This window comes from Streptomyces sp. GQ60, from assembly GCF_059758875.1.
Window position 1 is genome coordinate 223975 of sequence record NZ_JCAXEG010000008.1, and the last position, 54654, is coordinate 278628.

At 72.9% G+C, this 54654-nt stretch carries 55 protein-coding genes and 1 pseudogene (2 of these 56 cut by a window edge); 17 read left to right on the plus strand and 39 right to left on the minus strand.

Annotation, left to right across the window (positions count from 1 at the left end):
• The 5 genes from AC6CKD_RS21845 to AC6CKD_RS21865 form a co-directional block, all read right to left on the minus strand.
• Positions 1 to 91, minus strand: partial view of an acetylornithine transaminase gene (locus tag AC6CKD_RS21845; protein ID WP_498329153.1) — the 5' end (the start) only. Its footprint begins 1109 nt before the window's first position; the window shows 91 of its 1200 coding nt (coding positions 1–91); its start codon is at positions 89 to 91; its stop codon lies beyond the left edge, outside the window.
• Positions 88 to 1011 (minus strand): acetylglutamate kinase, encoded by a 924-nt coding sequence (gene argB / locus AC6CKD_RS21850; RefSeq protein ID WP_498329155.1) that lies wholly within the window; start codon positions 1009 to 1011, stop codon positions 88 to 90. The genes AC6CKD_RS21845 and argB overlap by 4 nt, the downstream gene beginning before the upstream one ends.
• Positions 1008 to 2165, minus strand: a complete 1158-nt coding sequence (gene argJ, locus AC6CKD_RS21855) for a bifunctional glutamate N-acetyltransferase/amino-acid acetyltransferase ArgJ (RefSeq protein ID WP_498329156.1) — start codon at positions 2163 to 2165, stop codon at positions 1008 to 1010. Before argJ ends, argB begins: the two co-directional genes overlap by 4 nt.
• A gap of 115 nt (positions 2166 to 2280) precedes the next feature.
• Complete coding sequence (gene argC, locus AC6CKD_RS21860) at positions 2281 to 3309, minus strand: N-acetyl-gamma-glutamyl-phosphate reductase (RefSeq protein WP_498329158.1); 1029 nt, start codon at positions 3307 to 3309, stop codon at positions 2281 to 2283.
• Between the two features lie 106 nt (positions 3310 to 3415).
• Positions 3416 to 4564 carry a histidine kinase gene (locus tag AC6CKD_RS21865; RefSeq protein ID WP_498329343.1) on the minus strand — a complete coding sequence of 383 codons (1149 nt, stop codon included), beginning with the start codon at positions 4562 to 4564 and terminating at the stop codon, positions 3416 to 3418.
• Between the two features lie 178 nt (positions 4565 to 4742).
• Here AC6CKD_RS21865 and AC6CKD_RS21870 point away from each other — a divergent pair.
• Together AC6CKD_RS21870 and AC6CKD_RS21875 are read left to right on the plus strand one after the other, a co-directional pair.
• Positions 4743 to 4913 (plus strand): annotated as a pseudogene (locus tag AC6CKD_RS21870) (heme-binding protein); the annotation flags it as partial.
• Positions 4914 to 4969: 56 nt separating this feature from the next.
• A complete protein-coding gene (locus AC6CKD_RS21875; RefSeq protein ID WP_498329160.1) occupies positions 4970 to 5689 on the plus strand; it encodes a DUF6215 domain-containing protein in 720 nt (239 codons plus the stop codon).
• Between the two features lie 138 nt (positions 5690 to 5827).
• On the opposite strand, the gene AC6CKD_RS21880 is transcribed toward AC6CKD_RS21875, so the two are convergent.
• The 3 genes from AC6CKD_RS21880 to AC6CKD_RS21890 all read right to left on the minus strand — a co-directional run bounded on the left by AC6CKD_RS21880 (position 5828) and on the right by AC6CKD_RS21890 (position 7229).
• Entirely contained in the window at positions 5828 to 6244 is a 417-nt protein-coding gene (locus tag AC6CKD_RS21880) for a VOC family protein (protein ID WP_478686793.1), read from the minus strand.
• Between the two features lie 10 nt (positions 6245 to 6254).
• A complete protein-coding gene (locus AC6CKD_RS21885) occupies positions 6255 to 6686 on the minus strand; it encodes a helix-turn-helix domain-containing protein (protein WP_498329162.1) in 432 nt (143 codons plus the stop codon).
• 117 nt (positions 6687 to 6803) lie between these two features.
• Positions 6804 to 7229 (minus strand): DUF5997 family protein, encoded by a 426-nt coding sequence (locus tag AC6CKD_RS21890; protein WP_498329163.1) that lies wholly within the window; start codon positions 7227 to 7229, stop codon positions 6804 to 6806.
• A 37-nt stretch (positions 7230 to 7266) separates the two neighbouring features.
• Here AC6CKD_RS21890 and AC6CKD_RS21895 point away from each other — a divergent pair, with 37 nt between their 5' ends.
• Together AC6CKD_RS21895 and AC6CKD_RS21900 are read left to right on the plus strand one after the other, a co-directional pair.
• Positions 7267 to 8049, plus strand: coding sequence for a LysR family substrate-binding domain-containing protein (locus tag AC6CKD_RS21895; protein WP_498329165.1), 783 nt, complete (start codon positions 7267 to 7269; stop codon positions 8047 to 8049).
• Between the two features lie 143 nt (positions 8050 to 8192).
• On the plus strand, positions 8193 to 8783 hold the full coding sequence (locus AC6CKD_RS21900; RefSeq protein WP_498329167.1) for a hypothetical protein: 591 nt from the start codon (positions 8193 to 8195) through the stop codon (positions 8781 to 8783).
• On the opposite strand, the gene AC6CKD_RS21905 is transcribed toward AC6CKD_RS21900, so the two are convergent.
• The 3 genes from AC6CKD_RS21905 to AC6CKD_RS21915 all read right to left on the minus strand — a co-directional run bounded on the left by AC6CKD_RS21905 (position 8780) and on the right by AC6CKD_RS21915 (position 11728).
• Positions 8780 to 9562 carry an N-acetyltransferase gene (locus AC6CKD_RS21905; protein WP_498329168.1) on the minus strand — a complete coding sequence of 261 codons (783 nt, stop codon included), beginning with the start codon at positions 9560 to 9562 and terminating at the stop codon, positions 8780 to 8782. The two genes, AC6CKD_RS21900 and AC6CKD_RS21905, sit on opposite strands and share 4 nt — an antisense overlap.
• A 31-nt stretch (positions 9563 to 9593) precedes the next feature.
• Positions 9594 to 10187: a histidine phosphatase family protein gene (locus AC6CKD_RS21910; protein WP_478686800.1), complete on the minus strand. Its 594-nt coding sequence runs from the start codon at positions 10185 to 10187 to the stop codon at positions 9594 to 9596.
• Positions 10188 to 10282: 95 nt separating this feature from the next.
• Complete coding sequence (locus AC6CKD_RS21915) at positions 10283 to 11728, minus strand: aminotransferase-like domain-containing protein (protein ID WP_498329170.1); 1446 nt, start codon at positions 11726 to 11728, stop codon at positions 10283 to 10285.
• On the opposite strand from AC6CKD_RS21915, the gene AC6CKD_RS21920 reads away from it, so the two are divergent.
• On the plus strand, positions 11727 to 12701 hold the full coding sequence (locus AC6CKD_RS21920) for a DMT family transporter (RefSeq protein ID WP_498329172.1): 975 nt from the start codon (positions 11727 to 11729) through the stop codon (positions 12699 to 12701). The genes AC6CKD_RS21915 and AC6CKD_RS21920 overlap by 2 nt on opposite strands.
• A 41-nt stretch (positions 12702 to 12742) precedes the next feature.
• Positions 12743 to 12940, plus strand: a complete 198-nt coding sequence (locus AC6CKD_RS21925; RefSeq protein ID WP_384650345.1) for a DUF1918 domain-containing protein — start codon at positions 12743 to 12745, stop codon at positions 12938 to 12940.
• Positions 12941 to 12986: 46 nt separating this feature from the next.
• Here AC6CKD_RS21925 and AC6CKD_RS21930 read toward each other — a convergent pair whose 3' ends face one another.
• Complete coding sequence (locus tag AC6CKD_RS21930; protein ID WP_498329174.1) at positions 12987 to 14270, minus strand: glycoside hydrolase family 10-like protein; 1284 nt, start codon at positions 14268 to 14270, stop codon at positions 12987 to 12989.
• Between the two features lie 151 nt (positions 14271 to 14421).
• Here AC6CKD_RS21930 and AC6CKD_RS21935 point away from each other — a divergent pair, with 151 nt between their 5' ends.
• A complete protein-coding gene (locus tag AC6CKD_RS21935; protein ID WP_498329175.1) occupies positions 14422 to 15318 on the plus strand; it encodes a 3-hydroxybutyryl-CoA dehydrogenase in 897 nt (298 codons plus the stop codon).
• Between the two features lie 34 nt (positions 15319 to 15352).
• Here the strand turns inward: AC6CKD_RS21935 and AC6CKD_RS21940 are convergent, their stop codons facing one another.
• From AC6CKD_RS21940 to infC, 9 genes are all read right to left on the minus strand, one after another.
• The gene (locus AC6CKD_RS21940; protein ID WP_284716918.1) at positions 15353 to 15874 is read right to left on the minus strand and encodes an NUDIX hydrolase; all 522 of its coding nucleotides are present in this window, start codon (positions 15872 to 15874) and stop codon (positions 15353 to 15355) included.
• A 110-nt stretch (positions 15875 to 15984) separates the two neighbouring features.
• Entirely contained in the window at positions 15985 to 17337 is a 1353-nt protein-coding gene (locus AC6CKD_RS21945; RefSeq protein ID WP_498329177.1) for an NsdA family TPR-like regulatory protein, read from the minus strand.
• Positions 17338 to 17909: 572 nt separating this feature from the next.
• Complete coding sequence (pheT, locus tag AC6CKD_RS21950; RefSeq protein WP_498329179.1) at positions 17910 to 20438, minus strand: phenylalanine--tRNA ligase subunit beta; 2529 nt, start codon at positions 20436 to 20438, stop codon at positions 17910 to 17912.
• Positions 20438 to 21565 (minus strand): phenylalanine--tRNA ligase subunit alpha, encoded by a 1128-nt coding sequence (pheS, locus tag AC6CKD_RS21955; RefSeq protein ID WP_498329180.1) that lies wholly within the window; start codon positions 21563 to 21565, stop codon positions 20438 to 20440. The genes pheT and pheS overlap by 1 nt, the downstream gene beginning before the upstream one ends.
• A 151-nt stretch (positions 21566 to 21716) precedes the next feature.
• Positions 21717 to 23081, minus strand: coding sequence for a sensor histidine kinase (locus AC6CKD_RS21960; RefSeq protein WP_498329181.1), 1365 nt, complete (start codon positions 23079 to 23081; stop codon positions 21717 to 21719).
• A gap of 2 nt (positions 23082 to 23083) precedes the next feature.
• Positions 23084 to 23944 (minus strand): TrmH family RNA methyltransferase, encoded by an 861-nt coding sequence (locus AC6CKD_RS21965; RefSeq protein WP_498329182.1) that lies wholly within the window; start codon positions 23942 to 23944, stop codon positions 23084 to 23086.
• Positions 23945 to 24078: 134 nt separating this feature from the next.
• Entirely contained in the window at positions 24079 to 24465 is a 387-nt protein-coding gene (gene rplT / locus AC6CKD_RS21970) for a 50S ribosomal protein L20 (protein WP_214948116.1), read from the minus strand.
• A gap of 103 nt (positions 24466 to 24568) precedes the next feature.
• A complete protein-coding gene (gene rpmI / locus AC6CKD_RS21975; protein ID WP_498329183.1) occupies positions 24569 to 24763 on the minus strand; it encodes a 50S ribosomal protein L35 in 195 nt (64 codons plus the stop codon).
• Between the two features lie 104 nt (positions 24764 to 24867).
• Complete coding sequence (gene infC / locus AC6CKD_RS21980) at positions 24868 to 25656, minus strand: translation initiation factor IF-3 (protein WP_498329344.1); 789 nt, start codon at positions 25654 to 25656, stop codon at positions 24868 to 24870.
• 323 nt (positions 25657 to 25979) lie between these two features.
• On the opposite strand from infC, the gene AC6CKD_RS21985 reads away from it, so the two are divergent.
• On the plus strand, positions 25980 to 26360 hold the full coding sequence (locus AC6CKD_RS21985) for a DUF1844 domain-containing protein (protein ID WP_498329185.1): 381 nt from the start codon (positions 25980 to 25982) through the stop codon (positions 26358 to 26360).
• A gap of 95 nt (positions 26361 to 26455) precedes the next feature.
• Here AC6CKD_RS21985 and AC6CKD_RS21990 read toward each other — a convergent pair whose 3' ends face one another.
• From AC6CKD_RS21990 to AC6CKD_RS22000, 3 genes are read right to left on the minus strand one after another with little or no spacing between them, the layout of a single operon-like run.
• Entirely contained in the window at positions 26456 to 27193 is a 738-nt protein-coding gene (locus AC6CKD_RS21990; protein WP_498329186.1) for an SseB family protein, read from the minus strand.
• A gap of 30 nt (positions 27194 to 27223) precedes the next feature.
• Entirely contained in the window at positions 27224 to 28408 is a 1185-nt protein-coding gene (mycP, locus tag AC6CKD_RS21995) for a type VII secretion-associated serine protease mycosin (RefSeq protein WP_498329188.1), read from the minus strand.
• Positions 28405 to 29238 (minus strand): hypothetical protein, encoded by an 834-nt coding sequence (locus AC6CKD_RS22000; RefSeq protein ID WP_498329190.1) that lies wholly within the window; start codon positions 29236 to 29238, stop codon positions 28405 to 28407. Before AC6CKD_RS22000 ends, mycP begins: the two co-directional genes overlap by 4 nt.
• A gap of 252 nt (positions 29239 to 29490) precedes the next feature.
• Here AC6CKD_RS22000 and AC6CKD_RS22005 point away from each other — a divergent pair, with 252 nt between their 5' ends.
• Positions 29491 to 30693, plus strand: coding sequence for an amino acid deaminase/aldolase (locus AC6CKD_RS22005; protein WP_498329191.1), 1203 nt, complete (start codon positions 29491 to 29493; stop codon positions 30691 to 30693).
• 7 nt (positions 30694 to 30700) lie between these two features.
• On the opposite strand, the gene AC6CKD_RS22010 is transcribed toward AC6CKD_RS22005, so the two are convergent.
• The 4 genes from AC6CKD_RS22010 to AC6CKD_RS22025 all read right to left on the minus strand — a co-directional run bounded on the left by AC6CKD_RS22010 (position 30701) and on the right by AC6CKD_RS22025 (position 35788).
• Positions 30701 to 31993, minus strand: coding sequence for a haloacid dehalogenase-like hydrolase (locus AC6CKD_RS22010; protein WP_498329193.1), 1293 nt, complete (start codon positions 31991 to 31993; stop codon positions 30701 to 30703).
• Positions 31994 to 32134: 141 nt separating this feature from the next.
• Positions 32135 to 32929: a 3-oxoacyl-ACP reductase gene (locus tag AC6CKD_RS22015; protein WP_498329195.1), complete on the minus strand. Its 795-nt coding sequence runs from the start codon at positions 32927 to 32929 to the stop codon at positions 32135 to 32137.
• 5 nt (positions 32930 to 32934) lie between these two features.
• On the minus strand, positions 32935 to 34299 hold the full coding sequence (locus tag AC6CKD_RS22020) for an aldehyde dehydrogenase family protein (protein WP_498329196.1): 1365 nt from the start codon (positions 34297 to 34299) through the stop codon (positions 32935 to 32937).
• A 109-nt stretch (positions 34300 to 34408) separates the two neighbouring features.
• The gene (locus AC6CKD_RS22025; protein ID WP_498329198.1) at positions 34409 to 35788 is read right to left on the minus strand and encodes a glutamine synthetase family protein; all 1380 of its coding nucleotides are present in this window, start codon (positions 35786 to 35788) and stop codon (positions 34409 to 34411) included.
• 77 nt (positions 35789 to 35865) lie between these two features.
• On the opposite strand from AC6CKD_RS22025, the gene AC6CKD_RS22030 reads away from it, so the two are divergent.
• The 3 genes from AC6CKD_RS22030 to AC6CKD_RS22040 all read left to right on the plus strand — a co-directional run bounded on the left by AC6CKD_RS22030 (position 35866) and on the right by AC6CKD_RS22040 (position 38995).
• The gene (locus AC6CKD_RS22030) at positions 35866 to 36612 is read left to right on the plus strand and encodes a FadR/GntR family transcriptional regulator (RefSeq protein ID WP_498329200.1); all 747 of its coding nucleotides are present in this window, start codon (positions 35866 to 35868) and stop codon (positions 36610 to 36612) included.
• Positions 36613 to 36767: 155 nt separating this feature from the next.
• Positions 36768 to 38240: an ethanolamine permease gene (gene eat / locus AC6CKD_RS22035; RefSeq protein WP_498329202.1), complete on the plus strand. Its 1473-nt coding sequence runs from the start codon at positions 36768 to 36770 to the stop codon at positions 38238 to 38240.
• A 32-nt stretch (positions 38241 to 38272) separates the two neighbouring features.
• On the plus strand, positions 38273 to 38995 hold the full coding sequence (locus tag AC6CKD_RS22040; RefSeq protein WP_498329203.1) for a gamma-glutamyl-gamma-aminobutyrate hydrolase family protein: 723 nt from the start codon (positions 38273 to 38275) through the stop codon (positions 38993 to 38995).
• Between the two features lie 191 nt (positions 38996 to 39186).
• On the opposite strand, the gene AC6CKD_RS22045 is transcribed toward AC6CKD_RS22040, so the two are convergent.
• Positions 39187 to 40128 carry a LysR family transcriptional regulator gene (locus AC6CKD_RS22045; RefSeq protein ID WP_478687972.1) on the minus strand — a complete coding sequence of 314 codons (942 nt, stop codon included), beginning with the start codon at positions 40126 to 40128 and terminating at the stop codon, positions 39187 to 39189.
• A gap of 70 nt (positions 40129 to 40198) precedes the next feature.
• Here AC6CKD_RS22045 and AC6CKD_RS22050 point away from each other — a divergent pair, with 70 nt between their 5' ends.
• On the plus strand, positions 40199 to 41335 hold the full coding sequence (locus tag AC6CKD_RS22050) for a TDT family transporter (RefSeq protein ID WP_498329205.1): 1137 nt from the start codon (positions 40199 to 40201) through the stop codon (positions 41333 to 41335).
• Here AC6CKD_RS22050 and AC6CKD_RS22055 read toward each other — a convergent pair.
• Together AC6CKD_RS22055 and AC6CKD_RS22060 are read right to left on the minus strand one after the other, a co-directional pair.
• The gene (locus AC6CKD_RS22055) at positions 41301 to 42038 is read right to left on the minus strand and encodes a helical backbone metal receptor (protein WP_498329206.1); all 738 of its coding nucleotides are present in this window, start codon (positions 42036 to 42038) and stop codon (positions 41301 to 41303) included. The two genes, AC6CKD_RS22050 and AC6CKD_RS22055, sit on opposite strands and share 35 nt — an antisense overlap.
• Before the next feature lie 5 nt (positions 42039 to 42043).
• On the minus strand, positions 42044 to 42697 hold the full coding sequence (locus tag AC6CKD_RS22060) for a helix-turn-helix domain-containing protein (protein ID WP_498329208.1): 654 nt from the start codon (positions 42695 to 42697) through the stop codon (positions 42044 to 42046).
• 186 nt (positions 42698 to 42883) lie between these two features.
• Here AC6CKD_RS22060 and AC6CKD_RS22065 point away from each other — a divergent pair, with 186 nt between their 5' ends.
• The 4 genes from AC6CKD_RS22065 (at position 42884) to AC6CKD_RS22080 (ending at position 47502) form a co-directional block, all read left to right on the plus strand.
• A complete protein-coding gene (locus tag AC6CKD_RS22065) occupies positions 42884 to 43789 on the plus strand; it encodes a 5'-3' exonuclease (protein WP_498329346.1) in 906 nt (301 codons plus the stop codon).
• A 61-nt stretch (positions 43790 to 43850) separates the two neighbouring features.
• Positions 43851 to 44699 (plus strand): siderophore-interacting protein, encoded by an 849-nt coding sequence (locus AC6CKD_RS22070; RefSeq protein WP_498329210.1) that lies wholly within the window; start codon positions 43851 to 43853, stop codon positions 44697 to 44699.
• Between the two features lie 205 nt (positions 44700 to 44904).
• On the plus strand, positions 44905 to 46467 hold the full coding sequence (locus AC6CKD_RS22075) for a serine hydrolase (protein WP_498329211.1): 1563 nt from the start codon (positions 44905 to 44907) through the stop codon (positions 46465 to 46467).
• Positions 46468 to 46536: 69 nt separating this feature from the next.
• Positions 46537 to 47502 (plus strand): RluA family pseudouridine synthase, encoded by a 966-nt coding sequence (locus tag AC6CKD_RS22080; RefSeq protein ID WP_498329213.1) that lies wholly within the window; start codon positions 46537 to 46539, stop codon positions 47500 to 47502.
• An 11-nt stretch (positions 47503 to 47513) separates the two neighbouring features.
• Here AC6CKD_RS22080 and AC6CKD_RS22085 read toward each other — a convergent pair whose 3' ends face one another.
• From AC6CKD_RS22085 to AC6CKD_RS22120, 8 genes are all read right to left on the minus strand, one after another.
• Complete coding sequence (locus tag AC6CKD_RS22085) at positions 47514 to 48167, minus strand: TetR/AcrR family transcriptional regulator (protein WP_498329215.1); 654 nt, start codon at positions 48165 to 48167, stop codon at positions 47514 to 47516.
• A 90-nt stretch (positions 48168 to 48257) separates the two neighbouring features.
• Positions 48258 to 51119 (minus strand): DEAD/DEAH box helicase, encoded by a 2862-nt coding sequence (locus tag AC6CKD_RS22090; RefSeq protein WP_498329217.1) that lies wholly within the window; start codon positions 51117 to 51119, stop codon positions 48258 to 48260.
• Between the two features lie 65 nt (positions 51120 to 51184).
• Positions 51185 to 52093 (minus strand): diacylglycerol kinase, encoded by a 909-nt coding sequence (locus AC6CKD_RS22095; protein ID WP_498329218.1) that lies wholly within the window; start codon positions 52091 to 52093, stop codon positions 51185 to 51187.
• Between the two features lie 37 nt (positions 52094 to 52130).
• Positions 52131 to 53096 carry a twin-arginine translocase subunit TatC gene (gene tatC, locus AC6CKD_RS22100; RefSeq protein ID WP_498329220.1) on the minus strand — a complete coding sequence of 322 codons (966 nt, stop codon included), beginning with the start codon at positions 53094 to 53096 and terminating at the stop codon, positions 52131 to 52133.
• A gap of 61 nt (positions 53097 to 53157) precedes the next feature.
• Positions 53158 to 53457, minus strand: a complete 300-nt coding sequence (tatA, locus tag AC6CKD_RS22105) for a Sec-independent protein translocase subunit TatA (protein WP_498329222.1) — start codon at positions 53455 to 53457, stop codon at positions 53158 to 53160.
• 170 nt (positions 53458 to 53627) lie between these two features.
• Positions 53628 to 53828 carry a hypothetical protein gene (locus AC6CKD_RS22110; RefSeq protein WP_498329224.1) on the minus strand — a complete coding sequence of 67 codons (201 nt, stop codon included), beginning with the start codon at positions 53826 to 53828 and terminating at the stop codon, positions 53628 to 53630.
• 26 nt (positions 53829 to 53854) lie between these two features.
• Positions 53855 to 54067 (minus strand): CpXC domain-containing protein, encoded by a 213-nt coding sequence (locus AC6CKD_RS22115; protein WP_243334037.1) that lies wholly within the window; start codon positions 54065 to 54067, stop codon positions 53855 to 53857.
• A 23-nt stretch (positions 54068 to 54090) separates the two neighbouring features.
• Positions 54091 to 54654, minus strand: partial view of a helix-turn-helix transcriptional regulator gene (locus tag AC6CKD_RS22120; protein WP_498329226.1) — the 3' portion only. It continues 450 nt past the right edge of the window; the window shows 564 of its 1014 coding nt (coding positions 451–1014); the start codon falls outside the window, past its right edge; it ends in the stop codon at positions 54091 to 54093.

The following is a 54654-nucleotide window of genomic DNA, read 5'->3' on the forward strand; positions in this document are numbered from 1 at the left end:
CGGCGCCGCGTACGAGCGCCAGCGCGGGGGTGCCGTAGTTGTTGGTCAGCGCGCCCTGCCAGCGGGCGGCGAACTCCTGGTTGCCGGTCATGCGGGGTCCCCTCCCTGTGTATCGAGTACCTGGTCGTCGAGCACGACCATCGTGCCGATTCCCTCGTCCGTGAAGATCTCCAGCAGGATCGAGTGCTGGACCCGCCCGTCGATCACGCGGGCGGTGGTCACCCCGTTGCGGACGGCGTGCAGGCAGCCCTCCATCTTCGGGACCATGCCGCTGGACAGCTCGGGCAGCAGCTTTTCGAGCTGGCTGACGGTGAGCCGGCTGATGACCTCGTCGCTGTTGGGCCAGTCCGCGTAGAGCCCCTCCACGTCGGTGAGAACCATCAGCGTCTCGGCGCCGAGCGCGGCGGCGAGCGCCGCGGCGGCCGTGTCGGCGTTCACGTTGTACACGTGGTGGTCGTCGGCGCTGCGCGCGATGGAGGAGATGACCGGGATCCGGCCGTCGGCCAGCAGCGCTTCGATCGCGCCGGTGTCGATGGCGGTGATCTCGCCGACCCGCCCGATGTCGACGCTCTCGCCGTCGATCTCGGGGGTGTGCTTGGTGGCGGTGATGGTGTGCGCGTCCTCGCCGGTCATGCCGACGGCGAGCGGCCCGTGCTGGTTGAGCAGCCCGACCAGCTCGCGCTGGACCTGCCCGGCCAGGACCATCCGTACGACGTCCATCGCCTCGGGCGTGGTGACCCGCAGCCCCGCCTTGAACTCGCTGACCAGGCCCTGCTTGTCGAGCTGGGCGTTGATCTGCGGGCCGCCGCCGTGCACGACGACCGGCTTCAGGCCGGCCTGGCGCAGGAAGACGACGTCCTGGGCGAAGGCGGCCTTCAGATCCTCGTCGATCATGGCGTTGCCGCCGAACTTGATGACGACGACCTTGCCGTTGTGCCGGGTCAGCCAGGGCAGGGCCTCGATGAGGATCTCGGCCTTGGGCAGCGCGGTGTGCCTGCGTGCGGTGCTCATGAGGAGTACGCGCTGTTCTCGTGGACGTACTCGGCGGTCAGGTCGTTGGCCCAGATGACCGCGGACTGCGAACCGGTGGACAGGTCGGCGGTGATGCGGACCTCGCGGCCCTTCATGCTCACCAGGTCGCGGTCCTCGCCGACCGAGCCGTTCTTGCAGACCCAGACGTCGTTGATGGCGACGTTCAGCCGGTCCGGGTCGAAGGCGGCCTTCGTGGTGCCGATCGCGGACAGGACGCGGCCCCAGTTCGGGTCCTCGCCGTGGATGGCGCACTTGAGCAGGTTGTTCCGTGCGATGGACCGGCCGACCTCGACCGCGTCCTCCTCGGTGGCCGCGCCGACGACCTCGATGCGGATGTCCTTGCTGGCGCCCTCGGCGTCGCCGATGAGCTGGCGGGCCAGGTCGTCGCAGACCGTGCGCACGGCTTCCGCGAACGCCTCGTACGCCGGCACCTGGCCGGACGCGCCCGAAGCGAGCAGCAGCACCGTGTCGTTGGTGGACATGCAGCCGTCGGAGTCGACCCGGTCGAAGGTGGTGCGGGTCGCGCCGCGCAGCGCCTTGTCGAGGGTGGCGCTGTCCAGGTCGGCGTCGGTGGTGAGGACGACGAGCATGGTGGCCAGGCCGGGGGCGAGCATGCCCGCGCCCTTGGCCATGCCGCCGACCGTCCAGCCGTCCTGGGAGACGACGGCCGTCTTGTGCACGGTGTCGGTGGTCTTGATGGCGATCGCGGCGGCCTCGCCGCCGTCGGCGGAGAGCGCGGCGACCGCGGTCTCGATGCCCGGCAGCAGCTTGTCCATGGGGAGCAGGACGCCGATCAGGCCGGTGGACGCGACGGCGACCTCGCCGGCGTTGACCTCGCCGCCCAGGGCCTCGGCGACCTTCTCGGCGGTGGCGTGGGTGTCCTGGAAGCCCTTGGGGCCGGTGCACGCGTTGGCGCCACCGGAGTTGAGGACCACCGCGCTGACGGTGGCCCCGCGCAGGACCTGCTCGGACCAGTGGACGGGGGCGGCCTTGACCCGGTTGGAGGTGAAGACGCCCGCCGCGGCCAGGCGCGGCCCCTTGTTGACCACGAGGGCCAGGTCGGGATTGCCGTTCGCCTTGATCCCGGCGGTGATGCCCGCCGCCGTGAAACCCTGTGCTGCCGTGACGCTCACTGCATCTCCTCGTTCGCTTCTCCGCCCGAGCAGCGCGCCCCTGCGGCCATCGTCGTCATCTGCAGCCCGGTGGCTGCCCGCGCTCCCCCAGCTACCGCTGGGAGGTGCCCCCTGCTCACGGTGCGACTCCGATCGTGGAAAGACCCATGCCCTCGGGGAGCCCCAGGGCGATGTTCATGCTCTGGACCGCGCCGCCGGCGGTGCCCTTGGTCAGGTTGTCGATGGCGCTGATCGCGATGATCCGCTGCGCGGCCCCGTCGTACGCGACCTGGATCTGGACGGCGTTGGAACCGTAGACGGACGCCGTCGCAGGCCACTGCCCCTCGGGCAGCAGGTGGACGAAGGGCTCGTCCGCGTACGCCTTCTCGTACGCGGCGCGGACCGCGTCGGCCGTGGTCCCCGGCAGCGCCTTGGCGGTGCAGGTGGCCAGGATGCCGCGGGGCATCGGCGCCAGCGTGGGCGTGAAGGAGACGGAGACCCGCTGCCCGGCGAGGGGGCTGAGGTTCTGCACCATCTCGGGCGTGTGGCGGTGGCCGCCGCCGACCCCGTACGGGCTCATGGAGCCCATGACCTCGGAGCCCAGCAGGTTCGGCTTGAGCGCCTTGCCGGCGCCGGAGGTGCCGGAGGCGGCGACGATCACGGCCTCGGGCTCGGCGAGCTGCGCGGCGTAGGCCGGGAACAGCGCGAGCGAGACGGCGGTCGGGTAGCAGCCGGGGACGGCGATGCGCTTGGTGCCGGCCAGGGCGGCGCGGGCGCCGGGCAGCTCGGGGAGGCCGTAGGGCCAGGTCCCGGCGTGCGGGGCGCCGTAGAACGCGTCCCAGTCGGCGGAGTCCTGGAGCCGGTGGTCGGCGCCCATGTCGACGACGAGGACCTCCTCGCCGAGCTGGGCGGCCACGGCGGCGGACTGCCCGTGCGGCAGGGCCAGGAAGACGACGTCATGGCCGGAGAGCACCTCGGGCGTGGTCGGCTCCAGAACGCGTCCGGCCAGCGGCACCAGGTGCGGCTGGAGCGCGCCGAGCGGCTGCCCGGCGTTGGAGTTCGCGGTCAGCGCGCCGATCTCGACCTCGGGGTGGGCCAGCAGCAGGCGCAGCACTTCCCCGCCCGCATACCCGCTCGCACCGGCCACCGCTACACGTACCACCATCGGACCCTCCTCCTCGATGGCATGACTATACGTACTACCGCACGTTTATGCAAAGCCCGTCACCTGCCCGTACTCCCCCAGTGTGACCCCCGGCGCGGAGCCGATCTCACGTCGCCAGGGGGATGGCGGCGGACACGACCGTGCCCTCACCGGGGATCGACTCGATGGTGAGGGTTCCGCCGAGCTGGCGTACGCGGGCGTGCATGGCGGGCAGACCGTGCCCGCGCACGCCGCCGGGTTTCCCGGCAGGGACGAAGCCACGGCCGTCGTCCGCGACGTCGAGCACCACCTGGTCGTCCAGGTGGCTGATGGTCAGGGCCGCGGTGGTCGCACCGGCGTGCTCGCGGACGTTGGCGAGGGCGCCCTGCGCGATCCGCAGCAGTGCGGACTGCACCCGTTCCGGAAGCGCGGTCGTGGGGGCGCCGTCCTGGTAGAAGCTGACCTGGAGGGTGTCGGAGGTCTCCCGGCCGGCGAGGGTGCGCAGCGCGTCGTCGAGGCTGCCGCCGTCGTTGAGGTCGGCGGGGGCGAGGTCGTGTACGAAACGGCGGGCCTCGGCGAGGTTGTGCTCGGCGATGGAAGCAGCCGTACGGACGTGGCGGCGGGCGGCCGCCGGGTCGCTTTCCCAGAGCCGGTCGGCGGCCTGGAGGAGCATCCGCTGACTGGACAGGCCCTGCGCGAGGGTGTCGTGGATCTCCATGGAGAGCCGCTGGCGCTCGGCGAGGGTCCCTTCGCGGCGCTCGGTCTCGGCGAGTTCGCGCCGGGTCCGGATCAGGTCGGCGATGACCGTCCGCAGCCGGTCGGCCTGGCGCTGGGAGTAGACGAACACCGCCGTGGCGACGGCCGCCCCGGCCGGCGGCGCGAAGATCAGGTTGGGGTCGAAGCCGAAGCGCAGCCGCAGATTGACTCCTGCGGCCACGACGAAGGCGGTGATCAGCGCGACCAGGATGATCGCGGACCGGGTGCGCAGGAAGCGCAGGCCGGTATAGAAGAGCGGCACCGCACACCAGCCGAAGCTCGGTGCGAGCACGACCAGGGTGAGCCACGACCCGATCACCGCGGTCAGCCAGAGCACGGGGGCGGTCGTGAGCCCGCCGGACGCGGGGGTCCGCTCGGGGCCGAGGATCGGACCGAGTACGTAGAGCAGGGCGAGCGCGACCGTGAGGGCGATCACCCACGGAGTGGCGCGGGCGGTCGGGTGGACGATCAGGTACCGGGTCAGTGACGAGCACAGGAGCACGAAGAACGCCACGTGCATCACGGTCGCCAGCCAGCCCGCGTCGGGGTCCGCCTCGGCCTCCGCCGTGTCGAGGAGCGCCCGCTCGTTCGTCCGCACCGCTGCACTCCTTGCCGCCGACCGCTTCACAGATCAAGACTATCCGGGAGGATCTATCCGATATCGACCGTTCGATTGACCCTCATGTCCTCCGGCAGGGGTGGCGGACCGCGACGGCACCAGCCTCGTGACCCTGCGCGGCGACGGCGCCGGCCGGCAGTCCTGCGGGGCCGCCGTGCGGAAGGCGTACACCGCCGTCTCCTGGAACGCCCCGACCTCGGAGCCGGCCGGGCGCCTGGCCCGGGCCCCGAACATTCCTTGTTCGCCGGGAAGATCGCGGGTTAAGGTCCCCGGGCACATATCGGGGGATCACAGCAGGTGGGGGACATGACCGAAGGCGTCGGCACGATCACCGTGCGCGCGGCGATAGGCCAGGGCATCGCGGCCGTGGGCGTGATCGGGGCCATGGGGGCCGGCCTCTGGATGGCCGGGGAGTCGGTGAATTCGAGCGGAGAGCCGAGGCCCGTCACCTGCTCGAACGGGCAGCCCGCGAAGACGCCGGGAAAGACACCGGGGACGGCGCCCGCGGAGACCGCGGACGCGTCCGGGGCCGAGCCGGGGCACGTCTCCGGGGCCCAGCTGTGCGCGGCGCTGCACCGTCCCGACCTCGCCGATCTGCTGGGCACTCCGGGGGAGGCCGCGAAGTACGCGCACGGCGGCGGCAGCACCTTCAACCCCGCCGGCGGCGACGAGGAGGTCCACACCCCCTCGGGCAAGGTCGCGTTCGAGACCTACACCGCGCACCTGAGCGCCTCGTACGACCAGCTGACGGTCGCGAGCCTGGTCAAGCTCCTGGGGACCGTCGCACCGCCGCAGACGGTCCTGGGCCGCCCGGCCACCTTCTACTCGGACCGCACCCTCAGCGTCGGCGGACCCGGTGTCCGCACCCGCGCCCTCGTGGTGGCCCGGGACGCGGAGGACGGCGGCGGCTACTTCGAGCTGCACCTGTGGCGCTCCGACGGCAAGATGCCCGAGGACGCGGTACTGCTGCGCGTGGCCGAGCAGGTGCTGCCCACGGTCCCGGGGTGGGCCGCCGCCACCGGGTGAGGGCGGGCGGCGGCGGGCCCGGTACGGGGACGGCCGCTTCCGGGTGAGGGCGGGCGGCGGCGGGCCCGGTACGGGGACGGCCGCTTCCGGGTGAGGGCGGGCGGCGGCGGGCCCGGTACGGGGACGGCCGCTTCCGGGTCAGCCGTTTCGGGGCTGGTTGAAGCGGAGCATGTTGCCCGCCGGGTCGCGGAAGGCGCAGTCGCGGACCCCGTACGGCTGGTCGACGGGCTCCTGGAGCACCTCGGCGCCGGCGGCCCGGATCCGCTCGAAGGTGGCGTCCACGTCGTCCGTGGAGAAGATGACCCCGCGGAGCACGCCCTTGGCCAGCAGTTCCGCCATCGCCTGCCGGTCGGCCGGCGAGGCGCCGGGATCGGCCAGCGGCGGTTCGAGGACGATCTCCACGTCGGGCTGCTCGGGCGAGCCGACGGTCACCCAGCGCATCCCCTCGAACGCGACGTCGTTGCGGACTTCCATGCCGAGGGCGTCGCGGTAGAAGGCGAGCGCCTTGTCGTGGTCGTCGACGGCGATGAAGCACTGCGAGAGCTTGATGGTCATGACCCGAACGCTACGACGCGGCCGCGGATCCCGCTCCCCCATGGGCGGCGGGGTTCCGGACGGGTCGGGTGAAGGCCTTGGCGACGCACGCGGGGATGGCGGCGCCGGCCTCGTGGCGCCGGGCCCGGTAGGCGCTGGGGGTCTCGCCGACCAGCTCCGTGAAGCGCGAGCTGAACGACCCCAGCGAGGTGCAGCCGACCGCGAAGCAGACCTCGGTCACGCTCAGGTCGCCCCGGCGCAGCAGCGCCTTCGCGCGCTCGATGCGGCGGGTCATCAGGTAGCTGTACGGGGTCTCTCCGAAGGCCGCCCGGAAGCTGCGGGAGAAGTGCCCGGGCGACATGAGGGCGACGCCGGCCAGTGCCGGTACGTCCAGCGGCTCGGCGTAGTCGCGGTCCATCACGTCCCGGGCGCGCCGCAGCCGCACCAGGTCCTCGATCATCACGCGCACCAGCATCTCACGGCCGGCGCGGGCCGAGGGGGGCCGGCCTCCGAGGGGGTAGGCCGGGCCGTGAGGCCGGGAGCGCCCCGGATTCCCGGATGCCTCCCGGCTGCCCGTCGACTACTTCTCGGTCTTCGCGGCCTTCTCGGCCTTCTCCGCCTGCATCTGCTTGATGCGGACGGTCTCCTTGCGGACGTCGGCCTGGGTGGCGCGCTCCTTCGCGAGCCACTCCGGCATCTCCTGCTTCAGGGCCTCGATCTGCTCCGTGGTGAGCGCCTCGGTGACACCGCCGCGCGCCAGACCGGCGATGGAGATGCCGAGCTTCGCCGCGACCACCGGACGGGGGTGCGGGCCGTTGTTCCGGAGGTCCTGCAGCCACTGGGGCGGCTCGGCCTGGAGGGCGCTCAGCTCGGTGCGCGAGACGACACCCTCCTGGAACTCTGCGGGGGTGGCCTCGAGGTACACACCCAGCTTCTTCGCCGCGGTAGCGGGCTTCATGGTCTGGGTGGTCTGGTGCGACGTCATGGGGTCAAGGGTATCGAGCATGTGCGCCACCTCCGACCACGGCCGGTAATCTGGCCGGGTGACAGACTCCCGGACACCCCCGTCGTTCCAGCTCGCATACGTCCCCGGGGTGACTCCCACCAAGTGGGTCCGGATCTGGAAGGAGCGGCTGCCCGACGTTCCGCTCACCCTCGTCCCGGTCAGCCCGGCCGAAGCCCCCGCCCTGTTGCGGGGCGGCGGCGCCGACGCCGGGTTCGTCCGGCTGCCGATCGACCGTACGGACCTCAGCGCGATCCCGCTCTACACCGAGACCACGGTCGTCGTGATCCCGAAGGACCACCTCATGGCCGCGGCCGAGGAGCTGTCCCTCGCGGAGCTGGCCGACGACATCGTGCTCCACCCGCTGGACGACACCCTCGAGTGGGAGCGGCTGCCGGGCAAGGCGGCGCTCGAGCGCCCGGAGACCACGGCCGACGCGATCGAGCTGGTGGCGGCGGGCATCGGGCTCCTGGTCGTGCCCCAGTCGCTCGCGAGGCTGCACCACCGCAAGGACCTCACGTACCGGACCCTGCTGGACGCGCCCGAGTCGCGCGTCGCCCTGTCCTGGCCCGAGGCGGACGCCACTCCCGACCTGGTCGAGGAGTTCATCGGGATCGTGCGCGGGCGGACCGTCAACAGCTCGCGCGGGCGCGGGCGTACGCAGCCCGAGCCCGAGCAGAAGAAGGCGAAGCCGGCAGCGCGGAAGCCGGCCCCCCGGTCGGGTGGCAAGCCGGCCGCCAAGAACCTCCGGTCCGGAGCCCCCAAGGGCGGCAAGGCCACGGCCAAGTCCACCGGCAAGCGCGGCAAGCCCCGCGGCCGATAGGGCCCGCAGTCGACCTGACCGCGTTCGAGCCAGTCGGAATTCGCACTCCCTGGCGATGACCCGGGGGCGTTGCGCCCGTCACACAGCCGTCCCTATAGTCACTTCGTATTCATTTCGTCACACTGGGTGAGCTGGGGGCAAGGGTGTTACGCATCGGCAAGGAACTGGCCCGCAAGGGAATGGCCTCGCTCGCCGCACTGGCCGCCGGGGCGGTCCTCGCCCTGGGCGTGGGGGCCGCGCCCGCGAGCGCCGCCGACGGCTCGTGCGCCGGCGGCGCCACCGGGCGGCTGCCGCGACTGCAGGACCACCGGTTCTACGTACAGTGCGCGGGCGGGGTCGCCACCGTCGTGGCCTGCCCCACCGGGCAGGTCTACGCTCCCGGACCGCAGCTCTGCCAGGCCCCCGAGCTGGTCCGGCCCGCCGTGGCCACGGTGACCACGGCCGGTCCGGCGAAGCTCAACGGGCTGCTCTTCGGGGTCAGGAACCTCAGCACCACCGTGCGGATCGCGGACGCTCCGGCCGGGCTGGACGGCGTACCGGTCACCTTCACCACCGTCGGCGGCCGGACGCTCTGCACCGCCGTCACCGATCAGTTCGGAGCCGCCCGCTGCGACACCCCGGCCCGGCTGGCGATCCCGCTGGACGAGCTCCTGCGCGGCTACCGGGCGAACTACGCGGGCATCGGCGGGATCTACCTCCCGTCCTCCGCCACCGCCCCCGTCGCGCTCCTCTAGGAGGCGGCCCCCAGCGCGCGCCGGACCCAGACGTTCGGTTCCACGTAGACCGCGTAGCCCTGCTCCGGTTCGCAGTGGACCGGGGACAGGGCGCCCGGAACGCGGACCGGGCCCGCCGTGTCGAAGGGGAGGCCGGTCCACTCGCGCCACTGAGCGAGGGAGCCGGTGATGGTCTGCGACAGCGGGGCCACCGAGTCGATGACGGCGCCGGCCCGCACGTGGACCCGTATCCACGGGTCGTACGGGAGGCCGTCCTCGCGGGTGCGGTACGCGTACGCGTGGATCGAGGTGTCCGGCTCGGCCGGCTTTCCGCTGGGCCGGACCGGGGCCACCACCTCGGCGAAACCGCGCGCCCGGGCCGTCTCCCGCAGGGCGGCGAGCATCCGGCCGGACAGGCCCTCGCCCTGCCGTCCGGTGGCTACGCTGATCTCGATCGCGCTCACCGTGTCGGTCTCGGCCCCGCGCCGCAGGTCGGAGAAGGCCCACATCAGGATCCGGTCCCAGCCCTGCGCGGGCAGCACCCCGTCGCGGCCCGGCGCGTGCTGCGCGAAGGGCACGCCGAAGCCCCGGGCGACCACGGCGTCGCCGTCCGTGGCGATCAGGACGTACTCGGGGAACTCGGCCACCATGCGCGGATACAGCAGCCAGGCCAGCGAGTCGTGCTGGGCGAACTCGGGCCACGAGTCCTCCATGTCGTAGAGCCGGGCCGCCAGTTCGGGCCGCTCCGCGAGCGTGGTGATCCGGATGTCCGCGGCGCCCGCGCCTGTGATGTCGTCCATGCCCGCAGGCTAGGCACGCCCCGGCCGCGCCTCAACCGATATATCCGGTTCCGGCGGGCGCCGGGAGGGAGAGGTGCCAGCACCGCGGCCGGCCGGCGAGGGTGAGCGTGGACAGGGGGCGGACGTCCACGTTCCAGTACGTCAGCGGCGGCGCGTTCAGCGCGTACACGAGCGCCGCCCGGACCACCGACGGCTCCGCCACCGCCACGATCGCTCCCCCGTCGTCGGCCGGCCGGGTGTCGAGCCAGCCGCCGATCCGGGCGATGAAGGCGAGCAGGGACTCCCCGCCGTGCGGGGCGGCGTGCGGATCGGTGAGCCAGAGGTCCACGGCCGCGGGGTCCCGGGCGGCCACCTCGGCCAGGGTGAGCCCGCGCCAGCGGCCCATGTCGCACTCACGCAGGGCGGGTTGCGCCATCGGGGCGTAGCCGAGGGCGGTCCCCGTGGCCCGGCTGCGCGAGGTCGGCGAACAGTAGCGGAGCTCGGCCGAGCCCAGCGGCACGAGCCCGCGCGCGGCGGATTCCACCGCGCGCCAGCCGTCCACGTCGAGGGGGCGGTCGTCGTCGAAGCGCTCGGCGAGCAGCGAGGTACCACGGGCTGCTGCGACTAGCGAAACCCGAACATGCATGCGGCGATGGTGATCCGCGTGTCGCACGGGGTCAAGCGTCTGAACGAGACCGGGCCCGCCGGATCCTGGCCGCCGGTCACCGGCCGGCAGCCGGGTCAGCCCCCGCCGCCGGCCCCGCCTTCCAGCCCCGACCGCAGCCGCCGGACGGCCTCGGTCAGCTCGGCCGCGCCGGACACCCCGGCGAAGCTCAGCCGGACGAACGGACCGGGCGGTTCCGCGCAGAAGTACGGCCGTCCCGGCGCGACCGCGACCCCGGCCCGCAGGGCGGCCGCCACGAAGGCCGCGTCGTCGCCGCCCCCGCCGGGCCGCGCCCACAACTGGTAGCCGCCGCGCGGCGGATGGGGCACGTCCAGTTCCGGCAGCTCCCGCCGCAGCGCCGCCGTGAGGACGTCCCGGCGGTGGCGCAGCTCGGCGGCGACGGACGTGAGGTGGCGCGGCCAGGCGGGTGCGCCGACCAGTTCCAGGGCGGCCTCCTGGAGCGGCCGGGGCACGAAGAAGCTGTCCACGACCTGGATGGCGCGCAGCCGGTCGAAGACCGGGCCCCGGGCCGCCAGTGCGCCCACCCGCAGGCTGGGCGAGGTGACCTTGGTCAGCGACCGCACGTGGACGACCACCCCGTCCGGGTCCTCGGCGGCGAGCGGCGCGGGCAGCGGGCCCGAGTCCTCGTGGGCCAGGGACCGCGCGTAGTCGTCCTCCAGCACGAACGCCCCTGCGGCGCGCGCGATCCGCAGCACGTCGCCCCGCCGCTCGCCGGACAGCACGGCCCCGGTCGGGTTCTGGAACAGCGGCTGGCATACGAACACCCGCGCCCCGGTCGCTTCGAAGGCGGCGGCCAGCAACTCCGGCCGGACCCCGTCCGCGTCCACCGGGACGGGCACCGGCCGGCAGCCGGCGGCCCGCGCGAGGGCCAGCAGTCCCGGATAGGTCGGGGATTCGACGAGGATCGGCGCCCCGGGCGGTGCGAGCGCCCGCAGCGCGGTGGCGAGTGCGCTCTGGCCGCCCGCGGTCACCAGCACGTCCCCGGCCGCGACCGGCCCGCCGATCTCCCGGGCGAACCAGTCGCGCAGCTCCGCCAAGCCCTCCACGGGCGGCCTCCCCCACACTCCGGGCCGCCGGCCGGCGCGGGCGAGGGCCGCCGCCATGGCCCGCTCGGGCTGGAGCGCCGAGTGCAGGTAGCCGCTGTGCAGTTCGATGACCCCGGCCGGCGGTGCGGCCAGGGTGACCAGTACCCCGGAGGCGTCGACCGAGCGCGGGATCACCTCGCCCGAGTCCTCGGCGCTCAGGGCGACGGCCTGCCAGGAGGTGTCGCCGAGCTCCTGGGTGTGCGTACGGGGCTGCGCGCGGTAGGCCCCGGCTCCGGGGCGGGTGACCACGAGGCCTTCGGCGGCGAGCTGGGCGAGGGCCCGGGAGACGGTGACGGGGCTGACCCGGTACTGCTCGACCAGGGCCCTGCTCGACGGCAGCTTTCCACCTACCGAGTAGCGGTTCAGCTCGACTCGAAGGGATTCTGCCAGTTCCGCCACACTGCTACGCTCGTACATGACAGCACAGAATAGCGCTACTCCCCTCACCGCGATAGCAGTTCGGGGGACCGCAGCACGGCGGCCCCGACCCGCCCTCGGGGGCACGACCCTCGCGGCGGCCGGAGTCGTCGCCTTCTCGCTGACCTTCCCCGGCACCGCCTGGGGCCTGGAGAGCTTCGGCCCCTGGTCCCTCTTCGGCCTGCGCTGTCTGCTGGCGGGCCTGACGGCCGGCGCCTTCCTGCTGGCCCTGCGCGTGCCGCGGCCCGCCCGCGCCCACTGGGCGGGGCTCGCCGTCGTCGCCGGCGGCGTGGTCGTCGGCTTCCCCCTGCTGACCACCCTGGCCCTGCGGACGTCCACCACCTCGCACGCCGCCGTGGTGGTGGGCCTGCTGCCGCTGACCACGGCGGTCGTCTCCTCGCTGCGCACCGGAGCCCGGCCCTCGCGGCGGTTCTGGGCCGCGGCCGTCGCCGGTGCGGCCGTCGTCCTCGGGTTCACCGCGGCCCAGAGCGGCGGCGCCCTCTCGGGCGGCGACGCCTTCCTCTTCGGCGCGCTGCTCGTGTGCGCGGCCGGGTACACCGAGGGCGGGCGCCTCGCCCGGCTGCTGCCCGGCTGGCAGGTGATCGCCTGGGCGCTGGTGGTGTGCCTGCCCATCGGCCTGGCCGGCTCCGCGCTCGGGCTCGCGTACGAACCGGTGCACCTCACCGGGCGCGGGGTGGCCGGGCTCGTCTGGGTGGCCGTGGGCTCCTCCTTCCTCGGCCTCTACGTCTGGTACCGGGGCATGGCCGAGATCGGCACGGCCCGCGCGAGCCAGCTCCAGCTCGCGCAGCCGCTGCTGACCCTGGTGTGGTCGGTGCTGCTGCTCGGCGAGCACCTGTCACCGGCGGCTCCCGTCGCCGCCTGCGCGGTGCTCGTCTGCATCGCCGTGACGCAGCGCCCCGAGGCCGGACGGACGGGCCGACCCGACAGGTCAAACACCACCGAAACAACCTAAACTGCTAGCACCGGATCGGACCGCCACGAGGGAGGTCAGCTATGCGCGCGACCGAGGGCGACCAGCTGGTTCAGCACGGCAGGATCGTGGGCCAGCACGACAAGGTCGGAGAGATCACCCAGGTCCTGGGAGAGAACGGCACCCCTCCCTACCGTGTCCGCTTCACGGACGGACACGAGGCCGTCATGTCCCCCGGCCCCGACTGCGTCGTCAAGCACCCGGCCGACCACGACCGCTGACGAACGGCGGCCGGGACGCCGGGAAGGACTGCCGGAGCGCACCGGATCAGCGCGGCGGCACCGCCACCGGCGTCGGGTAGTGGTCGGCGACCACCTGGGCCATCGCCCCGTTGGGGTCCGCGTCCACCTGCTTCGCGGAGAAGTAGGCGTGGCCGCGGACCTCCGGGTATCCGGCGGCGAACCGCAGGTGCCGGGAGAGTTCGCGCGGATCGCGCCAGGCTGCCGTGGGGCTCTGCGGATCGCAGCGGTACAGCGCCTCCCCCACGTAGAGCTGGACGCGGGTGCCGGCCACGGTCCGCGCCCACCAGGGGACGATGGCGGCGTAGTCGGCGGCCGGGTGGCCGAGGTGCCAGTACGCCTGCGGCACGATGTAGTCGATCCAGCCCTCGCGCACCCACCTGCGGGTGTCCGCGTACAGGTCGTCGTACGTGGCGACGCCCGCCCGCGTCGGGGATCCGAGCGGATCCCGGTCGGAGTTGCGCCAGACGGCGAAGGGGCTGATGCCGAAGCGCGTCGCGGGGCGCAGGGCCCGCAGCCGCTCGGACATCTCGCGGACCAGGGTGTCGGTGTTGTGGCGGCGCCAGTCGGCGCGGGTGGCGAAGGCCCCGCCGTACTGCTCGTAGGCGGCGGCGTCGTCGAACTCGCGGCCCTCGACGGGGTACGGGTAGAAGTAGTCGTCCCAGTGCACCCCGTCGAGGGGGTAGCGGGCGACGGCGTCGAGCATGGCGTCCTGCACGAAGCGGCGGACCTCCGGCAGTCCGGGGTTGTAGTACAGCTTGCCGCCGTAGGGCACGGTCCAGCCCCGGTTGCGGCGGGCCGGGTGCTCCGGTACGAGCAGGCTCCGGTCGGTGTGGTTGGCCACCCGGTACGGGTTGAACCAGGCGTGCAGTTCCAGCCCCCGGGCGTGCGCTTCGGCGACCGCCGTGCCGAGCGGGTCCCAGCCGGGGGCGACCCCCTGCTCGCCGGTCAGCCACTGCGACCAGGGCTCGTGCGCCGAGGGCCACATCGCGTCGGCGGTCGGCCGGACCTGGAGGATCACCGCGTTGAGGCGGCGGGCGACGGCGGTGTCGAGGAGGGCCAGCAGTTCGGCGCGCTGCTCCCGCGCGGAAAGCCCGCTCCGCGAAGGCCAGTCCACGTTCTGCACGGAGGCGACCCACATCCCGCGGAACGCCGCCCCGGCCGCTCCCCGCGCCGCTTCCGTGCGCTCCCGCTCCCCCGGCTCCGGACGCCCGGACGCTCTCGCGGGAGCCGTAGCCACCGCCGCCAGCACCCCCGCCGCTCCGGCCAGCATCCCCCGCCTCCCGACGGCCCGGCTCCCGATGGACGCCATGTGACGACTCCGTTCCGCTCCGTGACATTGCCTCGTGTCCGCCCAGCATGCCCGCCCCGGCCCGCCACGCCGGACAAGGACGGGGGTAACGTCGGGGGTCGTGGCGGGCGCCGGAACGCAGTTACCACTGCACGAGTACGGGGGACCCGCGATGGAGAGCAGCGAAAGGCACGATGTGACGGACCTCCCAGACGACATCGCACGCGTCGGCGTAGTGGGCTGTGGCCAGATGGGCGCGGGCATCGCGGAGGTGTTCGCCCGGAGCGGGCTCGACGTGATGGTCGCCGAAACCACCGGCGAGGCCCTCGAACTCGGGCGGACCCGGTTGCACACCTCTCTGACCAGGGCCGCCGAACGCGGCAAGATCAGCGAGGAGGAGCGGGACGCGACCCTGGCCCGCCTGTCGTTCACCACCGATCTCGGCGAGTTCGCCGACCGCGACCTCGTCATCGAGGCGGTCGTCGAGAACGAGCAGGTCAAGACGGAGATCTTCCAGGTCCTCGACCAGGTGGTCACCCGCCCGGACGCGATCCTCGCCTCCAACACCTCCTCGATCCCGCTGGTCAAGCTGGCGGTCGCGACCTCGCGTCCCGACCAGGTCATCGGCATCCACTTCTTCAACCCGGCCCCGGTGCAGCAGCTCGTCGAGCTGATCCCGGCGCTGACGACGAGCGACGAGACCATCAAGCGCGCCGAGGCCCTGGTCGGGGGCGCGCTCGGCAAGCACGCGATCCGCGCCCAGGACCGTTCCGGCTTCGTCGTCAACGCGCTCCTCATCCCGTACCTGCTGTCCGCGATCCGGATGTTCGAGTCGGGCATCGCGAGCCGCGAGGACATCGACAACGGCATGGAGCTGGGCTGCGCCCACCCGATGGGCCCGCTGAAGCTCGCGGACCTCATCGGTCTGGACACGGTGGCCTCGGTGGCCGACTCGATGTACGCGGAGTTCAAGGAGCCCCTGTACGCGGCTCCCCCGCTGCTCCAGCGCATGGTCGACGCCGGCCGCCTCGGCCGGAAGACCGGCTCGGGCTTCTACCCGTACGGCTGACGCTCACGGCGGCTCACGGCCGGCCGCGGGCGGCTCAGCCGAGCCGCAGGTGGTGCAACAGCAGCAGCCCGGCCGCCATGTTGGCGGCCGGGATCTCGCCGCGCGCGATCATGTCGGGAACCAGCTTGAGCGGGACCCACTCGCGGCGCGAGGACTCGAAGTCGTCCTCGGGGTGGCCCACGTAGGTGGCCCCGTCCGCCCAGTAGAGGTGGTGGCGGGCGTCGGTCAGCCCGTTGGACGGCTCGACGGTCATCAGGTGGTGCAGGGGGCCGGGCCGCCAGCCCGACTCCTCCTCCATCTCGCGGGCGGCCGCCCGCTCCACCGACTCCCCGTCCTCGACGACCCCGGCGGGCAGTTCCCAGCCCCAGCTGTCGGTGATGAAGCGGTGGCGCCACAGCAGCAGCACCTCGTTGGCCGCGTTGACGGCCGTGGCGACGGCGACCGGGCGCAGCCGGATGACGAAGTGGTCCAGGTGCCGGCCGTCGGGGAGCTCCACATCGGCGAGATTCACATCGAACCAGCGGTTCGTGTACACGGTTTGCTCACTCAGGTTCATCCACTGCACGGTTCTGCCACCTTCCGATCGAGTAGGTGGCAACATGGCAGCAGTTCACCCCGCCCCAGGGGAACGCGCAAAGGGCGGCGCAGAGAACGCCGCGGGGGATGTCACAGCGGAACGCGCAGCGCCCCGTCGATGAGCTCGGCCGTATCCTCCGCCCCCGAACAACCGCTGGTCAGCAACTGTTCCCGGACCGTGCGCAGCCGGTCGCGCAGACGCAGCGACTCCATCCCCTTGGCCCGCTCGGCCATTTCGGCCGCCGAGGCCACCGCCTGATCGGCCTCGCCCTGGCGCAGTTGGATCTCGCACAGCATCGCGAGCCGGTGCACCCGGCCCCGGTCGTGCGCGGGGGTGCCCACGGCGGCCGAAGCCTGCTCCCGGGCCGCCCGCAGGTCGCCCAGACCCAACAGCGCCTCCGCCACCTGTACGTTGACGAGCCCGGGCTGTACGTACCCCGTCTCGTCCGGCTCCGTGCCGGGGCGGATCCGCTCCGCCGCCGTCTCGGCCTTGCGGATGCAGTCCAACGCAGCGATGGTGTCGCCGAGTTGGGCGTACGCCTTGGCCTGCATGGCATAGAGGTCCGCGGCCAGGGCCGGGGTGATGTGCCGGCCGGCCGCGCGCAGGGCGGCCTCGGCGAAGGCCACGGCCTGGCGGAACTCCCGCAGGTGCAGGCACTGATTGACGAGCAGCGCGATCACGTAGGCCCCCAGCCCCCGGTCCCCGCTCGCCTTGGCCAGGCGCAGGGCCTGGTGGAAGTAGCGCTGGGCCAGCCCGTGCGCGTCCGAGTCGTACGCGCAGATCCCTGCCACCGCCACCAGGGACCCGCCGGCCCGGTGCAGGCTGCGGCCGAGTCCGTCGGAGTAACTGCCGCGCAGCATGGGGGCGGTCTCGGTGCCGAGGAAGCGGACCACCCGGTCGCGGGTGGCCACTCCGCCCGCCCTGCGGTACATCAGCTCGTAGTGCGCGCGGGCGGACTTCAGGATCTCCACGTGCTCGGGGCCGACGCGGGTCGGCCCCGCGCGGGACACGTCGGCGTCCTCCGGCGGGTTCTCCCATTCCCACACCGGGATCACGGCGGGCGTCCCGGTGACGGCGCCCGCGTCGGGATGACGGCGGCCGTTGCCGTCGGAGCGCCACAGGGCGGCGGCCCGGTCGACGAAGCCGCTGAGCGGCACGGTGCCGCCATGACCGCCGTGCGGATCCGGAGGCCGCCCGGGCGGCCCGAACCCGGCGTCGTCGAGGGAGAGCGGCCGCCGCAGCCGCCCCCCGATCACCTCGCAGATCAGGTCCGGTACCTGGCCGCGCGGGCGCTGACCCTTCAACCACCGCGCCACGGCGGTGTGTTCGTAGCGCAGGGCGAGTCCGCGGGAGCGGCCCGCCTGGTTCACGTACGCGGCGAGTCCGGCATGGGACATGCCCGCCTCGGCGAGGAGGGCGTCGAGCAGGGCATTGGGCTGCATGGGCCCCTCCAAGGGCTCGTCGGACCCAGGCTAGTGGGTGCGGGGTTCACACGGGGTGTGAACGCCGTACGCGCATAAATGCGATACGCACCCTGCCGCGGAGGCCCGTGCGAGCGCTTCACTTAAGGGCCTCGCCAAGAGGTAGCCCGGGTCGTCGGCTCCCCCTCGTACAGTGCGACGACCCGTCAACCGCGCCGCCCGTCCTGTTGTCTGCCCGACACTCCACGGCAGGCGGGCGGCGCGCTTCGGCTCCGCCGGGTCCTGGTTGGTCGCCGGGCCCCGGCCGGGCCGGACCGAGCGCGGGCCGGGCCCACCCACCGGGCCCGGCCCGCGTGGTCCCCGATACCGGCACGGACGTCCGCGCCCCGGCGGGCGGGCTGGAACATCCAGCCCCGCCGGCGTTTGAGGCGCGGGGTCTGGGGCGGAGCCCCAGGGAACGGGCGACGGGCGGTTAGGGGACAAGCCCCCGCAGGACCGGCCCGCCGCCCGCCGCAGCCGCCACAGCCGCAGGAACGGCTGAGGGGGCACACCCCGGAACCGGGATGCACCCCCTCAGCACGGACCGGCAGCGACTACGCGCCGCGCAGCACCGCACCCGTGCGCTCGCCCGCCAGGGCGACGGCCGCGTCACGGGCCGCCGTGGACTCCTCGGCGGTCAGCGTCCGGTCGGTCGCACGGAAGCGCAGCGCGTACGCGAGGGACTTCTTGCCCTCGCCCACCTGCTCGCCCTCGAACACGTCGAACAGCCGCAGGGACTCCAGCAGTTCACCGGCGCCCTTGTGCAGCGCGTCCTCGACGGCCGATGCCGGCACCGACGCGTCCACGATCAGCGCGACGTCCTGGGTCGCCACCGGGAAGGAGGAGATCCGGGGCGCCCGGAGGGCCTCGCCGCCGGCCGCCGCGAGGCGGTCCAGGTCGAGCTCCATGGCGCTGGTGCGGGCCGGCAGGCCCATCGCCTTGACCACGCGCGGGTGCAGCTCACCGGCGTGCCCGATGACCGTCTCCACCCCGTCCAGGGTGACGAGCAGCTCGGCGCAGCGGCCCGGGTGCCAGGGGCCGTACTGGCCCTGGCGCACGGCGAGTTCCGCACCGGCCTCGACGGCCAGCGAGCGCGCCGCCTGGACCGCGTCGGCCCAGTCGGCCGGACGGCCCTTGCCCCACCAGCCGGCCTGCTCGCGAGCCCCGGCCAGCACGACCGCGGCGTAGCGCGGCTGCGCGGGCAGAGCCGCGTTCAGGGTGGCGATCTCCTCGTCGGTGGGACGCCGTTCGACGCCGAGGCGTACGGCGACGCCCGGCTGCGCGGCGGCCCGGAAGACCGATCCGGTCTCGAAGAGGGCGAGGTCGTGGCTGCCCCGGCTGTCGTTGCGGCGCAGCGCGCCGAGCAGACCCGGCAGCAGCGTGGTGCGCAGCGCCGGCTCCTCGTCGGAGATCGGGTTGACCAGCTTGACGACCTGGCGGGAGGCGTCGTGCGCGGGCAGCTGGAGCTGGTCGAAGACGGCCTCGCCCAGGAACGGGTAGCTGAGCGCCTCGACGTAGCCCGCGCCGGCCAGCGCGCGGCCCACCCGGCGGTGCAGCTGCTGCCGGGCGGTGAGACCGCGGCCGGAGGGCACCTGCGGGAGGGTGGAGGGAAGGTTCCCGTAGCCCTCCAGCCGGATGACTTCCTCGGCCAGGTCGTTGGGCTCGGCGAGGTCGGGCCGCCACGAGGGCGCCGTGACGACGAGCTCGTCCTGGCCGTAGACGTCGCAGCCGACCTCCTGCAGGCGGCGTACGACGGTCTCCCGGCCGTACCGCATGCCCGCGACCTTGTCGGGGTGGTCCGCGCTCATCGCGATGGTGCGCGGGGCGCCCGGGGCGGTGAGCTCGGTGACGCCGGCCTCGGCGGTGCCGCCCGCGAGCAGCACGAGCAGGTCGACGGTGCGCTGCGCGGCAGCGGCGGCGGCCTGCGGGTCCACGCCGCGCTCGAAGCGCTTGGACGCCTCGGAGGACAGCTTGAGGCGGCGGGCGGTGCGCGAGATGGACACGGAGTCGAAGTGCGCGGCCTCGACGACCACGTCGGTGGTGCCGGTGACGGCTCCGGTCTCCGGGTCGACGACGGAGTCGGCGATCTCGGTGTTGGCGCCGCCCATGACACCGGCGAGCCCGATCGGGCCGCTGTTGTCGGTGATCACCAGGTCCTCGGCGTCGAGCGTGCGCTTGACCCCGTCCAGGGTGGTGAACTTCTCGCCCTGCTCGGCCCGGCGGACGCCGATGGCGCCGTCGATCCGCGAGCGGTCGTAGGCGTGCAGCGGCTGGCCGAGCTCCAGCATCACGTAGTTGGTGATGTCGACGGCGAGCGAGATCGGGCGCATGCCCGCCTTCTGGAGGCGGCGCGTGAGCCAGATCGGGGAGCGCGCCTCGGGGTCGAGGCCGGTCACCGTGCGCGCGGTGAAGCGGTCGCAGCCCCGCGGGTCGTCGATCTTGACGGCGTAGCCGTACGAGTTCGGCGCGGGCACGTCGAGCAGCGCCGGGTCGCGCAGCGGCAGGCCGTACGCGGTGGCGGCCTCGCGGGCCACTCCGCGCATGGACATGCAGTAGCCGCGGTCCGGCGTGATGTCGATGTCGAGGACCTCGTCGACGAGCTCCAGGAGCTTGATCGCGTCGCTGCCGACCTCGTGCTCGTGCGGCAGCACGATGATGCCGTGCGTGCCGTCGTCGCCCATGCCCAGCTCGTCGCCGGAGCAGATCATGCCGTGCGAGGTGCGGCCGTAGGTCTCGCGCGCGGCGATCGCGAAGTCGCCGGGCAGCACCGCGCCCGGCAGGACCACGACGACCTTGTCGCCGACGGAGAAGTTCCGGGCGCCGCAGACGATCTCCTGCGGTGCGCCGGTGCCGTTGGCCGAGCCGACGTCCACCGTGCAGAAGCGGATCGGCTTGCGGAAGCCTTCGAGCTCCTCGATGGTCAGCACCTGGCCGACGACGAGCGGGCCCTTGAGCCCGCCGCCGAGCTGCTCGACGGTCTCGACCTCCAGGCCGGCGTCGACGAGCTTGGCCGCGACGTCGCGACCGGTTTCACCCGCGGGGAGGTCGACGTACTCCCGCAGCCAAGAAAGCGGGACCCGCATCAGATCTCCATCCCGAACGGCCGGGTGAAACGGATGTCACCCTCGACCATGTCTCGCATGTCTTCAACGTTGTGGCGGAACATCAGCATCCGCTCGATGCCGAAGCCGAAGGCGAACCCGCTGTACTTCTCCGGGTCCACACCGCAGGCGGTGAGCACCTTCGGGTTGACCATGCCGCAGCCGCCGAGCTCGATCCAGCCCTCGCTGGAGCAGGTACGGCACGGGCGGTCGGGGTTGCCCACCGACGCGCCGCGGCACACGTAGCACTGCATGTCCATCTCGGCGGACGGCTCGGTGAAGGGGAAGAAGTGCGGGCGCAGGCGCGTGGTGGTGCCCTCGCCGAACAGCTCCTGGACCATGTGGTCCATGGTGCCCTTGAGGTCCGCCATGGTCAGGCCCTCGTCCACGGCGAGCAGCTCGACCTGGTGGAAGACCGGGGTGTGCGTCGCGTCGAGCTCGTCGGTGCGGTACACCCGCCCCGGACACACGATGTAGACGGGGGGCTTGCGCTCCAGCAGCGAGCGCGCCTGCACCGGGGAGGTGTGGGTGCGCAGCACGACACCGGACTCGTCGCCCTCGGTGCCTTCCGGCCCCCGGACGAAGAAGGTGTCCTGCATCTGGCGCGCGGGGTGGTCGGGCGTGAAGTTGAGGGCGTCGAAGTTGAACCACTCCGCCTCGACCTCGGGGCCCTCCGCGACCTCGTACCCCATGGCCACGAAGATGTCCGCGATGCGGTCCATCAGCGTGGTCAGGGGGTGCCGGGCGCCGGCGGGCACGCGGTCGTAGGGCAGCGTGACGTCCACCGCCTCCTCGACCAGCACCCGCTCGTCACGCTCGGCTTCGAGCGCGACCGTGCGGGCCCCGAAGGCCTTGTTCACGGCGCCCCGTGCCTGGCCCACGAGCTTGCCCGCCGCGGCCTTGGCCTGCGGGGGCAGCGCGCCGATCTCTCGGTTGGCGAGCGCCAGGGGCGAGCGGTCGCCCATGTGCGCGGTCTTCGCCTCCCGAAGTTCGTCGAGGTCGCCGGCGGCGGCGAAGGCGGCGAGCGCCTCGTCCCGCATGCGCTCGATCTCTTCCGGTTTCAGTGCCTCGACCTCGACAGGGTCGTACGACTTGTTCGGTGCCGACATCTCTTCCCGTACTTCCGATGGCTGGCTGGTGGTCCCCCGCGCGACGCGCAGGACGCGCTCGGCACTAGGACACAAAGGTGCCAAAGGTCGAGTCTAAAGGTCGCTGGGGGTGAAGGGGCCCGTGGGCCGCCTGGCGAGACGCTCCGCAGGGCTACTGCGTGAGGTACGCCGGGGCGGCGACGGGCAGGACAAATCGGAACTCGGCGCCGCCGCCGGGGCCGCGGCCGACCTTGATGGTGCCGCCGTGGGCTTCCACGATGCCCTTGACGATGTAGAGGCCCAGGCCGGTGCCGCCGCGCTTGCTCCCCCGCCAGAAACGGGTGAAGACGCGGCCCATCGACTCCTCGGGGATACCAGGGCCTTCATCGGTCACGGTGACGGCGGTTCCCTTCTCGGTCTTCCCCGCGGCGTTCGCGAAGCTGGTCGGCGTCACGTCGATGGTGACGGTTCCCTCACCGTGTCGCACCGCATTTTCGAGCAGGTTGCCGAGGATCTGGTCAATTTTGTCCGGATCCGCCCAACAATCGGGCAGCGGCCGGCTCACACTGACCAGGAACCGCTCCGGAGCCTGCCCGTTCGCGGTGAGCGCCTGGACGTGGCGGCCCACGGCGGTGCAGATGTCGACCGGCTGACGGCGCACCTCCAGGCGGCCCGAGTCGATGCGGGAGATGTCCAGGAGCTCGGCGATGAGCCGGGTGACGCGGTTCGCGTCGGCGTCGACGGTCTCCAGCATCAACCGCTTCTGGTCGTCGGTGAACCGCTCCCACTTGGCGAGCAGGGTCGCCGTGAACCCCTTCACCGAGGTGAGCGGGGAGCGCAGCTCGTGCGCGACGGTGGCGATCAGCTCGGCGTGGCTGCGCTCGGTGCGCCGCCGGGCCTCGGTGCCCCGCAGGGTGATCACGAGCCGGCGCACCGGGCCCTTGGGGTGGGTGCGCACGTACCGGGCGGAGACGAGCACCTCGCGGCCGCCGGGGAGCAGCAGGTTGCGCTCGGGCTGTCCGCGCCGGGTGGCGAGGCCTCCGTAGGGGTCGGTCAGCGCCCACCAGCGGCGGCCTTCGAGGTCCTCCAGCGGGAGTGCGCGCTCGATCCCGAGGCCCAGGGCCTCGTCCGCCACGAGGGCCGTGATCCGGGCGGCGGCGGAGTTGAAACAGATGACCCGGCCGGAGGCGTCGGCGATCACCAGCCCGTCGGGCAGGTCGTCGGGGTCGATCCCGAGCGCGGCATGCCCGCCGTACTCGCCGTCCCCGTCCGAAGTCCCCGACGGGTCCCGTGCCGCACCCGGAACGGCGGGCCCTACGGGGCCCGCGGGCGCGGGCCCGGCCTGCGGGGGCGGGGCGGAGGCGCCCTGGGGCTGCTGCACGGGCACCCGGGCGACGGCCGCGGCCAGCTGGGACACGGTCGCCAGGACCGGTTCGCCGGCCGCCCGGGCGGCACCTGGCGAGCTGTTCGTACCGACGGTCATGTCCCCGTACCCCACATCTCCGAGGGGCACAGTGGGCTCCCCGGGCCGCCACATTACTAGCTGGGGGTCACGGAGCGGCACCCTCCGGGCGCCCGCTGTGCACGCGCGGAGGCGTACAGGCACACCGCGGCGGCCGTGGCGAGGTTCAGGCTCTCGGCCTTTCCGTGGATCGGGACCCGTACGACGGCGTCGGCGAGCGCCCTGGTCTCCTCGGGCAGGCCCCAGGCCTCGTTGCCGAAGATCCAGGCCGACGGGGTGCCCATGGTGCCCGCGTCCAGCTCGGCGTCGAGGTCGTCCGCGCCGGCCCCGTCGGCGGCGAGGATCCGCACGCCGGCCGCGCGCAGCCCCGCGACGGCCTGCTCGACGGGCACGCCGACGGCCACCGGGAGGTGGAAGAGGGAGCCCACGGAGGCCCGTACCGACTTGGGGTTGTACAGGTCCACGGAGGCGTCGGTCAGGACGACGGCGTCGGCTCCGGCGGCGTCCGCGCAGCGCAGCACCGTACCGGCGTTGCCGGGGTCGCGGACGTGCGCGAGCACGGCGACGAGCTTGGGCCGGGCCTTGAGGATCTCCTCGAACGGCGAGTCGAGGAAGTGGCAGACGCCGACCAGGCCCTGCGGCGTGACGGTCTGGGACACCTCCGCGAGCACCTCGTCGGAGGCGTAGTGGACGCGGGCTCCGGCGGTGTGCGCGGCGTCGACGATGTCGGCGTAGCGCTCGGCGGCCTCCACCGTCACGAACAGTTCGATCAGCGTGGACTCGCCGCCGGCGCCGCGGTGCTCCACGGCCTCGCGCACGGCCTGCGGGCCCTCGGCGATGAAGCGGCGGTCCTTGGTGCGGAAATTGCGTCGCGCCAGGCGCCTGGCGGCGGCCACCCGGGTGGACCGGGGGGAGATCAGCTCGGCGGGGGTGCCCATGGCGGTCGGCTCGCTTCCGTACGTACAGCGGGTGGCTGCCCTGAATCGAAGGAAATGGTGGGTCAACGCACCGGACCCGCAGGCGCGAGGCCTGCGGGTCCGGGCAAGGTACTGCAGCCTTGAGGGCGTGCTGCTCAGGCAGCGACCTTCGGGGCGTTGACGTCGGCCGGGAGGGCCTTCTGCGCGACCTCGACCAGCGCGGCGAACGCGTTGGCGTCGTTGACGGCCAGCTCGGCGAGGATCTTGCGGTCCACCTCGATGTTGGCGGCGTTCAGACCCTGGATGAGGCGGTTGTACGTCATGCCGTTCTGACGGGCAGCCGCGTTGATGCGCTGGATCCAGAGCCGACGGAAGTCGCCCTTGCGCTTCTTGCGGTCGTTGAAGTTGTAGACCAGGGAGTGGGTGACCTGCTCCTTGGCCTTGCGGTACAGGCGCGAACGCTGACCGCGGTAGCCCTTGGCCGCCTCGAGGATTGCCCGGCGCTTCTTGTGCGCGTTTACTGCCCGCTTGACGCGTGCCACTTTGTACTCCTTGTAGCGGGGCCGTGGATGACTTCACGCGGCCCGAATTCGATGGGGTCCCGGTCTTGACGTGCTCCCGCTCCCGGAAGGGGAGCGGAGAACGTCACTTGCCGAGAAGCTTCTTGATCTTCGCGGCGTCGCCGGGGGCCATCTCCGCGGTGCCGGACAGGCGGCGGGTGACACGGGACGACTTGTGCTCGAGCAGGTGGCGCTTGCCGGCGCGCTCGCGGAGCACCTTGCCGGAGCCGGTGATCTTGAAGCGCTTCTTGGTCCCGGAGTGCGTCTTGTTCTTCGGCATGGCGCCGTTATCTCCTCGTCGGTGGCGCCCCCACCGGCCCTGGTGGGGGCCGGCTCACGGGAGCGTCATGTTGTATCGGTGATCCGAGGCGGGCTGCCTCGGAATCAGGCCTGGGCAGAGGCCTCGTCCGAGGCGGCTGCCTCGTCGGTGCCGGCCTCGGCCGCGTCGGCCGCGTCGGTCGCTTCGTCGGAAGCGTCCTCGGCGTCCACGTCCTCGGCTTCGAGTGCGGCGTTCTCCGCCTCGAGCGCGGCGTCGGCGGCCAGGGCCTCGTCACCACTCTCGTCGCTGACCGCAACACCCTGGCGCTCGGCCTTGCGGGCGGCCTGCGCCTCGCGGGCTTCGGCCATCGCCTCGGTCTTCTTCTTGTGCGGACCGAGAACCATGATCATGTTTCGGCCGTCCTGCTTCGGGTTCGACTCGATGAACCCGAGGTCCTCGACGTCCGAAGCCAGACGCTGCAGCAGTCGGTAGCCGAGTTCCGGCCTGGACTGCTCGCGACCGCGGAACATGATCGTGATCTTGACCTTGTCGCCCTGCTTGAGGAACCGAACGACGTGACCCTTCTTGGTGTCATAGTCGTGCGGGTCGATCTTCGGCCGGAGCTTCATTTCCTTGATGACCGTGTGCGCCTGGTTCTTGCGCGCCTCACGGGCCTTCATGGCCGACTCGTACTTGAACTTGCCGTAGTCCATGAGCTTGCAGACCGGCGGGCGTGCGGACGCCGCGACCTCGACCAGGTCGAGGTCGTACTCCTGCGCGAGCTCAAGCGCCTTGGCAAGCGGCACGATGCCGACCTGCTCGCCACTCGGGCCGACGAGTCGTACCTCGGGAACGCGAATCCGGTCGTTGATGCGGGGCTCGGTGCTGATGGATCCTCCTCGGTAGCACCACACGGCTGCCTGGAGGACAGCCGCTGACGTTATTTCCGTCAGACCGACCGCGGCGGAGAATGAAAAAAGCCCCGCCGGGCACAGGCGGGGGCTCCAATACAACCGGAGCACCGTCGCGTGCGAACCGCGGGGCGCAAAATCGGGCAGCTTTCCATCGTCCGTACGGAACGATGGATACCACCTGACCGGTGACCCGCCTCCCGTGAGGGTGGCTGGGTGGGAGAATCGGAGCCTCCACTTGTGGCCGGGCACATAAGTGTCCGGCCGGTCGAAGTACATACTAGCACCCGCGTTGCAAGCCCGCCGCACGGCATATCGTGGGGCACATGACTGACGCGACGCCCTCCGGTTCCCCCTCCGCATCCCCGGCTTCTCCGGACTACGACGACCTGACCCGCGACATCGCGGACGTGCCGGCCGTCGAGGTCATCACCACGGTGGCCGTCCACCTGCTCAGCGCGGCGGCGGTCAACCTCGGCCTGGACAAGCCGGACTCCGAGTACAAGGACCTCGACGAGGCCCGCAAGCTGATCACCGCCCTGGCCGGCCTGGTCACCGCGAGCGCCACCGAGATCAGCTCCTTCCACGCCGCCCCGCTGCGCGACGGCCTGAAGTCCCTCCAGCTCGCCTTCCGCGAGGCCTCGCTGGTGCAGGACGAGCCGGGGCAGGGCCCGGGCGAGAAGTTCACGGGTCCCGTGTACGCGTAGCTCCGGGACCCGGGACCGGCGGGAGACCGTCGGCGGGAACAGCACGCGAAGGGCGCCTCCCGAGGCCGGGGGGCGCCCTTCGCCGTTTTCCAGGGTCAGCGCGTGAAGAGCGGCTCGCCCGGCGGGGCCGGGGCCCCCTCCGGGAGCAGGGCCAGGTCCAGTCCGCCCACGAGGCGTGCGCGCAGGGTCTCGTCGGCCGCCAGGGCCTCGGCCACCCGGCGGGCCGCCGCCGCTGCCTGCGGACCGGCCGCCAGCACGATCGCCAGGGTCCCGTCGGCGTCCGCGCCGCCCGGGCCCAGGTGGGCGCCTAGTACGGCCGGCTCGGCGGCCACGACGGCCCGTACGGCCTCGCGCACCGCGGGGTCGGCGAGCGGGCCGGCGTCCGTACGGCCTTCGGCGAGCGCGATCAGCGCGGGACCCGCCAGCTGGTACGGGACCGGTCCGGACAGGTCGAGGACGAGGGTGTCGGCCTTCTCGTGCGCGGCGGCGGCCAGCGCCTGGTGCAGCGGCACCGCCACCGGCCGGGCGGCCGGGTCCCACCGGGCCAGCGAGGCGATGGACGTGAAGGCGGGCAGCGCCCGCCGGTCCCCCGCCCGCAGGGTGGGGACGGCCATGTCGCTGGTCTTCTCGCGCGTGAGTCCGGTCTCGGGGTCGGTTTCGACCTCGCCGAGGACCGCGACGACGGGAACCAGCAGGCGGGCGTCCTTGAGGGCCGCCAGCACCTCCGGCTCCTTGGCTCTGTCCTCGGCCCAGGCGGCCAGGGCCGCGCTCAGCCGGGGGTCGGCGGAGCCGTCGTCGCCGGAGAAACCGGGGTCCGGGATGTTTTTGTTCAACTCAGCTTTGTTCGCCACAGTTCCCCGAGCCTATCCCGCGTCGGGATCCCGCCGTCCGGCCCGGGGCCGGCGGGCCAGCAGGCCGGACGCCGCGAGCAGCGCCAGCCCCGCGGCCACGCCCGCCGGAGCTCCGAAGCGGGCCCAGAACCCGGGGTCGCGCACCGGGTCGGGGCCGGCGCCGAAGTAGGGGCTCCCGGCCGGGACGGGCGGGGGCAGCACCGGTTCGGGGGCCAGCCCGTCGGCGGCCTGGAGGGCGGCGACCGGGTCCACCAGGCCGAAGCCGCGGGAGTCGTCGCGGCCGCCGGGCGGGGAGCCCGAGGCGGTGTCCTCCAGCAGGTTCTTGATCTGCGCCGGTGACAGGTCGGGGTGGGCGGCCTTGACCAGGGCGACCGCGCCGGAGACGAAGGCGGAGGCGGCGCTGGTGCCCCACCCGTCGTAGTAGGAGCGGTTGGGGTCGGCGATGACCACGCCGACGCCCGGGGCGCTGACGGTGGCGTACCAGTTGCGGGTGGAGAAGGACGCCTTCTTGTTCTTGCGGTCGACGGCCGTGACGGCGATGACCCCGGGGTAGGCGGCCGGGTACGAGATGCGGTCCCCCTCCTCGCCGCCGTTGCCCGCGGAGGCGACGACGACCACGCCCTTGCCGAGGGCGTACTGGACGGCCTCGTCCTCGGCGGCCTCGTGGTGGGCGGAGCTGCTGTCGTCGCCGAGCGAGAGGTTGATCACGTCGGCGCCGTGGTCGGCGGCCCAGCGGATGCCCTCGGCGAGCACGCCGCCCTTGTTGTCGCGGGCCTTGTCCCGGCCGGGGTCGCCCTCTTCCAGGATCACCCGGACCGGGAGGATCTTCGCCTGGGGGGCGATGCCGAGGACTCCCTTGAGGCCGAGGGAGCCGTGGCCGTGCCCGGCGATGATCCCGGCCATGGCGGTGCCGTGGCGGGCCCAGGCGCGGTCGCCGCGCCGGGCGCCCATGCCGACGAGGTCGGCGCCCTCCAGGACCTGGCCGGCCAGGTCGGGGTGGGTCGGGTCCACTCCGGTGTCGAGGACGGCCACGGTGACCCCGTCGCCCCGGGTCGTGCCCCAGGCCTCTTCGGCGCGCAGGGCCGTCAGCCCCCACTGGCGGTCGCGGATGGCGTCGGCGGCGGCCGGCGGCGCGGCGGTGACGACGAACAGGGCTCCGAGGGCGAGGGCCGCCGGGAACGGGGCGCGGCGGGTCATCGGGAAGCCTCCGGGGTCGCCGTCGGGGCCGGTGAGGTCCGCGGGGCCGGCCCGCCCGGCTCGGCCGGCTCGGCCGGGGCGGTCGCGAGGCTGCGCAGGGTGCCTTCCATCAGCTCGGCGACGGCCTTGGCCTCGTGGCCGAGGCCCGCCTTGGCCACGCGCCCCCTGGCGTCCGCGGCCATCTTCTCCTCGGCGGGGCTGGGGGCACCGAGGCGGCGGCCGTCGGCGAAGGCGGAGACGGCGTAGACGACCACCGGGGCCTCGGCGAGCACCAGCGTCTTCCACGCGGCGCGCCGGTTGTCGGGGAACCCGTAGCCGGTCGGGGCGGTCGTCAGCCGGCCGCGCAGGGCGTCCATGGCGGCGGCCTCGGCGGGGGTGAAGACCATGCCGACGGTGACCAGGGAACTGCGGGTTGCGTCGGTGTAGGTGGCGCGGAGCACGCGGGTGCACCCGGTCGCGGCGAACAGGGACCGCCAGTCGGCGGCGAGCGCGTCGGGGCAGTCGGCGTCGGCGGCGGGGGTGATCCGGGTCCACGTGCGGTCGGCGCCGCCCGGCCCGGCGCCCTGCCCGTCCAGGACGAGCGGGAACAGGGTGTCGACGGGGGTGCTGTGCCAGAGGGACGCGGCCTTGCGGTAGGCGGCGTCGGCGGACAGCGGCCGGTGCGTGGCCTGGTGGTCGGAGACGGCCTTGTAGCCGGCCGCACCGGTGAGACCGAGGCCGAGGAGGCCGCACAGGGCGGCGGCGAGGACCGTTCCCGGGCGCCGTCGTGGCGGCACCGGGGCCCGGTCGGGCGCGGTCAGGACCCCGCCGTGCGGTGTGGACGTACTCATCCGGCGGCTCAGCCCCCCGTTCCCGTCGGCTGCCTGCCCCTACTTTACGCGCCCGTCAGCGGCTGAACGTCGGCCGGGGAGGAGCGGCGGCAAACACGTTCGCACTACCGTCCCGACAGCCCGAAGGGGCATCCGGTGCCCGCGACCGAGAGGTGACCGCCGCACCCTCCCGGGCCGCTGACCTGGCCGGGCGTCCCGCGGCCTCCGTGAACCCCCTACCCACGAGTACACCCATCTGGCAGGCTGCCGCCCATGAACTCCCCCGCCGCCGACCGGGCCCGTTACGACCGGGCCACCGCCCATCTCGACGCTCCGCTCGCCCTCGTGGACCTGGACGCGTTCGACGCGAACGCCGACGACCTCGTGCGTCGCGCCGGCGGGAAGCCGGTCCGGGTGGCGAGCAAGTCCGTACGGTGCCGTGCGCTGCTCGAACGGGTCCTCGCGCGGCCCGGGTTCGCCGGGATCATGTCCTACACCCTCGCCGAGTCGATCTGGCTGGCCCGCTCGGGCTTCGAGGACGTGCTCCTCGCCTACCCGTCCGCCGACCGGGCCGGCTTCGCCGAGCTCGCCGCCGATCCGAAGCTGGCCGGCGCGGTCACGGTGATGGTCGACGACCCCGCGCAGCTGGAGCTCGTGGACCGGGCCCGCGACGGCGGCACCCAGGAGATCCGGGTCTGCCTGGAACTGGACACCGCCCTGCAGCTGTTCGGCGGCAGGGTGCGCGTCGGCGCACGCCGCTCCCCGCTGCGCGAGCCCGCCCAGCTGGCCGAGCTGGCCCGCGCGGTGAGCGCCCGGCCGGGCTTCCGGGTGGTCGGGCTGATGGGCTACGAGGGCCACGTGGCCGGGGTCGGCGACGCGCTCGCGGGGCGTCCGCTGAGGTCGCGCGCCATCCGGCTGATGCAGGGCGCGGCCCGCAGGGAGCTGGCCGCCCGCCGGGCCGAGGCCGTACGGGCCGTGCGCGCGGTGGTCCCGGACCTGGAGTTCGTCAACGGCGGCGGCACCGGAAGCGTCCAGCAGACCGCCGCCGAGGACGCGGTCACGGAGATCGCCGCCGGCTCGGGGCTGTACGTGCCGCGGTTGTTCGACAACTACACCTCGTTCAGCGGCCGTCCGGCGGCCCTCTTCGCCCAGCCGGTGGTCCGCCGGCCGGGGGTCGGGGTGGTCACGGTGCTCGGCGGCGGGTACCCGGCCTCCGGCGCGCCCGGCGCGGACCGGCTGCCGGTTCCGTACCTCCCCGAGGGGCTGCGCTACGACCCCCAGGAGGGGGCCGGCGAGGTGCAGACCCCGCTGCTCGGCAGCCCGGCCGACGATCTGCTGATCGGCGACCGGGTCTGGTTCCGGCACGCGAAGGCCGGTGAACTGTGCGAGCGCTTCGACACCTTGCACCTGGTCCAGGGCGACCGGGTGACGGCCTCCGCCCCGACCTACCGGGGCGAGGGCCGCACCTTCCTCTGAGAGCGCCTCAGAAGACGGAGTCCGTCTGGTCCGGGATGACGCCGGCGTCATCCCGGAGCACGGGCCCCGGGGTGCCGTCGCGGCCGGTGAAGCCGGTGGTCGCGCAGGGGTACGGCGCGGCCTTCCGCTTCTTGGGCTGGATGAACATCGGGTTCACGATCCACTTGCCGTCGCTGTTGTCGTAGGCGCGGCACATCAGCTCGTTCTTGTTGCGGTTGACGGCGAGCCGCAGCACGGTCGCGTCCCGCAGGAACGAGATGTCGGTGTCGGAGTCGCCCGCGGCGAACACCTGGCGGCGGGCAGCGGGCCGGACCTTCTCGGCCGCGGCGCCGCGGACCCCGAAGACCTCCTTGTTGATCCAGCAGCGCTTGCCGTCGATGTACGAGATCATCGTGTCGGCGCCGTCCGCGACGGACCCGCAGCCCTGTAGGTGGGAGGTGAACTTCCCGCCGTACGTGGTGGTGTTGCGGATGCCGATGACGTGCCCGGCGTCGATGCCCACGCCCTCGGCCCACACCTCGACGACCGGCTGCGGCGAGGCCGAGCTGATCCAGACGTCGAAGCCGGCCTTCCGCAGCGCGCCGATGAGTTCCTTCTGCTGGTCGTAGTAGCGCACCCAGCCAGTGGCGGTGGTGGTGCCGACCCGTTGCTGGGCGTCGACCGGGGCGGCCAGGTTCTCGGCCCGCGCGGCGGCCGTGAAGCCGCGGATCTCGCGCGCGGTCCAGCCCTGCATGAGCTGCGGCAGCCAGGCGTAGGTGGGCTCGAACGTACGGCGGTCCCAGCCGGCGAAGGCGGGGGCGGCCGCCCGGGTGGCGGCGGTGCCGTAGACGGCGTTGATCTCGTCGGCGCAGCCGGCGCCCTCCGGGGTGCCGGTGGGCAGCGGGGCGCCGGGCTTCGCGAGGGCGCCGCAGGCCTCGGCCAGGGCCTGGGCGGCGGCCGGGGTGAGGTGGCGGCTGGTGCCGGTCCAGTCGCCCCCGGCGGGCTGGCGGATCTTGCCGTTGCGCAGCAGCCAGAACATCTGGGCGTCGCCCACGTCGTTCTTGACGACGGTGTTGTCCCAGTCGAAGACCGCGACGGGCTTGTTCCGGTTCGGCCGGTACGGGTCGCACGTCCCGTAGTCGTCGATGAGCCGCTGGAGCCGGGCCCGGTTGTCCCCGTGCCAGTCGGCCTCGAGCTGCGGGGTGGTGCAGTGGGCGCGGGCCGCCTGGGCGGCGGGTGCGGCGGCCACGAGGGTGCCGGCGGCTATCGCGGCGGCGGCGCCGACGGCCTGGAGCCGCCGTACGGAACGGAATCCGGTCACTGAGATGAGTTCTCCTGGTTCTTCCACAAGATCGTCTCGGACGGTGGAGCACGACAGCCGGGCGTCTTGCGACGCCCGGCTGTCGGGGAGGTGCGGTCCGGGTGACCCTCGGCCCGGCGGGCCGCGCGGGCCTGCCGGGGCCTACAGGGGGGTGACGTACGCGCCGGAGATGCCGCCGTCGACCAGGAAGTCGGTGGCGTTGATGAAGGAGGAGTCGTCGCTCGCGAGGAAGGCGACGGCTGCGGCGATCTCGGTGGGCTCGGCGAACCGGCCCAGCGGGATGTGCACGATCCGGCGGGCGGCCCGCTCCGGGTCCTTGGCGAACAGCTCCTGCAGGAGCGGGGTGTTGACGGGCCCGGGGCAGAGCGCGTTGACGCGGATGCCCTCGCGGGCGAACTGCACGCCGAGCTCGCGCGACATGGCCAGCACGCCGCCCTTGGAGGCGGTGTAGGAGATCTGCGAGGTGGCGGCGCCCATCCGGGCCACGAAGGAGGCGGTGTTGATGATCGAGCCCCGGCCCTGGCGCTGCATGTAGGGCAGGGCGGCCTTGCAGCAGAGGTAGACGGAGGTGAGGTTGACGTCCTGGACCCGCTTCCAGGCCTCCAGGCCCGTGGTGAGGATCGAGTCGTCGTCCGGGGGCGAGATGCCGGCGTTGTTGAAGGCGATGTCCACGGAGCCGTAGGTGTCGAAGGCCGTCTTGAACAGGGCCTCGACCTCCTCCGGGCTGGTGACGTCGACCTTGACGAAGGTGCCGCCGACCTCCTCGGCGGCGGCCTTGCCCGCGGTCTCGTCGATGTCCCCGCAGACGACGTTGGCGCCTTCGGAGGCGAGCCGTCGGGCGGTGGCGAGGCCGATGCCGCTGCCGGCTCCGGTGATGACGGCGGTACGGCCGACCAGGCGGCGGCAGACGATCTCTTCGGTGCGCTCGATGCTCATGCTCTTCAGGCCTCCGTGCTGATGAAGACGTTCTTGGTCTCGGTGAATGCGGTGAGGGAGTCGGGTCCGAGCTCGCGCCCGAGTCCGGACTGCTTGTAGCCGCCGAAGGGGGTCCAGTAGCGGACGCTGCTGTGGGAGTTGACCGACAGGTTGCCAGCGGCGACGGCGCGCGAGACGCGCAGCGCGCGGCCCACGTCGCGGGTCCACAGGGAGCCTGCGAGGCCGTAGTCGGTGGCGTTGGCCAGGCGTACGGCGTCCTCCTCGTCCTCGAAGGGCAGGACGACGGCGACCGGTCCGAAGACTTCTTCGGTGGCCACGGCGGCGGTGGGGTCGACGCCGGTGACCAGGGTCGGGGGGTACCAGAAGCCGGGGCCTTCGGGGGCGGTGCCCCGGACGACGTCGAGGTCACCGGTGACGTAGGACCGTACGCGGTCCAGTTGGACCCGCGAGATCAGCGGCCCCATCTGCGTGTTCTCGTCGTACGGGTCTCCGACGACCACCTTCTCGACGGCGGGGGCGAGCAGCTCCATGAACCGGTCGTACGCGGAGCGCTGTACGAGGATCCGCGTGCGGGCGCAGCAGTCCTGTCCGGTGTTGTCCAGGAAGGACATGGGGGCCGAGGCCGCCGCCGCCTCCAGGTCCGCGTCGGCGAAGACGATGTTGGGGTTCTTGCCGCCGAGTTCGAGGGTGAGGCGCTTCACCCGGTCGGCGCACTTGGCCATGATCCGCTTGCCGATCCGGGTGGAGCCGGTGAACACGATCTTGGCCACCCCCGGGTGCTCGACGAGGGCGTCGCCCGCGACCTCGCCCCGGCCGGGCAGCACCTGGAAGAGGTGCTCGGGGAGTCCGGCCTCCAGGGCGAGCTCGGCGAGGCGCAGCGCGGTGAGCGGGGTGGTCTCGGCGGGCTTGAGGATGACCGCGTTGCCGGCGGCCAGCGCGGGGGCCAGGCCCCAGGCGGCGATCGGCATGGGGAAGTTCCACGGCGCGATCACGCCGATGACGCCGAGCGGTTCGAGGAACGTGACGTCGATGCCTCCGGCGACGGGGATCTGGCGGCCGGAGAGCCGTTCCACTCCCCCGGCGGCGAAGTCGAGCACGTCACGGACGTTGCCGGCCTCCCAGCGGGCGTTGCCGATGGTGTGGCCCGCCTCCCGGACCTCCAGCAGCGCCAGCTCCTCCGTGTGCCCGTCGACGACGGCGGCGAAGCGGCGCAGCAGCCTGGCCCGGTCGGCGGGCGCGGCCGCCGCCCAGGCCCGCTGGGCGGCGGTGGCCCGTGCGACGGCGGCGTCGACGTCGTCCCGTGTGGCGGCCGGGACGACGGCGACGAGTTCCTCGGTGGCCGGATTCAAGACTTCCAGCGCATCGGACACGTGGTGGCCTTTCAGACGTTCGGGTGCGGTGGGTGCGGTGGGTCCGGTAATGCGGTGCGGCAGGGCGGCGGATGCCGGGACAGCTCCGGCCCGCTCGGCACGACGCCCCCTAGAGGCGTTCGAAGGAGCGGCGCAGTTCCCAGTCGGTCACGGCGGAGTCGTACGCGTCCAGCTCGACGCGGGCCATGTTCCGGTAGTGGGCGACGACCTCCGGGCCGAAGGCGGCCTTGGCGATCTCGCTGTTCTCCCAGAGCTCGGCGGCCTCGCGCAAGGTGGTGGGGACGTGCGCGAAGTCGGCGGTGTAGGCGTTGCCGGCGCAGGGCTCGGGCAGCTCCAGGCGGTTCTCGATGCCGTAGATCCCGGCCGCGACCAGGCCGGCGACCGCGAGGTACGGGTTGACGTCGCCGCCGGGCAGGCGGTTCTCGAAGCGCATGGAGCGGCCGTGGCCGACCACGCGGAGTGCGCAGGTCCGGTTGTCCACGCCCCAGGCGACGGCGGTCGGCGCGAAGGATCCCGGCTGGAAACGCTTGTACGAGTTGATGTTGGGGGCGTAGAGAAGGGAGAAGTCGCGCAGCGCGGCGAGCTGGCCGGCCAGGAAGTGGCGCATCACGGGTGACATACCGCCGTGATCGGCCGCGTCCGGGCCCTCGCCGGCCATCGCGCTGCGTCCGTCGGCATCGTTGAGCGAGAGGTGGATGTGACAGGAGTTGCCCTCGCGCTCGTCGAACTTGGCCATGAAGGTGAGCGAGACGCCCTCCTGGGCGGCGATCTCCTTGGCCCCCGTCTTGTAGACGGAGTGCTGGTCACAGGTGGTCAGCGCCTCGTCGTAGCGGAAGACGATCTCGTGCTGGCCGAGGTTGCACTCGCCCTTGGCCGACTCCACGACCAGGCCTGCGGCCTGCATCTCGTTGCGGATGCGGCGCAGCAGGGGTTCGACGCGGCCGGTCCCGAGGAGGGAGTAGTCGGTGTTGTACTGGTTGGCGGGGGTCAGGCCGCGGTAGTCGGAGTTCCAGGCCTGCTCGTAGGTGTCGAGGAAGACCATGAACTCCAGCTCGGTGCCCACCATCGCGGTGTAGCCGTGTTCGCCGAGGCGGTCGAGCTGGCGGCGCAGGATCTGCCGGGGCGCGGCGACCACGGGCGAGCCGTCGTTCCAGGCGAGGTCGGCGAGGAGGAAGGCGCTGCCCGGGTTCCAGGGGATCCGGCGCAGGGTGGCGAGGTCGGGGTGCATGGCGAAGTCGCCGTAGCCCCGGTCCCAGGAGGACATCTCGTACCCGTCGACGGTGTTCATCTCCGTATCGACGGCGAGGAGGTAGTTGCAGCCCTCGGTGCCGTGCTGGAGGACGTCGTCGAGGAAGAACTGTGCGGCGAACCGCTTGCCCTGGAGGCGCCCCTGCATGTCGGGGAAGCCCAGGACCACTGTGTCGATTTCACCGCTGGCGACGAGAGCACGGAGCTCCTCGGGCGAAAGCGGCGGCTTGCGGTCTACCACGGGATTCTCTCCTTCGGTGAGCCGAGAGGGCCTAAGGTATTGAATAGAACCATTGCTTGGGAAGGGGAGGAGCCCACATGACCGATACGGCGAGCGAAGGCGACGCGGTCGCCCGGCTCAATCCCGTACTGCGACAGGTGCGGGCGGGCAACGGTTTCGAGGAGGCGCTGGAGCAGATCCTCCAGGTGGTCCGGCTCGGACTGGTACCGGGCGGGGAACGACTGCCGCCGGAGCGCGAGTTGGCCGAGCGGATGGGGATCAGCCGGGTGACGCTCCGCGAGGTGCTGAAGGTGCTCCAGGACCAGGGCCTGGTGGAGGCCCGGCGCGGACGGTACGGCGGAACGTTTGTGCTGTCCCGCCCCGACACGCCGGCCGGGGGCACCGAGGAGGAGCTGCGGCGCCGGGTCGCGGGCGTGGACATCGAGGACGTGCTGCGCTTCCGCGAGGTCCTGGAGGTGGGGGCGGCCGGCCTGTGCGCCTCCCAGGGACTGTCGGAGCGGGACACCGACCGGCTGCTCGGCGCGCTGACCGCCACCCACGACGCCCCGCTGCCCGACTACCGCCGCCAGGACACGCTCTTCCACCTCACGCTGTGCGAACTCGCCGGATCCGCCACCCTGACGGCCCAGTACGCGGCGGTCCGCGCCACCGTGAACGACCTGCTGGACTGCATCCCGCTGCTGGTGCGCAACCTGGAGCACTCGCAGCAGCAGCACAGCGCGCTGGTGGAGGCGGTGCTGGAGCGGGACCCGGAGGCGGCGCGCGAGGTGATGCGCGAGCACTGCTGCGGCACGGCCGCGCTGCTGCGGGGGTTCCTGACCTGATCGGAACCGTTCCGGCCGATCCGGTCGATCCGGCCGATCCGGCCGATCCGGACCGAGAGGCATTCGTAACCCCTGTTTAACGCAGGGGTCTTGCGCCCGCCACGCCCGAGCGGCAAAGGTACGCCCCACAACCATTGCCCTAGGCAGGAGCGCACATGGCCGACGACACCGGCGCACGGCTGGCAGCCGTGCCCGAACCCACCCAGTCGCCCGAGAACGGCACCGACGGCTACCTGGAGCGCCGCACCCTGCGCCGCGGCAGCGCCGGCTGGCTGCTGCTGACCGGTCTCGGCGTCGCGTACGTGGTCTCCGGCGATTTCTCCGGCTGGAACATCGGCCTCGCCCAGGGCGGTTTCGGCGGCCTCGCCATCGCCACCGTCCTGATGGGCGTCATGTACGCCTGCCTCGTCTACTCCCTCGCCGAACTGTCGGCGATCCTGCCCACCGCAGGCGGCGGCTACGGGTTCGCCCGCCGGGCGCTCGGCACCTGGGGCGGCTTCCTCACCGGCACCGCGATCCTCATCGAATACATCCTCGCCCCGGCCGCCATCGCCATCTTCATCGGCGACTACGTGGAGTCCCTCAACCTCTTCGGCCTCACCTCGGGCTGGCCGGTCTACCTCGCCTGCTTCGTCGTCTTCATCGGCATCCACCTGTGGGGCGTGGGCGAGGCCCTGAGCTTCTCGCTCGTCGTCACCGCCATCGCCGTGATCGCGCTGGTCGTCTTCGCCGTCGGCGCGTTCACCCAGTTCGACCCCGCCAACCTCGACAACATCGCGGTCGACACCACCGCCGCCGGCGCGAGCTCCTGGCTTCCGCTGGGCATCCTCGGGATCTGGGCCGCCTTCCCCTTCGGCATGTGGTTCTTCCTCGGCGTCGAGGGCGTGCCGCTGGCCGCAGAAGAGGCCAAGGACCCGGTCCGGTCCGTACCGCGCGCCCTGTCGATCTCCATGGGCATCCTGGTCCTGCTCGCCCTGGTCACCTTCCTCGCCTCGACCGGTGCGCGCGGCGCCGACGCCCTCAAGGACGCGGGCAACCCGCTGGTCGTCGCCCTGGAGGGCGACCCCGGCCTCTCCTGGCTGAAGACGTTCGTCAACTACGCGGGTCTGGCCGGCCTGGTGGCCTCCTTCTTCTCCCTCATCTACGCCGGCTCCCGCCAGCTGTTCGCCCTCTCCCGGGCGGGCTACCTGCCCCGCTTCCTCTCCCTGACCTCGAAGCGCAAGGCCCCCTACCTGGGCCTGCTCATCCCCGGCGCCATCGGCTTCGCGCTGGCCGCCGCCACCGGCAACGGCCCGCGCATGCTGAACATGGCGGTGTTCGGGGCGACCATCTCCTACGCGCTGATGGCCCTCTCCCACATCGTGCTCCGGCGCCGCGAGCCCGGCCTGGAACGCCCGTACCGCACCCCGGGAGGCATCGCGACCTCCACGGTGGCCTTCGTCCTCGCCCTCTCCGCCCTGGTCGCCACCTTCCTGGTGGACAAGGACGCGGCGTTCATCGCCCTGGCCGTGTACGCGGTCGCCCTCGCCTACTTCGCGTTCTACAGTCGGCACCGCCTGGTCGCCTCCGCGCCGGAGGAGGAGTTCGCGGCGCTGGCGGAAGCCGAGGCCGAACTCTCCCGCGACTGATCCCCGCCCGCCGTCCTCCGGAGGTATCCCCCGTGCCCAGGCCGCTCATCGGCATCACCACCTACGTCGAGCGATCCACCCGCTACGGGGTGTGGGACGTCCCGACCGCCCTCATCCCCACCGGGTACTACGAGCTCGTCCAGGCCTCGGGCGGCACCGCCGTCCTGCTCCCGCCGGACGAACCGGAGGCGGCGGCGGAGGTGCTCCGCCGGCTGGACGGCCTGATCGTCGCGGGCGGCCCGGACATGGACCCGGCCCGGTACGGCGCCCCGCGCGATCCCCGTACCGGACCGGCGGCCGCCCAGCGCGACGCGTGGGAGCTCTCCCTGATCTCCGCCGCGCTGGCCTCCCACACGCCCCTGCTCGGCATCTGCCGCGGCATGCAGGCGCTGAACGTGGCCCTGGGCGGCACCCTGACCCAGCACATCGACGGCCACGTGGCGAGCCCGGGCGTGGTCTCCTGGCACCCGGTCCGCCCGGTCCCCGGCACGCTGTACGCGGCGCTGGTCCCGGAGGACTCGGACGTCCCGACCTACCACCACCAGGCCGTCGACCGTCTGGGCCGGGGCCTGATCGCCTCCTCCCACGCCACCGACGGCACGGTGGAGTCCATCGAACTCCCCGCCCCCGCCCCCTGGACCCTGGGCGTCCAATGGCACCCGGAACTGGACAAGGACACCCGCGTGATGTCGGCCCTGATCACAGCGGCATCCGAGAGGACCGGATCCAGGCCATTCCAGCCCTCCGGCGCTTGAGGACCGGGCCCAGGCCATTCCAGCCGTCCGGCGCTTGAGGACCGGGGTCTGGGGCGGAGCCCCAGGGGGTCCGGGCGCAGCCCGGTACCCCTCCCCAGCCCGTCCGGCGTTTGAGGACCGGGTCAGGGCAGCGCCCTGGGAACGGAGGAAGGGCGGGTAGGGGACTCCGCCCCGCAGGGCCGCCACCGGGCTCAGCGCCGGGTCAGCGACAGCAGGTCCCGCGCGGGCCCCGCCGGCCGCGCCCCCGCCGGCCACACCGCCCGCAGCTCCCGCTCCAGCCCCGCCCCGAGCACCGGCACGCACACCAGCCGCCGCCCCGCCAACTCGTCCCCGACCGCCAGTTCCGACAGCACGCACGGCCCGGCCCCGCTCACCGCCGCCGCCTTCACCGCCGTGGTGGAGGCCAGTTCCAGCAGCGGCTCCGCCAGCCCCCCGCACCCGGCCAGCGCCGCGTCCAGGACCTGCCGGGTCCCCGACCCCCGTTCCCGCAGGATCAGCGGGGTCGCCGCCAGCTCCGCCGGCTCCACCCCGCGCGAGCGCCGCGCCCACGGGTGCCCGGGAGCCACCGCCACCACGAGGCGGTCCTGCGCGATGACCACCGAGTCCAGTCCCTCCGGCACCCTCAGGCCCTCCACGAACCCGAGGTCCGCCTCGTGCGCCAGCACCCGCTCCGCCACCACCGCCGAGTTCCCCGCGTGCAGCGACACCGCCGTGTCGGGACGCTGCCCGCGCAGCGCGATCAGCCAGCCGGGCAGCAGGTACTCCGCGATGGTCATGCTGGCCGCGACCCGCAGCCGGGAGTCGCGGCGGCCCCGTAGCGCCTGCGCGCCCGCGTCGAAGGCCTCGGCCGCCTCCACCACCCGCCGGGCCCAGTCCGTGACCAGCGCGCCTTCCGCGGTCAGCGTCGACCCGCGCGGGGAGCGGTCCACGAGCGCGACACCGAGCCGGGTCTCCATCGCCCGGATCCGGCTGCTGGCGGCGGGCTGGGTGATCCCGAGCCGGCGCGCGGCGGCGCTGAGACTGCCCACGCGCGCGACCGCGAGCAGCAGTTCCATGGCGCCCAGGTCCGGGACCCGGTGCGCCAGCGGGAGCTGCCCCTCGGTCCAGTCCTCATTTCCGTACCCATTCCCCATAACTTCACTTTATGCCCTCATAGGAAGAGACCCTCTGCCGTCCGTTGCCGCCCGGCGGGACGCTGGACCCATGGCCACCACCCTCGTACACCCCCGTCCCGTCACCCCCGGGACCGCAGCCCTCCGCACGGGACACCACAAGGCTCCCTCCCTGCGGCACCTCGGCCCCAACTGGTACGCCTCCGTCATGGGCACGGCGATCATCGCCAATGCCGGCGCGACCCTCCCGTACCAGCTCCCCGGCCAGCGCGTGGTCTGCCTGATCTTCTGGGTGCTGGCCGCCGCCGCCCTCGCGGTCCTGCTGACCGCCCGGGCCGGCCACTGGCTCCACCACCGCGACCAGGCCCGCGCCCACCTCCTGGACCCCGCCGTGGCCCCCTTCTACGGCTGCCTGTCGATGGCCCTGCTGGCCGTCGGCGGCGGCACCCTCATCGTCGGCAAGGACCTCATCGGCGTCCCCGCCGCCGTCGCCGTGGACACGGTCCTGTTCACCGCCGGCACCGCGATAGGCCTCCTCGCGGCCGTCACCGTCCCCTACCTGATGGTGGTCCGCCACAAGGTCGAGGCCCACCAGGCCACCCCCGTCTGGCTGCTCCCCGTGGTCGCCCCCATGGTCTCCGCCGCGCTCGGGCCCCTGCTCATCCCCCATCTGCCCGCCGGCCAGGCCCGCGAGGCCATGCTGCTCGGCTGCTACGCGATGTTCGGCCTCAGCCTGCTCGCCACCCTGCTGCTGCTCCCCCTGATCTTCGGCCGCCTGATCGTCAGCGGCCCCCTCCCCCTGGCCCTCACCCCCACCCTGTTCCTGGTCCTGGGCCCCCTCGGCCAGTCCACCACCGCGGTGAACTCCCTCGCGGACATGGCTCCCCAGTCGATGGCCGGCCCCTACTCCGGCGGCTTCTCCGCCTTCGCGGTCGTCTACGGGGTCCCCGTGATGGGATTCGCCCTGCTGTGGCTGGCTCTGGCCGCGGCGATGCTGCTGCGGGCCGCCCGGAACGGCATGGGGTTCGCCATGACCTGGTGGGCGCTGACCTTCCCCGTCGGCACCTGTGTCACCGGCGCCGCCGGACTGGCCCGGCACACCGGCCTCACCGCCTTCTCCTGGCTGGCCGCGGCCCTCTTCCTGGCCCTGCTGACCGCCTGGCTCCTGGCCGCCGCGAACACCCTGCGCGGCCTCACCTCCGGCCGCCTGCTGGCCGCGCCCCGCTAAGCGCAGCCCCCAGCACCGCCGGGGCCTCGGCCAGCGAAGGGCCGTACCAGGTCAGGTGGCGGCCGTCGACGAACGCGGCCGGGATACCGGGGAAGGCCTCGGGCCCGTCCCCGGCGGTGAAGCGGTACGGCTCGTCCGGGAAGACCACGAGCTCGCAGCCGGCGGCGGCCAGCTCGGCCGCCGGGATCCTCGGGTACCGCTCCGCGTGCCCGGCGTAGGCGTTGCGCACGCCGAGACGGGCCAGCAGGTCCCCGGCGAAGGTGTCTCGGCCCAGCACCATCCAGGGCCGCCGCCAGACTGGCACGAAGGCCGTCCGCGCTTGCCCGGCCGGCTCGGCGCGGGCCCACGCGGCCTCCGCGTCCGCCAGCCACCGGGGCCGCTCCAGCCCCATGGCCCCCACCAGCACCCGGTCCAGTTCGGAGAACGCCTGCGGGAGGTCCCGTACCTCGGTGACCAGGACCTCCAGGCCGGCCGCCCGCAGCGCCGCCAGGTCCGGAGCCCGGTTCTCCTCCTCGTTGGCGAGGACCAGGTCCGGGCGCAGCTCCGAGATCGCCCGTACGTCGGGGTTCTTCGTCCCCCCGACGCGCGCCACGTCCCGCAGACCGGCGGGGTGCGTGCACCAGTCGGTCACCCCGGCCAGCGCCCCGGGCGCGCTCACGGCCACCGCCTCGGTCAGGGACGGCACCAGCGAGACGACCCGCATGCCGGTCAGTGTCCCGGCGAGGGCGGTTCGGAGGTCGCGTGGATGTGCTCGCCGACCGCGACGATCAGGATCCGGGTGTCCTCGGTGACGGCCCGCCAGCGGTGGCGCACCCCGCCGGACAGGAACAGCGCGTCGCCGTTCTCCAGCCGGTACGCCCGCCCCTCGGCCTCCACCTGGCAGGCGCCCGCGACCACGTACATCAGCTCGTCGTTGCGGTGCTGGTACTCGCGGCCCGCGTCCTGGTCCCCGGTGAACTCCAGCGCGTGCAACTGGTGGTGCCCGCGCACCAGGGGCCGTACGCCGGGGACGGGGGTCAGCCCCGACTCGTCGCCGGCCCGTACGAGGTCCACGGTGCGCGCGGTGTCGGACGCGGCCAGCAGTTCGACGGCCGTGGTCTCCAGCGCGTCGGCGACCCGCTCCAGGGACCGCATGCTGGGCCGGGCCCGCTCGTTCTCTATCTGGCTCAGGAAGGGAACCGACAGTCCGCTGCGCGCGGACACGGCGGCGAGGGTCAGGTGCAGGGCCCGGCGCCTCTTGCGCACGGCCACGCCCACCCGGAGCGGTTCCTTGGAATCCTTGTCCCGATCCCGGTCCTTGTCGTCCGCGCCGGTCGTCACTTCGCGTCCGTTCCTGCCGTCGGTGCCGTCCCTGTCGTCCATGGCGGGGCTGCCCTCCCCTTGTTCCGGGTGGTCCGGTCCATCGCACATCGCACGTCGGTGTGCTGTAAGCACCTTACGCAGCAACCGGCTCCGGTTTCGCGCCCAAGAGCGGAGGAGGCCGTACCCGCGCCACTTTCCGTTTGCCCCCAGTGCATCATCGTGACCGTGACGACGACACGACGCCTGATGCTCCTGGACACCGCTTCCCTCTACTACCGCGCGTACTTCGGCGTGCCGGAATCCGTGAAGGCCCCCGACGGCACTCCGGTCAACGCCGTCCGCGGCCTGCTCGACTTCATCGGCCGCCTCGTGCAGGACCACCGGCCCGACGACCTGGTGGCCTGCATGGACGCCGACTGGCGCCCCCACTGGCGGGTGGAACTCATCCCCTCCTACAAGGCCCACCGGGTCGCGCAGGAGACGCCGAGCGGTCCGGACGTCGAGGAGACCCCGGACACCCTGGCCCCGCAGGTCCCGATCATCGAGGCGGCCCTGGACGCCTTCGGCATCGCCCGGGTGGGGGTCGCCGGGTACGAGGCCGACGACGTGATCGGCACCCTGACCGGCCGCGCCACCGGCCCGGTGGACATCGTCACGGGCGACCGCGACCTGTACCAGCTGGTCGACGACGCCAAGCAGCGCCGGGTCCTGTACCCGCTGAAGGGCGTGGGCTCCCTCCAGGTGACCGACGAGGCCTGGCTCCGCGAGAAGTACGGGGTGGACGGCCCCGGCTACGCGGACCTGGCGCTGCTGCGCGGAGATCCGAGCGACGGCCTGCCGGGCGTACCGGGCATCGGCGAGAAGACCGCGGCGAAGCTCCTGGACGCCTACGGGGACCTGGCCGGGATCATCGCGGCGATCGAGGACCCGACGTCGAAGCTGACCCCCGCCCAGCGCAAGCGGCTGGACGAATCCAGGCCTTATCTCGCGGTTGCCCCGAAGGTGGTCCAGGTCGCTTCGGACGTTCCTCTTCCGCCGTTCGACCCGGCGCTCCCGGCCGTTCCCGCCCAGCCGGATCTCGTCGCGGCGCTCGCGCACAGGTGGGGCCTGAGTGGCGCCGTTGAGCGTCTGGGCAGCGCACTGCGCACCTGAGGTGCTAACTTAGGTAATCCTAAGCTTCACGGAGTCAGGGTCGGAGAGTCAGGGAGTCGTCGTGGCAGAAGGACGCGCCCGCAAGGTCGGCACCGCGGTGGTCGTGCGGACCGAGCGGTTGGGTCCGCACATGGTGCGGATCGTGCTGGGCGGTGCGGGGCTGGCCGGATTCGGTGCGGGCAGATACACCGACCACTACGTGAAACTGCTCTTCGCGCCGGCCGGCGTCACCTACACCACCCCCTGGGACCTGGACCGGATCCGGGCGGTTCACCCGCGCGAGGAGTGGCCGCGCCAGCGCGCGTACACGGTGCGCGCCTGGGACCCGGCCCGCCTGGAGCTGACCCTCGACTTCGTGGTCCACGGCGACGAGGGGCTGGCCGGCCCCTGGGCGGCCCGCGTCCAGCCGGGTGAACTCGTACGCTTCCTCGGTCCGGGCGGCGCCTACGCCCCGGACCCGGGCGCCGGCTGGCACCTGCTCGTCGGCGACGAGAGCGCCCTGCCCGCGATCGGCGCGGCGATGGAGCGGATGCCCGCCGGGGCGCGGGTCCACGCGCTCGTGGAGGTCCAGGGCCCGGACGACGAGCAGAACCTCGCCACCCCCGACGGCATCGTCCCGATCTGGATCCACCGAGGCTCCCGCCCGGTCGGGGAGGCGCTGACCGAGGCCGTCCAGGTGATGGCCTTCCCCTCCCCCGACGTACACGCTTTCGTGCACGGCGAGGCCGGCTTCGTCAGAGCCCTGCGCCGCCACCTGCGCATCGACCGCGGCATCCCGCGCGAACGCCTGTCCATCTCGGGCTACTGGCGTCTGGGAGAGACCGACGAGGGCTGGCGCGCGATCAAGCGGGACTGGAACGCGGAAGTCGAAGCCGAGCAGGAACGCACCCTGGCCAGCGCCTCGTCCTGACCCGTCGGCGAGGGGCTCCCCGGACGGATCCGGGGCCCCCGCCCACCCAGGACACCCCGCTCGCCCATGCCCCGCGCCCATGCCCCCGCGCGCGCATCCCCCCGCGCCCATGCCCCCGCCCCGCCCATGACACCCCGCCCGCCCGGCATCCCGCGGCGAGCGGCCCCGTGAGGCGGGGTCACCCGGTCGGCGGGACAATGAGCCCATGCGTACGCTCCGCGCATTCACGGCAGCCGGAGCAGCCGCCCTCCTGGCCACCGCCGGGACGGCGACCGCCGCGCCGAGCCCGCCGCCCGCGCCCACCGCCCAGCTCACCGACGCCCAAGTCGACACGGCGGTGCGGCGCCTCGACGCGACCGTCGCCGAGATGATGCGCCGTACGGGAGTCCCCGGCGTCTCCGTCGCCGTCGTCCACGACGACAAGGTGGTCTACCTCAAGGGCTTCGGCCTGCGCCGCGTCGGCGACCCGGCCGCGGTGGGCCCCGACACCGTCTTCCAGGTGGCCTCGCTCTCCAAGCCCATCTCCTCCACCGTCGCCGCCGGGGTCCTCAAGGAGCCCGGCGACTTCGACCGGCACACCGAACTCCCCGGCTTCGCCCTCAAGGACCCGTGGGTGACCTCGCACGTCACCACCGCCGACCTGCTCTCCCACCGCAGCGGCCTGCCCGACCACGCCGGCGACCTCCTCGAGGACCTCGGCTACGACCAGGCGAACATCCTCGACCACCTGCGCCTGGCGCCGCTGACCCCCTTCCGCGCGAGCTACGCCTACACCAACTACGGGTTCACCGCCGCCGCCGAGGCGATCGCCCGCTCCCAGGGCACCACCTGGCAGAAGCTCAGCGCCGACACGCTCTTCAAGCCCGCCGGCATGACGCACACCAGCACCGAGTTCCAGGCCTTCGTCGACGCCCCCGACCGCGCCGCCACCCATGTGAAGGCCGCGCCCGACGGCACGAAGGGCGACGGCACCTGGACCCCCCGCTACGTCCGCGACCCCGACGCCCAGGCCCCGGCCGGCGGGGTGAGCAGCACGGCCCGCGACATGTCCCGCTGGCTGCGCCTCCAGCTCTCCGGCGGCACCCTCGACGGCAAGCGGATCATCCCCGCCGACACCCTCGCCCGCACCCACCTGCCCGAGATCGTGTCGCAGCCGCCCGCCTCCCCCACCGGCCGCACCGGCTTCTACGGGCTGGGCTGGAACGTCGGCTACGACGACGCGGGCCGCCTGCGCCTGAGCCACTCCGGCGCCTTCGCCCTCGGCGCCAACACCAGCGTCAGCATGCTCCCGCTGGAGAAGCTCGGCATCGTCGTCCTCACCAACGGCGCCCCCGTCGGCCTCCCCGACGCCGTCGCCGCCGACTTCTTCGACACCGCCGAACACGGGAAGGCCACCACCGACTGGCTGGCCCTGACGGGCGCCCTCTACGCCCGGATCGACGCGGAGGGCCGCTCCGCCACCGACTACGCCCGCCCGCCCACCGGGGCGAAGCCGGCCGGGGAGGACTCCGCGTACACCGGTACGTACGACAACCCCTACTACGGCAAGGCCACCGTGGCGGCCACGAGCGGGGGCGAGCTGACCCTGTCCCTCGGCCCGGAACCGATGGTCTTCCCCCTCACCCACTACGACGGGGACACCTTCAGCTACGAGACCGCCGGGGAGAACGCGGTCGGCCGCACCGGGGTGTTCTTCTCCCCCGCCGACCGCACGGTCCGCATCGAGTACCTGGACGCCGACCACCTGGGCACCTTCACCCGCAGCTAGGCCGTCTCTTGCGGATCTTGCCCGGCCCGCGCCGCCCGGCACCGCACCTCGCCGCATAGCCTGTACCCGGTGAAGCGCAGATCCCACATCCCCGACGCGCCCCTGCCCCAGGTCTCCGGCATCGACCCGGTCCGCATGCGGCTGCCCCCCGACCCGGACGGGACCTGGCCGGACCTCGGCTCCTACCTCACGGCACGCTACGAGGGCACGCGCGGGGCCGAGTCCATGGCCCGCCTGCTGCGGGACGGCCGGGTACTGGGCGCCGGCGGCCGGGTGCTGCGGCCGGGGGACCCGTACGAGCCCGGCGGCTTCCTGTGGTTCCACCGGGACATGCCGCCCGAGCCCGTGGTGCCCTTCCCCATCGGGGTCGTCTACCGCGACGAGCACCTGCTGGTGGCCGACAAACCGCACTTCCTGGCCACCACCCCGCGCGGCAGCCACGTCTTCCAGACGGCCCTGGCCCGGCTCCGGGTGGAGCTCGGCCTGCCCGCGCTGAGCCCCGCGCACCGGCTGGACCGGATGACCGCCGGGCTGGTGCTGTTCAGCATCCGCCCCGAGGACCGGGGCGCCTACCAGCTGATGTTCCAGGAGCGCCGGATCCGCAAGGAGTACGAGGCGCTCGCGCCCCACGACCCGGCGGTGGAGTTCCCCCGGACCCTGCGCAGCCACATCGAGAAGGTCCGCGGGGTGATGGCGGCGACGGAGGTCGCGGGCGCCGAACCCAATGCCGAGACCCTGGCCGAACTCCTCGAGGTCAGGGGGGACACCGGACGCTACCGGCTGACCCCGCACACCGGACGCACCCACCAGCTCCGGGTGCACATGAACAGCCTGGGCCTGCCGATCCTGGGCGACCCGGTCTATCCGGTGGTCCGCGATCCGGCGCCCGACGACTACCGCCGTCCGCTCCAGCTCCTGGCCCGCACCCTGGAGTTCACCGATCCGGTCACCGGGATCGCGCACCGGATCGAGAGCGGCCGCGCCCTGCGGGCATGGGAGGACCGGCCGGGCTGGGAAGCGGGATCCGGGGCCTAGGACGGCGAGGGCTAGCGGCGGCCGACGTCCGCGATCCGCAGCGCCGCGTCGGCGGTGGCTTCCGCGAAGGCGGCCACCGGGCGCGCCGGATCGGAGCGGTGGATCAGCATCACGCCCTCGATGAGACCGAAGACGAGGTCGTTGCGGAGAACCAACGCGGCCCGGTCACCGGCGAGTTCGGCCCCGACGCGGGTGCCGTTGAGCAACTCCCGGTAGATGTCCTTGAGTTCCTGGCGCATCCGGCGGAAGCGGGCGAAGCGCGCCCCTGAGACCTCGGGCAACAGGTAGAGCGCGCCCAGGTTGTACGGCCCCCCGCAGAGCAGCATCACGTCCGAGCGGCACAGCTCCCAGAGCCGGCGGGCGGCCGGCGGGCCTGCGTCCCGGACCAGCCGGCGGGCCAGCTCCAGGGAGGGCGCGACCGTGGACTCCAGGAGTTCGGCGAGGAGTTCCTCCTTGCCGCCGAAGTAGTGGTACATCGTGGCCTGGCGCATTCCGGCCCGTTCGGCCACGGCCCGCGTGGTGGTGGCCGCATACCCCTTCACCGTGAACAGTTCGGCCGCCGCGTAGAGGAGTTCCTCGCGCGGCGGCCGCCCGCTCGCCGGTCTCAGCTGATCGGCGCGTGGCCGACCGACCCGTCTCGGCCCGTCATCCGTTCCACCAGTCATGGCCTGATTTTGCCACGGGACACACCGAATCGATCATGGCAAGAGGTGAGATCCGGCCAGGTCGGCTTCTAGAGGAACCTACAAGTCCGGCTACCCCACCGAGCTGTAGGCCACCACACCCCGCAGCAGCGCGTCCACCGCCTTGCGGGCGTTGCGGGCCACGGTGCTGCCACCCCCCGGGGAATCCGCGGAGGAAGATGCCGAAGCGGAGGGCGCCGCGGCGGCCACCTGCCCCAGCACGTCGATGACCTGCTTGCACCAGCGCACGAAGTCGCCGGCCGGCATCTCCGCCTCGCGCAGCACCTCGTCCAGGCTCTTGTCGGAGGCCCACTGGTACACCGCCCACGCGAAGCCGAGGTCCGGCTCGCGCTGGCCCACGCCCTCCGCCTGGTTGATGCCGTGCTCCTCCTCCAGTGCGTCGAGCCGGCCCCAGATGTGGACCATCTCGCCGAGCGCGGCCTTCGCCGCGCCCCCCGGCACCTTCGGCGCCACCGCGTCGTCGGACTGCCGGGCCTCGAAGACCAGCGCCGAGACGCAGGCGGCCAGTTCGGCCGGGCTCAGCCCCTCCCAGACGCCGGCCCGCAGGCACTCCGACGCCAGCAGGTCGAGCTCCCCGTAGAGCCTGGCGAGCCGCCGCCCGTGCGGGGTCACCTCGTCCTCGCGCAGGTAGTCCAGATCCGTCAGCAGCGCGTGGATCCGGTCGAAGGTGCGGGCGATGGTGTTCGTCCGGCCCTCGATGCGCTGCTCCAGCTGACGCGTGTCCCGCTGGAGCCGGTGATAGCGCTCCGCCCAACGGGCGTGGTCCTCGCGCTCGTCGCAGCCGTGGCACGGGTGTGCCCGCAGCGCGGTGCGCAGCCGCGTGATCTCCCGGTCGTCGGCCGCGGCCGCCCGCCCGCGCGCGTGGCGCTCCACCGTGACGTGCCCGGCCTTGCTCCGCAGCTGCGAGGCCAGGTCCCGACGGGACTGCGGGGAGCGGGCGTTGAACGTCTTGGGGATCCGCATCCGCTCGATGGCCTCGACGGGGACCGGGAAGTCGATCCCCGCGAGCCGCTTGACCTGCCGCTCCACGGTGAGCACCAGCGGGCGCGGACCCTCCGTGTACTCGTACCCGCGGTGCCCGTTGGACCGCCCGGCCGGAACCCCCGGGTCCAGCACCAGGGCCAGCCCGGCGAACTTGCCCGTCGGCACGTGGATGATGTCGCCCGGCTTGAGCTTCTCCAGCGACGCGGCCGCCTGCGCCCGCCGCTGGGCGGCACCCTGCTTGGCCAGGTCGTTCTCACGGTCCTTGAGGTCGCGGCGCAGCCGCGCGTACTCCTCGAAATCACCGAGGTGGCAGGTCATGCCCTCCCGGTAGCCGTCCAGACCCTCCTCGTTGCGCTGCACCTGCCGGGAGATCCCGACGACCGAGCGGTCGGCCTGGAACTGCGCGAACGAGGTCTCGAGCAGCTCGCGCGAACGGTGCCGCCCGAACTGCTGGACCAGGTTGACGGCCATGTTGTACGAGGGCTTGAAGCTGGAGCGCAGCGGATACGTACGGGTACCCGCGAGCCCGGCCAGGCCCGCCGGGTCCATGCCCCGCTGCCACAGCACCACCGCGTGGCCCTCGACGTCGATCCCGCGCCGCCCGGCCCGGCCGGTGAGCTGCGTGTACTCACCGGGGGTGATGTCGGCGTGCTGCTCGCCGTTCCACTTGACGAGCTTCTCCAGGATGACCGTGCGCGCCGGCATGTTGATGCCCAGCGCCAGCGTCTCGGTGGCGAAGACCGCCTTCACCAGGCCCCGTACGAACAGCTCCTCGACGACCTCCTTGAAGGTGGGCAGCATGCCCGCGTGGTGCGCGGCGATGCCCCGCTCCAGGCCTTCGAGCCATTCGTAGTACCCCAGGACGTGCAGGTCCTCGGTGGGGATGGAGGCGGTCCGCTCCTCCACGATCTCGCGGACCTTCAGGCGCGCGGTGTCGTCGTTGAGCCGCAGGCCCGCGTACAGGCACTGCTGGACGGCGGCCTCGCAGCCGGCCCGGCTGAAGATGAAGTTGATGGCGGGCAGCAGCCCGTCGCCGTCCAGCCGGGCGATGACCTCGGGACGCGAAGGGGTCCAGATCCGGCCGCGCGAGCGCCGCTCGCGCTCGCGGTCCGCCTCGCGGACCATCTTTCCGCGCCGCCGGTCCTTCGGGTTGTACCGGCTGGTGTTCTCCTCCCGCGCCATCCGCAGCAGGTCGGGGTTGACCTCGCGACGCGCGGAGCCGCGGCCGCCGTGGTCGGACCCCTCCTCGAAGAGGTCGTAGATCCGCCGGCCGGCCATGACGTGCTGCCACAGCGGTACGGGCCGCTCCTCGGAGACGATCACCCGGGTGTCGCCGCGCACGGTGTCGAGCCAGTCGCCGAACTCCTCGGCGTTGGAGACGGTGGCGGACAGCGAGACCAGCGTCACCGACTCGGGGAGGTGGATGATCACTTCCTCCCAGACGGCCCCGCGGAAGCGGTCGGAGAGGTAGTGCACCTCGTCCATCACCACGTAGCCCAGACCGGTCAGCGCCTGCGAGCCCGCGTACAGCATGTTGCGGAGCACCTCGGTGGTCATGACGACCACCGGAGCATTGGCGTTGACGCTGTTGTCGCCGGTGAGCAGGCCGACCTTGTCGGCGCCGTAGCGCTTGACGAGGTCCGCGTACTTCTGGTTCGACAGGGCCTTGATGGGCGTCGTGTAGAAGCACTTGCGGCCCTGCTGGAGGGCCAGGTGCACGGCGAACTCGCCGACGATCGTCTTGCCCGAACCGGTCGGGGCGGCCACGAGGACGCCCTTGCCGGCCTCCAGTGCCTTGCAGGCCTCGATCTGGTAGGGATCCAGGTCGAATTCGTACATCTCACGGAAGGGCGCCAGGGCCGTGGCCGCTTCAGCGGCGCGGATCCGGGCAGCGGCGTACCGCTCGGCGGGAGAAAGTTCTTCGGTCATCTTGTCTTCGAGCCTACCCGCCGCCCCTGACAACAGTCGCGATCTTTTGCGCGGGCCCGGACGCCCTACGCCAGGAGCCGCAGGGCCGCCGGGACGCACTGCGCACTCACCGGAAGCGGACCCAGCGGCTCGCCGTCCGCGTAGGCCGTGATGCCGGCCGCTTCCAGGGTCACCTTCGCCGCCCGGTGGACGGTGACCTTCGGATGGTCGAGGTGGGTGCCCTTGTAGACCCGGGGGAAGACCTTCAGCAGGGTGGCGCGGCTGCAGTCGCCGACGACGGTGACGTCGAAGAGCCCGTCGTCGGGAACCGCGTCCGCGCAGATGCGCATGCCACCGCCGTAGGAGGAGCCGTTGCCTACGGCCACCAGCGTGGCCTCGGTCTCCAGGACCGGCCCGCCGTCCAGGGTGATCCGGTACGGGAAGGGCCGGAACGCGGCCAGCTCCAGGGCCATCGCCAGGTCGTACCTGAACCGGCCGGCCGGCAGCCGCATCCGGTTGCCCCGGTCGTTGACCCGCGAGTCGAAGCCGGAGCACAGCACGGTCCCGTACCAGGTGCCCCCGCCGGCCCCGCCCGCCCCGCGGACCCGGCCGAGGTCGATCTCGCGGACCCGGCCCTCCTTGAGCGCCGCGGCGGCCAGCCGGCCCGCCCGCGCGGGTTCCCGTACGGGCAGTCCCATCGCGCGCGCGAAATCGTTCCCGGTGCCCACCGCGACCACCCCGAGCGGCACCGCGGTGCCCGCGAGCGCCTGCAGCGCGAGGGAGACCATCCCGTCACCGCCGACCGCGATCACCGCTCCGGTGCCCTCGCGCACCGCCGCGCGCAGCCGCGCCAGGGCGTCGGGGGCATCGGCGCCGACCACGGTCCGCACCGAGAAACCGGCCCCGCGAAGCGCGGAAGCGGCCGGCTGCGCGGCGTGCGCGGCCCGGCCGCTTCCGGCGGTGGGATTGACGAAGAGGGTGATCTCAGCACTCACCCACGGGAATGTACCTGCCAGGTCTGACCTGCGTCGATCAGGTGGCGTCGTCGTAGCCGTTGATCCGCTGGCGTCCGCCGTCGGCCTGTTCGGGCAGGGCGCCCGCAGCGGCCACGGCCTCGACCGCACCCACCTCCGCCGGGGTCAGGTCCACCTCGGAGGCCTCGTCGTCGTCGAGGCCCGCGTCGGGGTTGTTCCGTGCCCGCCTGCGGTCGTTGAGGTAGCAGAACAGGAGCGCGACGAAGTACAGGGCGACGATCGGCATGGCCAGGGCCAGCATCGTCAGCGGGTCACCGGTGGGCGTCGCGAACGCGGAGAAGAGGGTGATGCCCAGCACCATGGCCCGCCACCAGCTCGCGAGCCGCTTCGCGGTCAGCACCCCGGTGACGTTGAGCAGGATCAGCAGCAGCGGCAGCTCGAAGGCCAGGCCGAAGACCACGACCATGCGCGTGACCAGGTCGAGGTAGTCGTCGACCGGCAGCAGGTTGCTCGCGTTGTCGGGCGTGAACTCCAGCAGGATCACCGCGGTCTGCGGCAGGACGTTGTACGCGAGGACCGCGCCGGCCCCGAACAGGGGGGCGCCGACCGCCACGAAGGCCACGGCGTACTTCTTCTCGTTGTTGTGCAGCCCCGGGGCCACGAACGCCCACAGCTGGTACAGCCACACCGGTGCGGAGAGCACGAGACCGGCGGTGAGGGAGACCTTCAGGGCGATGGAGAACGGCGCGATGAGGCCGTTGACCGTCATGGCGGCGCAGGGATTCCCGTTGCGCTGCTCGACCACGCCGTTGCTACAGCCGACGGAGTCCAGGATCGGCTTCATCATGAAGTCGATGAGGTCCTTGTAGAAGAACGCGGCCACGATGGTGATCACGAGGACGGCGAGGACCGCCTTCATCAGCCGGTTTCTCAGCTCACGCAGGTGCTCGACAAGAGGCATTCGCCCTTCGGCGTCCTTTGCCTTCTGGTCCTGCTTCTCCTGCTTGCGGGCAGACTTGAGCAACCCACGTCCCTTGTCTCGTTGCAGTTGACTGGTGCGAGCGCGACCGGTTGACCGGCCGCCGTCAGCCCTGCGTGGTGTGGTTGGGCTCGTTCACGGGGCGGGCGCTGGTGACGTCACCGGGCGCGGCCTGGATCGTGCGCGGGGCCGTGGCCTGCTGCGGCGGCGCCTGATCGGCGACGGAAGAAGCGGTGGCGGCGTCCTCCGCCTCCCCCTCCTTCTTCATCGCCTTCGCCTCGCTCTTGAGGATGCGGGCGGACTTGCCGAGCGAGCGGGCCATGTCGGGAAGCTTCTTGGCACCGAACAGCAGGAAGATCACGGCGACGATCAGGAGGATCTCGAGGGGCTTCAGATTGCCGATCATGTGTGTCTTCCTTCTCACCGAAACGGCTGGTTGTGGTAATCGGGACGGCCCTGACCGAGATCGGTAAGCCGTCCTGACATCGATCGTAACCCCCGGGGGTTAACGCCAGGCAATCCCCTGGGGCATCACCGATCGCGTGGTCAGACAGTACGACGGTTGCCCGACGATGGCTATGGCCGCACGGAGCGCCCGGCCCTGGCCAGGCCCGTCGCGGCCTCTTCCAGATCCGCGGAGGCGTCCGCGATCCGGCGCCCGGCGTCCGCGACCTGGACGGAGAGCCGGCGCACCTCCACGAAGACCCGCACGGCGAGGACGGCGAGGACGGCGACCCCGAGGAAGCCCAGAGCGATTGCGAGCATCGGCCACAGCATGCGAAGAGCCTAGGCCACCGAGCGGCTCACACGCTGCGCAGGGTGCTCACGCCGCCACCGGTCAGCAGTTCCACGATGCGCTCACCGGCCGGTTTGCGCACCGGAGCCCCGCACTCGGGACAGGTGAAGGAGTAGAAGGTCGTCCGCCGGCTGCCGCCGATGGCCAGGCGCAGGGAGCCCGCGTCCAGCTCGAAGCGGGCCCGGCAGTCGGGACAGGACGCCTTGAACGCGACCGACATCGCGCGGATCCCCCCTCGGCCCCTCAGACCTGTTCCCCGGCCGAGCCGCGCTCGACGGCCACACCCCCGGCCGCGATGCCCTCGTACGCGGCGAGCGCCTCCCGGGCCGCCCGGCGGGCGCTGTCCGCCAGCGCGACGGGGGCCACGATCCGCCCCTCCCGGCCCAGCCGCAGCGCGAGGCGCCGCAGCGAGCCCGGATCGGGGGTGCGCAGGGTGATCCGCAGACCCCCCTCGGGCAGTTCCTCGGCGCTGTCGTGCGGGTAGTACTCGGCCACCCAGCGACCGCCGGGACCGACCTCGACCACGACCTCCGGGTCCTCGGCGGCCGGCTGGACCAGCCCCTCGGACAGGTCGCGGGGCTCGATGGCGGGCGGATCGGCCCGCTCGTCGAGCAACCGGATCTCCGCCACCCGGTCCAGACGGAAGGTGCGCCGGGCCTCGGAGAGGTGGCACCACCCCTCCATATAGGTGTGCCCCACGGCGAACAGCCGGATCGGGTCGACCTTGCGCTCGGTCAGCTCGTCGCGCGCGGGAGAGTAGTAGCGCAGCCACAGCCGGCGCTGCTCGGCGATGGCCCGGTCCACGTC

What these genes read in the sequence shown, in the direction of transcription:
- argB (WP_498329155.1), bottom strand. Translation starts at nt 1,011, where the DNA reads ATGAGCACCGCACGCAGGCACACCGCGCTGCCCAAGGCCGAGATCCTC.
- argC (WP_498329158.1), bottom strand. Translation starts at nt 3,309, where the DNA reads ATGGTGGTACGTGTAGCGGTGGCCGGTGCGAGCGGGTATGCGGGCGGG.
- AC6CKD_RS21865 (WP_498329343.1), bottom strand. Translation starts at nt 4,564, where the DNA reads ATGCACGTGGCGTTCTTCGTGCTCCTGTGCTCGTCACTGACCCGGTAC.
- AC6CKD_RS21875 (WP_498329160.1), top strand. Translation starts at nt 4,970, where the DNA reads ATGACCGAAGGCGTCGGCACGATCACCGTGCGCGCGGCGATAGGCCAG.
- AC6CKD_RS21880 (WP_478686793.1), bottom strand. Translation starts at nt 6,244, where the DNA reads ATGACCATCAAGCTCTCGCAGTGCTTCATCGCCGTCGACGACCACGAC.
- AC6CKD_RS21890 (WP_498329163.1), bottom strand. Translation starts at nt 7,229, where the DNA reads ATGCTCGATACCCTTGACCCCATGACGTCGCACCAGACCACCCAGACC.
- AC6CKD_RS21905 (WP_498329168.1), bottom strand. Translation starts at nt 9,562, where the DNA reads ATGGACGACATCACAGGCGCGGGCGCCGCGGACATCCGGATCACCACG.
- AC6CKD_RS21910 (WP_478686800.1), bottom strand. Translation starts at nt 10,187, where the DNA reads ATGCATGTTCGGGTTTCGCTAGTCGCAGCAGCCCGTGGTACCTCGCTG.
- AC6CKD_RS21920 (WP_498329172.1), top strand. Translation starts at nt 11,727, where the DNA reads ATGACAGCACAGAATAGCGCTACTCCCCTCACCGCGATAGCAGTTCGG.
- AC6CKD_RS21915 (WP_498329170.1), bottom strand. Translation starts at nt 11,728, where the DNA reads ATGTACGAGCGTAGCAGTGTGGCGGAACTGGCAGAATCCCTTCGAGTC.
- AC6CKD_RS21925 (WP_384650345.1), top strand. Translation starts at nt 12,743, where the DNA reads ATGCGCGCGACCGAGGGCGACCAGCTGGTTCAGCACGGCAGGATCGTG.
- AC6CKD_RS21930 (WP_498329174.1), bottom strand. Translation starts at nt 14,270, where the DNA reads ATGGCGTCCATCGGGAGCCGGGCCGTCGGGAGGCGGGGGATGCTGGCC.
- AC6CKD_RS21935 (WP_498329175.1), top strand. Translation starts at nt 14,422, where the DNA reads ATGGAGAGCAGCGAAAGGCACGATGTGACGGACCTCCCAGACGACATC.
- AC6CKD_RS21940 (WP_284716918.1), bottom strand. Translation starts at nt 15,874, where the DNA reads ATGAACCTGAGTGAGCAAACCGTGTACACGAACCGCTGGTTCGATGTG.
- AC6CKD_RS21945 (WP_498329177.1), bottom strand. Translation starts at nt 17,337, where the DNA reads ATGCAGCCCAATGCCCTGCTCGACGCCCTCCTCGCCGAGGCGGGCATG.
- pheT (WP_498329179.1), bottom strand. Translation starts at nt 20,438, where the DNA reads ATGCGGGTCCCGCTTTCTTGGCTGCGGGAGTACGTCGACCTCCCCGCG.
- pheS (WP_498329180.1), bottom strand. Translation starts at nt 21,565, where the DNA reads ATGTCGGCACCGAACAAGTCGTACGACCCTGTCGAGGTCGAGGCACTG.
- AC6CKD_RS21960 (WP_498329181.1), bottom strand. Translation starts at nt 23,081, where the DNA reads ATGTGGCGGCCCGGGGAGCCCACTGTGCCCCTCGGAGATGTGGGGTAC.
- AC6CKD_RS21965 (WP_498329182.1), bottom strand. Translation starts at nt 23,944, where the DNA reads ATGGGCACCCCCGCCGAGCTGATCTCCCCCCGGTCCACCCGGGTGGCC.
- rpmI (WP_498329183.1), bottom strand. Translation starts at nt 24,763, where the DNA reads ATGCCGAAGAACAAGACGCACTCCGGGACCAAGAAGCGCTTCAAGATC.
- AC6CKD_RS21985 (WP_498329185.1), top strand. Translation starts at nt 25,980, where the DNA reads ATGACTGACGCGACGCCCTCCGGTTCCCCCTCCGCATCCCCGGCTTCT.
- mycP (WP_498329188.1), bottom strand. Translation starts at nt 28,408, where the DNA reads ATGACCCGCCGCGCCCCGTTCCCGGCGGCCCTCGCCCTCGGAGCCCTG.
- AC6CKD_RS22000 (WP_498329190.1), bottom strand. Translation starts at nt 29,238, where the DNA reads ATGAGTACGTCCACACCGCACGGCGGGGTCCTGACCGCGCCCGACCGG.
- AC6CKD_RS22005 (WP_498329191.1), top strand. Translation starts at nt 29,491, where the DNA reads ATGAACTCCCCCGCCGCCGACCGGGCCCGTTACGACCGGGCCACCGCC.
- AC6CKD_RS22015 (WP_498329195.1), bottom strand. Translation starts at nt 32,929, where the DNA reads ATGAGCATCGAGCGCACCGAAGAGATCGTCTGCCGCCGCCTGGTCGGC.
- AC6CKD_RS22030 (WP_498329200.1), top strand. Translation starts at nt 35,866, where the DNA reads ATGACCGATACGGCGAGCGAAGGCGACGCGGTCGCCCGGCTCAATCCC.
- eat (WP_498329202.1), top strand. Translation starts at nt 36,768, where the DNA reads ATGGCCGACGACACCGGCGCACGGCTGGCAGCCGTGCCCGAACCCACC.
- AC6CKD_RS22045 (WP_478687972.1), bottom strand. Translation starts at nt 40,128, where the DNA reads ATGGGGAATGGGTACGGAAATGAGGACTGGACCGAGGGGCAGCTCCCG.
- AC6CKD_RS22050 (WP_498329205.1), top strand. Translation starts at nt 40,199, where the DNA reads ATGGCCACCACCCTCGTACACCCCCGTCCCGTCACCCCCGGGACCGCA.
- AC6CKD_RS22055 (WP_498329206.1), bottom strand. Translation starts at nt 42,038, where the DNA reads ATGCGGGTCGTCTCGCTGGTGCCGTCCCTGACCGAGGCGGTGGCCGTG.
- AC6CKD_RS22060 (WP_498329208.1), bottom strand. Translation starts at nt 42,697, where the DNA reads ATGGACGACAGGGACGGCACCGACGGCAGGAACGGACGCGAAGTGACG.
- AC6CKD_RS22065 (WP_498329346.1), top strand. Translation starts at nt 42,884, where the DNA reads ATGCTCCTGGACACCGCTTCCCTCTACTACCGCGCGTACTTCGGCGTG.
- AC6CKD_RS22075 (WP_498329211.1), top strand. Translation starts at nt 44,905, where the DNA reads ATGCGTACGCTCCGCGCATTCACGGCAGCCGGAGCAGCCGCCCTCCTG.
- AC6CKD_RS22085 (WP_498329215.1), bottom strand. Translation starts at nt 48,167, where the DNA reads ATGACTGGTGGAACGGATGACGGGCCGAGACGGGTCGGTCGGCCACGC.
- AC6CKD_RS22090 (WP_498329217.1), bottom strand. Translation starts at nt 51,119, where the DNA reads ATGACCGAAGAACTTTCTCCCGCCGAGCGGTACGCCGCTGCCCGGATC.
- tatA (WP_498329222.1), bottom strand. Translation starts at nt 53,457, where the DNA reads ATGATCGGCAATCTGAAGCCCCTCGAGATCCTCCTGATCGTCGCCGTG.
- AC6CKD_RS22110 (WP_498329224.1), bottom strand. Translation starts at nt 53,828, where the DNA reads ATGCTGTGGCCGATGCTCGCAATCGCTCTGGGCTTCCTCGGGGTCGCC.
- AC6CKD_RS22115 (WP_243334037.1), bottom strand. Translation starts at nt 54,067, where the DNA reads ATGTCGGTCGCGTTCAAGGCGTCCTGTCCCGACTGCCGGGCCCGCTTC.